Genomic DNA, 56,696 nt, shown 5'->3' with positions numbered 1-56,696 from the left:
CACCGTCGCCCGGCCCGCCAGGGGCTGACCTTGGTGGTCGATCGCCACCAGATCCTCAGGCCCCATCTGCTCAGGGGGACGGAGCTGGGGGTGATCAGCAGGCCGCCCTCGATCCGCACCGAGAGGTTGCCGGCGGTACCGGAATTGAGCCCGGTACTGCTCAGGCGCCGCGTGGCCGCCAGCAGGTCCTGGCGGGCTTGGTCTTCGGTGTTCAACTCAGCCACGGCCGTAGAGCTCCCGTAGCCCCGCCTCACTGGCCTCGGCCACACCCCGCTCGGTGATCAGGCCTGTCACCAACCGAGCGGGGGTCACATCGAAGGCCGGGTTGAAGCCAGGGCTGCCATTGGGGCTCAGCTGCACCTGGGCGATCTCCCCGGCGGCGGAGCCGGTGCTGATGCGGCCCTGGATCTGGGTCACCTCCTCGGCGTTGCGGGCCTCGATCGGGATCTCGGCCACGCCGTCATCGATCGTCCAGTCAATGGTGGAGGCGGGCAGGGCCACGTAAAAGGGCACACCGTTGTCGTAGGCGGCGAGGGCCTTGAGGTAGGTGCCGATCTTGTTGCACACGTCGCCGCGGCGGGTGGTGCGGTCGGTGCCCACGATCACCGCATCCACCTGGCCGTGCTGCATCAGGTGACCGCCGGCGTTGTCGACGATCACGGTGTGGGGCACGCCCTCCTTGCCCAGCTCAAAGGCCGTAAGGCTGGCGCCCTGGTTGCGGGGGCGGGTCTCATCGACCCACACGTGGATGTTGAGCCCAGCGCGGTGGGCCTTGTAGATGGGAGCCAAGGCCGTGCCCCAGTCCACCGTCGCCAGCCAGCCGGCATTGCAGTGGGTGAGCACCTGGAGCGTGGCGCCGGGCTTGCGGGCCGCCAGCTGCTGGACGATGGCCAGGCCGTGATCGCCGATGGCCTCGCACATCGCCACGTCTTCATCGGCGATCGCCGCGGCCTCCGCCTTGGCCGCCTCGGCCCGCTCGGCCGGCGGCAATGGCTGCACCTTGGCCCGCACCCGCTCCAACGCCCAGCGCAGGTTGATCGCCGTGGGCCGCGTGGCATTGAGCTGCTCAAACGCCGCCGCCAGCGCGGCGTCGCTCGGATCCAGCTGCAGGGCCAGCATCAACCCGTAGGCACCAGTCACGCCAATAAGAGGCGCCCCACGCACCACCATCGTGCGGATCGCCCGGCCGCCTCCTGGCAGCTGCGCAGGCTGCGCGTTGTGAACTGGTGCGGCAGCAGCGTCTGATCGATCACGCCCACCGCGTCGCCCCCTGGGCCGCCATCAGGCTCAAGCCAGATCGTGCGCCAGGGCTTGCCATCGATGTTCATGGGGCGCGTGTGCCAGGTGATCTGATCATCCCCTGGAGAAGCGCAGGCGGCCCAACACGATCCAAGGTTGAAGCCTCTGGAAATCTGTACAACTTGTACAGATTTCCAGAGCGTGCTGCACACACCCAGGCGCCCCCATACCGCCCGCTCAAATCAGCTGATAGCCAAACCAATCCGGCACCTGGCTCTGACTGAGACCCTCGGGGTGGGGCTCAGGACACGGAGCAGCGACCCTTGATCTCCTCCAGAAGACGCTCCACCAGGGCAAAGCACACCGACCAATCCAGCTCTTCAATCACCAATTCATCGTCGTAGCGCAGCTGCACCACAAAGAAATACAACTCGGTGAGCCCCTCGTAAGCGGCCGGTGTCTCGCCCAACTCCTGCAAAAGATTCAGCAGAGCACCCAGATCGTGGGTGAAGGGGAGCCACTCCGCCAGCAGCTTGGATCCAGGCCTTCAAAGCCTTTTCCGCTGCCCGCTGGAGCAGAAAACCAATGCTGCTACTGCGGAATCCAGAAAGCTCCCGCATCCGCCGAGCCTCCTGCAGGTCGGCCCGCGCGATGCGCCAGTAGCGGCTGGCATCGGCGTCAGCCATTCAGCAAAATTCCCTCGCGGCAAGCCACCGTGCTCACCGCTTGGTGACAGGAGCGGCGGGCCTCCACCTCACTCTGGGAATAGAGCAACAGATCGAGGGGCAGGCGATAGCTGGAGAGCTGCCGGCTCAACCGACCGAGCACCTGCAGCCGATTGTGCTGCGCCAACCAGGCATCCGGCACGGTGATCAACAGGTCGGCATCGGAATCAGGGCGCGCCTGACCACGAGCCCGAGAGCCAAACAGACGCACCTCCGCCTGGGGGATTTCAGCTCGAATGGCCAAAGCGATCGATGCAATCCGCGGATCCACGCTCGATGTGACGGTGCCGACTGCCATCTGAACAGTCTGAGGCAAAAGGACAGCTGCAGCCAACTCAGATCGGCCGGTAGCCAAACCAATCCGGAACCTGGCTCTGGCTGAGGCCCTCGGGGTGGGGCTCCAGCTGCACGTGCCAGCGCTCACCCCCAGCAGCTCCAGCTGCTCGATCGCCAGGCAATCGTCCACCGCGGCCAGATCGTCCTTGTGCTGCTGCAGCGCGCCCCGCAGCCATTGCCGCTTGGCCGCCGCCTTGGCCGCCTGGAGCGAACGGGCCACCACCAGGCCGAAGTGGTGCAGCTCGGCGAGGCAATCGGGGCGGTAGGCGCCCAGGTTCACAAACCAGAGCCGCTCGAGCCGGGGCGCGGGCGGCTCGCGCCCCAGACGCACCGCCCAGCCATCCACCGCCCGCACCGCCAGATACGCATCGAGGTGCAGGCCCTCACGCCTCCCGAACCACTGCCGCCGCAGCTCCGGCATCGCCGCCTCAATCGTGGCCCCTGCCACAAAGCGCACGTCGTGGAGCTCGATGTGGCAGCCAGGCGCGCGGCCGCCCAACACCACCATCCACAGCTGCGGGATCACCGGGTTATTCGCCATCCATCTCGGGCCCGGGGCTCGATCAGGATGGCGCCATGGACTTCTTTTCGCAGCAGTGGGCCACCTACCGGGCGGTGGTGAGCCACGACCTGATGGAGCACCGGGCCGTGGCGCACGCCACAGCCAACGCCCTCGAGGGCTGGCTGGCCCAGCGTCCCGTCGCTGCGCCCCCGCCGGCGATGGTGGATCTGGGCTGCGGCGATCTGGCCCAGCTGGCGCCCGTGCTCAGGCGCCTGCCCCTGGGCGGCTACACCGGCCTGGATCTCACCGCCGCCGTGCTGCCCCTGGCCGAGACGGCCCTGGGCCCCATGCCCTATCCCTGCGCCTGGCAGGAGGGCAACCTGCTGGCCTGGAGCCAATCGGAGGCTCCTCCAGTCGACATCCTTCATTCGGCCTTTGCCATCCATCACCTCAGCGACGCCGAGAAGACCACGTTTCTGCAGGGGCACGCCAGCGCATCGCCGCCGATGGGCTGCTGCTCTGGGCTGATGTGTTCCGCGAGCCGGGCGAAACCCTGGAGGCCTACCAGCAGCGCTACAGCGCGCGGATCCGACAGGGCTGGGCGGCGCTAACCGCGGAGCAGCAGAGCCAGGTAATCGAGCACCTCAGCAGCTTCGACATCCCGGCCGAGCGGGGCGCCATCGAAACGGTGGCCCAGGAGACAGGCTGGCAGTGGCAGTGGGCCTGGCAGGGCCAGCACCGGGCCGAAGCCCTGGCGGTGCTGACGCCGCTCTAATTAGCTGTGCTCGCGCAGAAAGGCGATCGTGCCTTCGAGCTCCTCGGCGAAACGGTCGATCTCCTCGGGGGTAGTGGTGAAGCTGAGGCTGGCGCGAGCCGAGCCGGGGATGCCGTAGAGCCGGTGCAGGGGCTGGGTGCAGTGGTGACCACTGCGAATGCAGATCCCGGCCGAGTCCAACAGGGCGGCGATGTCGTTGGCGTGCAGCCCATCGACGGTGAAGGCCGCCAGTGCGCCGCGATCAGGCTGCTGCTCCGGCGAAGGACCCAGGATCCGCACCCCCTCGATCGCCCGCAGCCGATCGAACAGCTGGCGGGTGAGCACCTGCTCCCAGGCGTGGATGCGCGCCAAGCCCAGGCCGTTGAGGTAGTCGAGGGCGGCGCCCATGCCGATCGCTTCACCGATGGCCGGCGTGCCCGCCTCAAACTTGTGGGGCAGCTCCGCCCAGCTGCTGTGATCGAGATACACGTCTTGGATCATCTCGCCGCCGCCCAGGAAGGGCGGCATCCCCTCGAGCAACGCCTCCCGGGCCCAGAGGAACCCCATGCCCGTGGGGCCGCAGAGCTTGTGGGAGCTGGCCACCAGAAAATCGCAGCCCAGCTGGGCCACATTCACCGGCAGGTGGGGCAGGCTCTGGCAGGCATCCACCAGCACCAGGGCGCCGGCGGCATGGGCCAGGGCGACGATCTCCTCGATCGGGTTGAGGCAGCCGAGGGTGTTGCTCACCTGCACCAGGCTCACCAACTTGGTGCGCTCGGTGATCTGGCGGCGCAGATCCTCCAGATCCAGCTCGCCGCTCGCAGTAAGCCCCGCGTGACGGAGCACGCAGCCGGTGCGCGCCGCCAGCAGCTGCCAGGGCACCAGGTTGGAGTGGTGCTCCATCACCGTGAGCAGCACCTCATCACCGGGGCCGAGGTTGGCCTCACCCCAGCTTCGGGCCACCAGGTTGATCGCCTCACTGGCGTTGCGGGTGAACACGATCTCCCGCGGGCTGGCCGCCCCCACAAACGCGGCCGCCTTGGCGCGGGCACCCTCGAAGCCCTCGGTGGCCCGGGCGCTGAGCTGGTGGGCGCCGCGGTGCACGTTGGCGTTGTCGTGGTCGTAGTAGTGCTGCAGGGCTGCCAGCACCTGACGGGGCTTCTGGCTGGTGGCGGCGTGATCCAGGTAGATCAGCGGCTGGCCCAGGCAGGCCGTTTGCGCCAGCAGGGGAAAGTCGGGCCGGGTGAGGGCCGCGAGGTTGCCGGCAGATGGGTTGGACGGGTGCAGGTCGGATTGCACCGGGGAGGCGGTCATGGTCATGGACGCTCCCGAAGCAGCAGCTGCAGGGGATTCAGGGCCGCCGCAGCCGCCGGCAGCTCCCGCAGCACCTCCTCGCAGTAGCCCCGCAGCAGCAGTTTGGAGGCCTGATCGGCGCCGATGCCACGGCTCTGCAGATAGAAAAGCTCGTTCTGCTGCAGCCGGCTCACGGTGGCACCGTGGGCGCACTTCACGTCGTCGGCAACGATTTCCAGCTCGGGCTTGGTGTCCACCCGGGCCCGATCCGAGAGCAGCAGGGTGCGGCTGAGCTGGGCGGCGTTGGTCTGCTGGGCCTTGCGGGGCACCTGGACAGCGCCATTGAACACGCTGCGTCCAGCCCCATCGGCCACCACCTTGTGGAGCTGGTCGAGCTCGCCATCGGGACCCTCAAATCGCACGTGGCTGTGGGTGTCCGCCAGGTCTTGGCCGTCCACCAGCTGCAGGGCCCGCAGACGGGTGTGGGCTGCCCCTGCCACCTGACAGATGCGAGGCTCCAGGCGGCTCAGGGCCCAACCGCCCACGGCCGTGGTGAGCTGCAGGGCACTGGCAGGAGCCTGGCTAATGGCCAGATGACTGAGCAAGCTGGCGCGGCAATCGCCCGGGGCCAGCACCCCCAGATGCAGCCGGGCGCCATGGCCGAGTTGGGCCACGGTCAGCTGGCTGGTGGCATTGGCAGCATTGGAGCTGTGGTGTTGCAGCAGCTCCAGGCTGGCCCCGTCCTCCAGGATCAGCAGCAGTTGCAGGGCCAACAGGCCCGGAGCAGTTCCGGCATCGATGCTGAGTTGCAACGGCCCCGCCGCCCCGCTCACCCGCAACGCCAGGCAACGGGGCGAAGCGCCCTGATTGAGTTGCACCGGCCAAGCAGCTGAGCTGCCGGTGGCTTGCAGCACCTGGCTGCGCAGCTGCTGCGCTTCAGAGGGCTCGAGGCGAGTGATCCCATCGGGGAGCGCAGCAAGGGCAAAGGGATCCGGGCCAGTCCAGGGCTCTGGAGCCACGCTTTGCAGCGGCGCCAGATCGGTGAAGCGCCAATCCTCATGGCGGCGACCCGGCAGCGGTGAACCGGCCAATGCGGCCAACCACTCAGCGGTTGCCGGTAGCGCAACGGCAGGCATCAGGCCACCTCCACCGTCTCGGGCTCCAGGCGGGCGAGTTCCAGGTCCACCCAGTCGTACCCGGTGCGCTCCAACTCCAGCGCCAGCTCCTTGCCACCCGTGCGCAGGATCCGGCCAGCAGCCATCACATGCACGTAGTCGGGGGTGATCAGATCCAGAAGCCTTTGGTAGTGGGTGATCAGCAGGGTGGCGTTTTCGGGTCCGGCCAGTTGGTTGACACCATCGGCAACGATGCGCAGCGCGTCGATGTCGAGACCGGAATCGGTCTCATCGAGGATGGCCACCAGGGGCTCCAACAGGGCCATTTGCAGGATCTCGTTGCGCTTCTTCTCGCCGCCAGAAAAGCCTTCGTTGACACTGCGCCCGAGGAAGGCCGGATCCATCTGCACCACCTTGAGCCGCTCGTGCACCAGGTCCTCAAAGGCGAAGGTATCGAGCTCCTCATCACCCCGCTCGGCGCGGCGGGAATTGGTGGCCACCCGCAGAAATTCCAGATTGCTGACTCCAGGAATCTCCACCGGATACTGAAACCCCAGGAACAGACCGATCCGGGCCCGCTGCTCGGGATCCAGCTCGAGCAGATCGGCCCCGCGGTAGTTCACCGATCCAGCCGTGACGGTGTAGGCGGGATGGCCGGCCAGCACCTTAGACAGGGTGCTCTTGCCACTGCCGTTGCGCCCCATCACGGCATGAATTTCACCAGCCCGAATCGACAGATTGACCCCCTTGAGGATGGGTTGATCCTCCACAGAAGCGTGGAGATCGCAAATGTCCAGCAACAGTGGGGCGTCGGGGCGAATCACAGCAGAAAAATCAAATGGAAAAGATCGGAAGCGGACTCAAAAACAGCTAAGTAGAACAAATTAGGGGATTCTGGCTAGTCACCCCACCGATCCCTCGAGTTTGAGAGCCAGCAACTTGTCGGCTTCGGCGGCAAACTCCATCGGCAGCTGATTGAACACATCGCGGCAGAAGCCGCTCACCATCATCGAAACCGCTTCTTCAAAGCCGATCCCCCGGCTTTGGAGATAGAAAAGCTGATCGGCGGAGATGCGGCAGGTGCTGGCCTCATGCTCAACCACCGCATCGGGTTGCTGGGAGCGGATGTAGGGGTAGGTGTTGGCGGCCGCCTGATCGCCGATCAGCATCGAGTCGCACTGGCTGTAATTCTTCGCTCCCAGAGCCTTTGGGCCAATCTGCACCAAGCCGCGATAGCTGTTGGAGGAGTGGCCAGCGCTGATTCCCTTGCTCACGATCGTGGAGCGGGTGCGGGGCCCCACATGAATCATTTTGGTGCCGGTATCCGCCTGCTGATGATTGTTGGTGAGGGCGACGGAATAAAACTCGCCCACCGAATCAGCACCCTGCAGTACACAGCTGGGATACTTCCAGGTAATGGCTGAACCCGTTTCCACCTGGGTCCAGCTGATGCGGCTGCGCGCACCGCGGCACTGACCACGCTTGGTCACGAAGTTGTAGATACCACCCACACCATTTTCATCACCGGCATACCAGTTCTGCACGGTCGAATACTTGATAGAAGCATCATCCAGTACCACCAACTCCACCACGGCGGCATGGAGCTGATTGGTATCAAACATGGGAGCGGTGCAACCTTCGAGGTAGCTCACCGAGGCCCCCTCTTCAGCCACGATCAATGTGCGCTCAAACTGACCCGTGTCAGCGGAGTTGATGCGGAAATAGGTTGAAAGCTCCATCGGGCACTCGACGCCCTTCGGAATAAACACGAAGGACCCATCACTGAAGACAGCGGAATTGAGGGCCGCAAAGTAGTTGTCATTGCTGGGCACTACCGTACCCAGATAGGCCTCGATCAGCTCAGGATGCTCCTTCACAGCTTCGCTGATGGAGCAAAAGATCACCCCATGCTCCGCCAGCTTCTCCTTGTAGGTGGTGGCGATCGAGACGCTATCGAACACCGCGTCAACAGCCACGTTGGAGAGACGCTTCTGCTCGCTCAGTGGGATCCCGAGCTTATCGAAGGTTTCCAGCAGTTTGGGATCCACCTCATCGAGGCTTGCCTTTTTCTCCCTGTTGCTTGGGAGCCGCGTAATAGATGATATTCTGATAGTCAATCGGCGGATATCCCAAAGCCGCCCAATCGGGCTCGGCCGTCTGCAGCCAGTGGCGATAGGCCCGCAGCCGAAATTGCAACAGAAAATCAGGCTCGTCTTTTTTCGACGAGATCAGCCGCACCACGTCCTCACTGAGGCCCTTGGCGATCTTTTCAGTTTCAATGTCTGTCACGAAGCCGTGTTTATACGGCTGCGAAACAAGATCGCCAACGGTTGCGGTACTCATGGCAATTCAGCCGAATCAGCCGGCAGTAAGGGCTTTCACGTCGTCAAGAGAAATCGTCTGCTGCTCACCGCGGAACGGATTGTCTTCTGTGAGAAACAGCATGCAGTGGCACTCCTTGCGCTCCCGCATCGGCACACAGGGGCAGTTCCAAAAGGCCTGGGAGACCTCGGCTTCTTTGTCTTCGTAGTGACGGCAGGGGCAGAGAGCCCCACCGAGCTCGTCCTTGTGCTTGGCGAGGCCTGCCAGCACGACCGCGGTGACACCGGGATCGCTGCAAAAATAGGTGCCCGTGCGCTGAGCGTAAGTTTCGGCAAACTTCCCAATCACCTCGAGGCTGTCGGAGGTCGGGCTGGCCGCGGCGTCGGACATGGCTCGGAGGGGGTGATGGTCAGATCGCACTGGAAGGAACAGGACCGCGCAGTGCAACGGCCAGGATCACAGAATCCCAGTTACGAAACTTTTTGGTTTCGTTTCCTATCGAGCTTAGAGCACCAGCGATGGGCCTTGGGGCTCGACCAGAAACCTCATTGTGCCGGGCCGACCCCCAACCGCCGGCCAGGCGTGGCATCGTGATGTAGTTCGGCGTCGGCCATGAGTGCCACACCCCAGATCTCCCGCCAACATGCCGACCCGGCGTCCACCCGGGAAGCGGTGTTCGGCATGTTGTTGCGGCAGGGCGAGGCGACCGCCGGCGAATTGGCTGAATACCAGTCGGTGTCAGTTCAGGTGATGCGCCGCCATCTGCGCAGCCTGGAAGATGAAGGTTTTGTGGAAGCCAGTCCGGCTTCCGAGGGTCCCGGTCGACCCAGCAATCGCTGGCGCCTTACGGCCAAGGGACAGGGGCACTTTCCCGATGGCAGCGATCACTTCGCCCTGGGCCTGCTGCAGTCGTTGGCCGGCAGCCTGTCCTCCGAAACCCTGCAGGAGCTCCTCAATCAGCAGGCTCTCCAGCAAGCGGGCGTGTATCGGGGCCAAATCGGCGAGGGGAGCTGCAACAACGGCTCGAGCGGCTGGTGGAACTGCGCCGTCAGGCGGGATACATGGCCGAATGCGCCCAGGATCCCGACGACGACCAGGCCTGGGTGGTCAGCGAATTCCACTGCTCGGTGATGCGCATTGCCGAGCAGTTCCCTGCGTTTGCGATCAAGAGCTGCAACTGATCCGCCACACCTTTCCCGATTGCCAGGTGGAGCGGGTCCAATGGCGCCTGGAAAAGGGCCACTCCTGCGGCTTCCGCCTCATTCAGGGCCGTGACGCCTGAGCCGGACGGGCCTGCCGCCAACAGCCCGCTGACCCTGGCCGAACTGGCGGAGCTAGAGGCCACCCTGCTGCCGGCACTCGAGCGTCACCACCTCAGGCTCCTGGCCCATGGCCTGCGCACGCTGCAGGCCATCTCCCGTTCAACGGCAGCATCCCTTGAGCCCGGCCCCCTGCCGGATCGTGCAGCTATCGGCGCCTGGGTACGGCAACAACCCCCAATCGCCGACGACGCCGCATTCCAGGCGGCCTTGGTTGAGCAACTGGTGGCAACGGGCGGTCAACTGGAGCACGTCGCCGGCACGCTGGGCCGGGCGCCGCTGGCCCTGGAGCTGGCTGACCTGAGCACCTGGGCCACACGCCAGGCCGATCGACGCCTGGGCCAGGGCGAGACCAGCCGGGGCTAGGGGCAGCGCCACCAGCACCACACCCAGCACCGCCAGCAGGGCGGCCAGCACCCCTGGTGCCCCGGGGCGATCCCCCTCCAGGGGCGCCAGGGGCACCGCCATTACCGGGGCGGTGGCCAGCAGGGCCACGGCCAGCCCGCCGGGAAGTCGGGCCAGGGCCAGCTGCTGCAGACCGATGCCCGCACTGGTGCCCAGCAGGGTGGCCGCCAGCACCAGGAGCCAACGCCGGCCCGGCGGCCTGGGTCGAGGCCGGCGCAGATGGGTCATCAGCCTGCCCAACAGGGGCAGCAGCACCAGCGTGGCGGCCAGCAGCCGCAGGGTGGCGGCATGCCAGGGATCGAGGCCCGATGTGCGCAGGGCGGCACGGGCCAACAGGGCACCAGCACCGCCACACAACAGGGCCGCCAGAGCCAGCACCACCCCCAGGCGCTGGTGAGCCTCCAGACCACCCCCGCCTCGGCCATCGGCCGCTGCCGGGCCACCACCACCACCGCCAGGCTGATCAGGGCAATCCCCAGCCACTGGCGCGGCCCAGGCCACTCGGCCAGCAGCAGGCAACCGGCCGCGGCCGTCACCGCCGGCCCGCCGGCATCAAAGGTGAGGGTGCGGCGGGTGCCGAGCCGTCGCAAGGCGGCGAAGTAGAAGCTGTCCCCCAGGGCAATGCCCAGCACCCCGCTGAGCAGAAGCAGGCCGGTGGGCCCAAGCGGCAGGGCCTGGGTGCTCCCCAGCAGCAGCGGCAGCTGCAGCGCCAGGGCAATCAGGTTTTTGAGCAGATTCAGCTCGGCCGGACCCAGCGACGTCGGCAGCCGACGCCACAAACCACTGGCCAGGGTCCAGAAGAGGGCGGCGGCCAGGGCAGCAGCCACACCGATCGCCACCGCCGCTCCCCACCACTCCTTGCGATCATCGCCACAGCCACTGCACCCCCGTGGACGACATCCGCCCCGCCTCGATCGCCGATGCCCTCAGCTTTTCCGGCTGAGCTGCGGCCGCTGGCGCTCCCAGCGCAGCAGCCACCACCTGCTGCACCGGCGAGCTGAGGCGGGAGGCTCCTTCATTGAGGTGGTGGAAATCGCCGCAACCGACCCCCGCCTGATCGCCATCGCCGAGCTCCACGGCGAAAATCCCGCTGGCCTCGTTGGGGGCTGCCGGGTGACCTGGAACGCCTCAATGGCGTGGGATAAGGCAGGAGAAGCCCACGAGGGGGAAAGCGTTTTCGGCTTGATCCCCACCGATGAGCTCGGCCGGTCCGGTCTGCTGCTGCGCGACCGTGGTTACGCCGAAACCGCCCCCGTGGCAGGTCATTTCGCCATGGACGAGCGCGACGGTCTACTGCTCACCACCGGCTACGAAACCATGGCCAGCCTGGAGCGATTCAGCTTTGCCGGCCCCAATGTGCGTCTGCGCACCAGCACGGTGGAGGGCCTCTCCAATACGGCGTCCTTCTGCGTCGAGACACGGCTGCTAGACAGCCCGGAGCCTGGGGCCAAAACCCCTGCCCAAGAGCCCGTCTCCGAGCAGCCCCTGTCTCCCCTGGGATGGTGACGAACGTTACGGACTGTGAGCCCTGTCTCGGCCAGCCGAACCCGGCCGCGGCTGCACTTCTACGATCAGCAACGACGGATGATGAAGTTGTGTGGCCCTGCCCCTCCTGAAATACGCGCCCACTACCCAAAACTCGCGGGTTAACCCGCTGCGGGTGGAGTTCGGATGAGGACCCCAAATCCATGTCCATGGACAGGGCTATGGATCCCAAAGACCTAAATCTGCTCATTGAGTCGTGTTATCGACAGATTTTCTTTTATGCCTTCAAGGTCGACCGCAACCTGACATTGGAGAGCCAGCTGCGCAACGGCCAAATGAGTGTGCGGGATTTCATTCGCTCCCTGTGTCTCTCAGACACCTTCACCCGCAGCTTCTACAACCTGAACAGCAACTATCGGGTGGTGCGCCACCTGGTGGAAAAGCTTCTGGGTCGCCCCACCCACGGCAGGTCTGAGGAGATCGCCTGGGCGGCTGTGCTGATGACCCGCGGGGTCAAGGGCATGGTTGACGACATCCTCAACGGCCAGGAATACCTGGACGCCTTCGGTTACGACACCGTTCCCTTCCACCGCAACCGCGTGGTGGGCTCCAGGGATCTGGGCGAAACCCCCTTCAACATCACCACTCCGCGATACGAGGCCTATTACCGGGGCATCTTGGGCTTCCCCCAAGTTGTGTACACCGGCACCGCCAAAACGATCCCCGCTCGCTCCCGTCAGCGCCGTGGGGGCTTCCCAGAGGACTACCTCCCTGGGTGCGCAATCTGCCTGCCATGCGCAGCCAAGGCGGTGCATCTAGCAACACCAGCATGGACTACTTGGCCAAGGTGCCCTACCGCAGCATTGGACGTTGAGCTCAGCAACCAATCCATCAAGGGGCGGCCTACGGGCCGCCTTTTTTGTGCCCGTCAAACGCTGGCCCTGATGCACCAGCCGTCAGCATCCACTGACGGCTCAAGGCAAAAACAACCGGCAATGGGAGAGTTGACCACGCTGATCCCAAAAGAAATCTATCGCCGTGACCCAAGCCCTTACTTCGTTGGCACGCATGACCCTGCGGCAGCTTCGGCAGGTGGCCAGCGATCTTGGGGTGAGCTTGTACAGCCGCAAGTCGAAGGATGAGTTGCTGGCGGCCATCAACCGGCGACAGGACGACAGCCCCCGCACTCTCAAGGCGATCGAAGCGGAGTTGCCTCCGGCACCACGCCCTTCGGCGTCCAGCACCAGCGTGGTGTTCCTGCCCCGGGATCCCCAGTGGGCCTACGTGTTCTGGGAGATCTCTGAAGCTGATCGGGGCGAAGCGCTGGCCGCCGGGGCGTCCCAGCTGTGCCTGCGGGTGGCCGATGTCACCGGACTGGCGGGGAGGCTCTGCCCACCCCCACACCCTGCAGGAGGTGGTGGTGGATAGCCATGCCACCGAATGGTATATGCCGGTGCCCCTGAGCGATCGCGACTACCGGGTGGAACTGGGCTACCGCAAAGGCTCCGGCGGCGGCTGGATCTCGCTGGCCTTCTCGTCGGTGGCCCGGGTTCCGGCCCTGCACCCCAGTGAGCAGATCCTCGACCAGTTTGTGCCCTTCTCGCTCGACACCGCTCCGGCCACCCTGCCCACACCCATGGAACCGGCTGACGCCGGTCTGCATGAGCGCCTCTACCAAACAGCAACGGCCCGTTGGCGGCGCCTTGGCCGCGGTTCCGAGGCCTTCCACGAACTCGAACAAGCCGGTCTCGACACCAGCGAACTGAACGCCTCTGGGGCCGGAATCTGGGCTAGCGGTCGCAACGAATCCGGCATCGGCGGGGTGGCCTCACGGCAACGTTCTTTCTGGCTGGTGGCCGATGCCGAGCTGATCGTCTACGGCGCCACCGATCCAGCCGCGCGCCTCACCATCGGCGGCGAAGACGTGCCGCTCTCCGCCGATGGCACCTTCCGCGTGCAGGTGCCGTTCCGAGATGGTCAACAGCTCTATCCGATCGAGGCGGTGGCCGCAGACGGCGAGCAGAAGCGCAACATCACCCTCGAATTCAACCGCTCCACCCCGGAAGACAACAGCAACCCTGCCGACAAGGCCATCAGCGAATGGTTCTGAAACGCGCTGGATCTCTCAAACGAGCAACCGTGGCCCTCACCCCACTCGCTGGGGCCCTGGCCTTTCCGCTGATCGTGCCCGTGGTGTTGATGCGCGTGGGCCTTCCGGCCGCCATGCTCAGCGCCGTGCTGATCGGCACCGCCTGGTTTGTGCTAATGCTGCGCACGGCCGAGATGCCTGGCCACCACTGACCAGTAGCCCAGCCTCAACCAACCATTGGACAGTCGGTGGGAAGACTGAAGGCAGCCGCAGCAGGTCGCCATCACCCATACCGCTCGTCACCGCAACCCCCTGAGGCACCCGCTCGCCTGGGTCGGTGCCCTGGGTCTAGCCGTGGCCGGCTGCAGCGCCGAAGCCCAGCTGCTGGGGCAGCCGACCCCACAAAGGCCCCTGCCCGAGGGCATCGAGCTGGTCTTCAACCACAACGAAACCAGCCGCTACCGCAGCCCGATCAGTGGCCAGTGGCGCCAGGGGGACGATCTCGAGGCCTTTGTGCTGGCCAGCATCCGAGGCGCCAAAAGGGAAATCCTGGTGGCGGTGCAGGAGCTGTCGCTGCCGAAGGTGGCCGAAGCCCTGGCAGCGCGCCACCGCGATGGACTGACGGTGAAGGTGGTGCTGGAAAACGCTTACAGCACCCCCTGGAGCCAGCAGCACCCTGCCGATCTGACCCCGCACCAGCGCAGCCGCCACGAGCAGCTCAAGGCCCTCGGCTGGGGGATGCGGTGGCGATCCTGCAGCGGGCCGGGGTGCCCCTGATCGACGACACCGCCGACGGCAGCGCCGGCAGCGGCCTGATGCACCACAAGTTCATGGTGGTGGACCGGGCGGTGGTCGTGACCGGCTCGGCCAATTTCACCCCCTCCTGCATCCACGGCGACCCGGGAGCTGATCGCACCCGCGGCAACGTCAACCACCTGATGCGGCTCCACAGCCGCGAGCTAGCCCATACCTTTGTGAGCGAATTCGAGCGGATGTGGGGCGACGGCCCAGGGGTTTACCCAACAGCCGCTTTGGGCTGGGCAAGGGCGGCGGAGCCGCCCAGCAGGTGCACGTGGGTCAAACGCCGGTGACGGTGCTGTTTGCACCCCATCGCCGCCGCGATCCCCACCAGGGCCTGCTGCTGCTGGAGGAGCTGCTCGCCGGCACCCACAAGCAGCTCGACATGGCCCTGTTCGTGTTCTCAGAGCAGAGCCTGGCCAATGCCATGGCCCAGCTGCAGGAGCGGGGGGTGACCATCCGGCTGCTGGCCGATCCCGGCTTCGCCAACCGCTCCTTCAGCGAAGTGCTGGATCTGCTCGGCACCCAGTTGCCCGACCACCGCTGTGGCTTGGAGGCCGCCAACCGCCCCTGGCAACGCCCCCTCGAGACGGTTGGCACGCCGCGGCTGGCCAGCGGCGACAAACTCCACCACAAGCTGGCCGTGATCGACAACCGCACCGTGATCACCGGCTCCTTCAACTGGAGCCCCAGCGCCGCTCACCGGAACGACGAAACCCTGCTGGTGTTTGACTCCCCCTGCTAGCGGCCCACTTCAGCGCCGAGATCAACCGGCTCTGGAAAGGCGCCGAGCTGGGCATCACCGAGCGACTGGCGCGGAAACAGGAGCGGCAACGCAACCGCTGTGGCAGTGGGGTGCAGCGCACCTGAACCCTGATCGGCGACTGCTGAGCTGGGCCAGGGCTCCTACGCTGAAGACCTGTCTCCGCCCCAGGGCCATGGATTCGCTGCAGGCTTCCCGCACCACCTCCGCCACCCTGGATGCGATCCAGCTGATGCTGCGCGATCTCCACACCCGCCACGACGAGATCCGCCACCGTGCCGCGTTCCGGGGTTGCACCAAGGAGCTGCTGGCGGTGCAGCAGGAGCTGGTGAATTACCTGTTGGCCAAGAAGAGCCAGCTGATGGGGCATGTGGATCCGGTCAGCGGCGGCACCCGCAACTACAACTCCTTCGTTTGAGTGACCCGTTGAACTCTGGCCCCAGGGTCCTGGTCGTTGGAGCTGGTCCAGCCGGGGCCAGCCTGGCCCTGCTGCTGGCCCGTTCCGGCGTCGCCGTCACCCTGGTGGAAGCCAGCTCCAGCCCGGCGCGCCAGTTTCGCGGCGAAGCGTTGATGCCCTCGGGCCTGGAGGCCCTGGCTGCCATGGGGCTGAGCCACCTGCTGGCGGCTGTGCCCCACAGGCACCTGCAGGGCTGGCGCTTTGTGGTCAATGGCCGGGAGCTTTTCCACGCCCACGAACCCCTCAGCGGCGATCCCCAGCGGCCCTGCACCCTGGTGAACCAGCCCGCCCTGCTGGAGGCCCTGCTGGGGCAGGCGCAATCCTGCCCATCATTTGTGCTGGAGCGGGGCAGCCGGTGTCTGATCTGCTCTGGAGCCAAGGGCGGGTGGCCGGAGGTGGCTGCGCAACGGGCGGCATTTGGAGGCCGAGTTGGTGGTGGCCTGCGACGGCCGGGCCTCGCTGCTGCGGCAGAAGGCTGGACTGGTGCTGGTGGAAGGAGTCAACTCCATCGATCTGCTCTGGTTCCAACTGGCCTGCCCTTCTCCTTCACCGCTGCAAGGCAGCTTCACCACCCTGGTGGGGCCGGAGGGGTGTTCAGCGCCTTCGACAGCGCTGGCGGAGGGGTGCAGCTGGGCTGGCTGCTCAACAAGGGCGAGCGGGTGCCTGCATGCTCCCCAGACGACTGGATCGAGCGGATGGCTCCGCTGAGCCCACCGGAGCTGGCGGCCTGGCTACGGCAGTGGCGAGCCGGCCTGGGCGAACCCAGCCGGCTGGCAGTGCAGGTAGGACTGGCAGAGCGCTGGTGGGCACCCGGCCTGCTGCTGCTGGGCGATGCGGCCCATCCGATGAGTCCGGTGCGAGCCCAGGGGATCAACATGGCCCTGCGCGACGCCTGGGTGGCCAGCGCCCGGCTGTTGCCCCTATTGCAGCCGCTCTTGCGGCCCGCGCCAGCACCACAACAGCCACAGCACGGTGCCCCTGGAGCCAAAACCACAGCCATCACCGGCCTGGATGCGGCGCTCGCCGCGATCGAAGCCGAGCGACGGCCGGAAATCACCACGCTGCAGGCCCTCCAGGCCGCCGAAGCCGCCCGGGGAGAGCAGCTGCGCCGCCAGAGCTGGCTGCGCAGCGGCCTGGCCCTGGCCGCCCTCTGGTGGGGCCGGCGATCGCCGCCCACTGGAGCCATCAGCAGCAACCGCTGCGCCAGGGACTGTCTCGTGCTGCCGGCGCTGCCGGGGTCGCCATGATGGGAGCCAACCCGACAGAACCATGGCTCCCTCCTGGATCAATCCTGCCCTGAGGGGCGGCTCCGCCCTAAGCGCTGGCTTGGCGCTCGGCCTGATGGGTCTGCTGGCTTCCCCCTGCAAGCAGCGCCTAAAGATCCGCCCTATCCCTCCATGGATCAGCTGCGGGAGCTGCAGCTCCACACGTTCGCCTGCGGCCGGGAGAACACCGCCGAGAGCTGCACCAAGGCGCGCACCATGGCCGATCCGCTGATGGACCATCCCCGCCTCGGGGCAAGCTGCAAAGACGCGATCTGGACCATTTGCCAACGGGCCCAGCCCGCCGCCGCCAACAGCTTCGAGCGCCGCGAAGCCCTCAATCGCGCCGGCCAGGATCTGCTGCCCTTCTGCAAGCAGCAAACCCGCACCGTGGCCCCCAGCAAAACCGAGGCCAAGCCCCAGGAGAAAAAGGGATTCGGCCTGATCCCAGGCTTCTGAGCCTGACAGCTCCCACCCCTGCTGGCGCTCAACGCCCCTTTGGGGCCTGAATCAGTTGCAGCACCTGGTAAGCGGTGCTGTCCATGAACGCCAGCGACCAGCCCGTCTGCACCACCGCCTGATCGGCCAGAGCACACAAACCGCTGCCCTGACCGGTGGCCTCGCAGCTCGCCGAGAGACCCAGCAAGGCGTTGGTGAGCTTGCCGCGCTGACAGGATTCCGTGCCGCGGCGCTGAGCGACGGCCATTCCTGCCTGGCGTCCCAGCGCCACTCGGCAAGCTTCGCGTGCAATCCCCGGCTTGTTTCGGACGCTAGCCCGTTCTGGGCGGCCGCAAACCAGGGCTAATTTGGTGCCCCCAACGCCCCGGTGGATCAGCCGATGACCAGCAGCAATCCTGTGAGCATCCGGCACATTCCCCTATCCCAACCCTTCAGCGACCAGAAGCCCGGCACCTCGGGGCTGCGCAAGAGCAGCCGGCAGTTCCAGACGCCCCACTACCTCGAGAGCTTCATCGAGGCGAGTCTGCAGGTGCTGCCCGGAGTGGCCGGCGGCACGCTCGTGGTGGGCGGCGATGGGCGCTACGGCAACCGCGAGGCCATCACCGTGATTGCCCGCATGGCTGCGGCCCACGGCGTGGCACGGCTGATCACCACCACCGGTGGCATCCTCTCCACCCCCGCCGCCTCCCACCTGATCCGCCAGCACGGTGCCGTGGGTGGGGTGATCCTCTCGGCCAGCCACAACCCCGGCGGCCCGGATGGCGATTTCGGCGTCAAGATCAACGGCGCCAACGGCGGCCCCACACCGGAATCCATCACCGACGCGATCTACGCCACCACCCTGCAGCTGGATGGCTACCGGATCTGTGAAGGCGGCAGCGACCCCGACCTCTCGGCGCCTGGCCGCTGCCACATCGGCAACCTGCAGGTTGAGGTGATCGACGGCGTCGACGACTACGTGGCGTTGATGCAGAAGCTGTTCGATTTCGATGCGATCGGCGATCTACTGCGGGGCGACTTTCCGATCGCCTTCGACGCCATGCACGCGGTAACAGGCCCCTATGCCAGCCGCATCTTGGAAGGGGCCCTGGGGGCGCCCGCGGGCACCGTGCGCAACGGCATCCCCCTGGAAGACTTCGGCGGCGGCCACCCCGATCCCAACCTCACCTACGCTCACGACCTGGCAGAGCTGCTGATGGGCAGCGACGCCTACCGCCTTCGGCGCCGCCTGCGATGGCGACGGCGACCGGAACATGATTCTGGGCAGTCGCTGCTTCGTGAACCCCAGCGATAGCCTGGCGGTGCTGACCGCCAACGCCACCCTCGCTCCCGGCTACGCCGATGGCCTGGCCGGGGTCGCCCGCTCGATGCCCACCAGTGCCGCCGCCGATGTGGTGGCCAAGGAGCTGGGCCTGGCCTGCTTCGAAACGCCCACGGGGTGGAAATTCTTCGGCAACCTGCTCGATGCGGGCCGCATCACCCTCTGCGGCGAAGAGAGCTTCGGCACCGGCAGCAACCACATCCGCGAAAAGGACGGCCTCTGGGCCGTGCTGTTCTGGCTGCAAATCCTGGCCAAACGGCGGGAGCCGGTGAGCCGGATCATGGCGGAGCATTGGAATCGTTTCGGCCGGCATTACTACTCCCGCCACGACTACGAGGCGATCCCCAGCGATGCCGCCCAAGGCCTCTACGAGCGGGTGAAGACCATGCAGCCCTCGTTAGTGGGCCAGGCCTTCGCCGGCCGCAGCATCGCCACCGTCGATGACTTCGCCTACACCGACCCGGTGGATGGTTCGCTCACCAGCGGCCAGGGGCTGCGCCTGCTGCTCGACGACGGCAGCCGGGTGGTGTTGCGCCTCTCCGGCACCGGCACCCAGGGGGCGACCCTGCGGGTGTATCTGGAGAGCTACGTGGCGGCCGGCGGCAACCTGACTCAGGATCCCCAGGCCGCGCTCGGCGATCTGATCACGACGATCGATCAGCTGGCGGAAATCAAGACGCGCACGGGCATGGGCAGGCCCACGGTGATCACCTGACCAGATGACTGGATGCACCATAAAGAATCAGCGCCCATCGAGGCCAGCACTAAAAGCTGCCATAGCACAGGGGAAAAGCGCACATTCCAGGGGGCAAAGGGCTAAATCAAAGTCTCAATCACTTCTGGCTGCTGGTTGCTGGTTGCCACCGAACTATTGGAAGCAACGAGGAGCTTTTCTGCATCAACGCAGGAAACCCACATAGGTTGAGCCGATCCGGCCATGAGCAACAAATACAGCGTGCAGCGTGCAGCGTCACTACGCATGACGAGTGAATCTAGGAAAACCGCGACCGGAGAAAAGCAACAAAAACAATCCAACAATCGCAAAAGCAGTGGAAAACTGAAAAAGAGCCGCCAGGCGAACTCGAAGAGTAGACCAAGCCAACGATTGTAGGGCCAAAGGATGAGCCCAGATTTTGCATGGACTGCACCATGCCCATAGTGCTGCCGCTAACACGCGAACCCGACGATTCCGAAATCAGCGCTCTGATCACCGGCGAGATCAAGCCCAAAGCAAGGGTGATCATGGTGACAGAGAAAACTAGATCAATCGCCCTGGAGGGAAAAACCGGAAAAAGCAAAACCGCCAGCCCAGTCAATGCCTGAAGATGCGCAATAATTAGCAGTTGAGTTGTATTGTATAGTCGAGAAAGACGGCCTACAATTGTAAACTGCTGAAGAACAGTCGCCAATCCAGCTATGCTAAAAACAAGGCCCGCCTGGTGAGGCCCCCACGCCAATACCTTTGACATATACAGACTAATAACAGCCAAGATCCCATAACCAGAAATGGAGACCATGGTGAACGCGATGGAAGCATAAACGACCCTCTTTTGCCTGAAAACAACGAGACTGTCTTTAAACGAGGCTGCAAAGTCGGGCGCCTTGGATGCAGTGGCATCAGGCGAAGTACCTATTGTAAGGGGTTGATATCTTGGCTTAGGCAAGAGACGTTTGTTGATCGTTTCGGGCAAAAAAAGTAACGCCAGAATTGCATTTATAAAAAGTGCAAGAGATGCTATGTAAATCGGCAGTCGCGGAGCATGAGCCGCCAGAACACCGCCGAGACCTGGCCCAAGAACAATTGCAATCGCAGCGGCAGTCGAAAGCAAGCCAAAAGCTTCTGTTTTGCGCTTGGGAGGCGTAACATCAGAAATAATAGTGACAGATATTGATCCACTTGCGCCTCCAAGACCATCAATCAGCCGACCAATAAACATCAGAGGCAGCGCTCCTGCAACTCCAAAAAGAGTCATTCCAACAAAAGCAAGCGCAAGAGAAATAATCAACAGTGGGCGCCTTCCGTAGCGATCACACAACTCTCCCGCAAAAGGATTCACAATCATTGAGGCAATGCTATAGGAAGTCACCAGCAACCCTATGGTGATACCAGTAGCATTTGCCTGGCCAATCAGAAATGGCAAAATAGGAATAACAAGGCTACGGGATAGCCGATCATTCAGCAAGGCAAGAAATACAACAGATATGGTGACAGTGCGGTCCTGATGACTGATAAATCTACGCCGGACCTGATCAACTGGGAAGAGCCGAAGGGGCAGATTGATCTTCACTGGAATACAGGTGTGTAAATCGCCTTATCCAGCCCAATCTGATGACGCAATGAATCAAGAGGGGCGTCCCAATATTCCTCCCATTTAACGGAAAGCATTGGAACCTTAGTATTAGATATCTCAAAACCCTGTTGCAAAGCAGAGAGCATAGGATTCAGATCGCCACCAAGAGTCATGGAATGCAATAAGCCCGAAGCAGCCACAAGCACTGACATCGGACTATAAATCTGACACAATTGAAATGCTTGCAAACCAACTTCGCCAGCCAGATCAGTGCCAAAGCCAGTCATAACATGCCAAATATCATGCGTCTGCCTTGCGCGCAAATCTAAATATGTTCCCGGGCCAATGACGTCGACAACTTCGAAGAAATTAGGGTCAAAACCTGCATCAAGAAGTGACCTTGCATAGGCATAGCCCAGTGATTCCGGGGAGTCCAACTAGGTCGGTCAGACTAGGGCGGGCGGGCTGATACTTTTCATCCGCCAAAGCCTTGATAGCCGGATTGGAAAGCATAAATTCGACATTCTTTAGAGAAATTGGTTGATTACTCAAACCACGTTGAATTTCAAAAACTGACGATACCTGCCCAGGGTCCTGAATAAAGTGAACAACACCCCTCAAGGTCTCGAGCAATTCAACTTTTTGGCGTTGGTTAACTTCCATTGTCTCAGTAAAAATGGTAAAAATAAATTAGTCGTCGCTCAACGTGGTTCGCACGCAAGATCCTCAAAAAACAAATCAGCGACTGGCCTCTGTTGAGATCTTGCTTCAAAAGTAATCTGCTTAAGCATGGTCCTAAAAGCTAAGACTGGTCTGGGATCGCGAAACCGAAACAACACATCGCGACTCAAGAGTGCTTTTATTAATTTTGGGTCAGCTATAGAAGCCTCCCCAGAAATCAGGCACTGCAAAAGCTGCAAATGGTTAGAAGAAGCGGACGCGCGAGGCTGATCGTTAGTGGATTTACCAAGCATGAGATCGCCAAATGAACGATCGCGCTCAAATAAATGAATGCCACTAGTTGCCCTAGGGTTGCACTCGATGCAAGAGATTCCACGATCATTAACAATATAGTCGAGCCCATACTGGCCAGAATAAGCAAGACTGCCAAACAAGATCTCAGCGAATTCACGGCTTCCAGGGAGGACAGTAGGCTGATAACTGGAGCTCGCACCCAAGCCCTGCTTTGACTTTGCCCCAACGACGAAGTCATTACCATAATCTCCATGCACTAAGACCTTACCATTACGACAAATGCCATAGCTCGACGCAACGGAACCAATCACACGTTCTTGTACAACCCATGTAGTCCACGGACTAGAATCCTTTTTCCGTACTTCACGGGCCGTACAAGAACGTGCGGATTAACAGGCCGAGCTTTGCATTTGTCGTAACGGTGTCTTATGCATGGAGGGCGGTAATGATTCTCATCGTTAGCAAAAAACAGCAGGTGAGCCACCGCTGGAAGCCGTGAATTCGCTGAGATCTAGTGCTCGGGGCCCCGCCATTTCGGCTCGACTATATTGGGCTACGATCGCTTTTAATCTTCGATCAGGCCCCAAAGCGTTCAGCGGCATTCGTTATTTGAGATGCCATCTTGCTCATTGGCGATCTCATGCTTGGTAAATCCACCCGCGTCCGCTTCTTACCATTTGCAGCGGCGCCTGATTTCTGGGGAAATTTAGCTGACCTGTATCTCGGTAGTTGTTTTGGTTTCAAGCAGTCTTATGAATATTTGCAAGCACATTTTTGAAGCAAGATCCTCAAAAACAAATCAGCGACTGGCCTCTGTTGAGATCTTGCTTCAAAAGTAATCTGCTTAAGCATGGTCCTAAAAGCTAAGACTGGTCTGGGATCGCGAAACCGAAACAACACATCGCGACTCAAGAGTGCTTTTATTAATTTTGGGTCAGCTATAGAAGCCTCCCCAGAAATCAGGCACTGCAAAAGCTGCAAATGGTTAGAAGAAGCGGACGCGCGAGGCTGATCGTTAGTGGATTTACCAAGCATGAGATCGCCAAATGAACGATCGCGCTCAAATAAATGAATGCCACTAGTTGCCCTAGGGTTGCACTCGATGCAAGAGATTCCACGATCATTAACAATATAGTCGAGCCCATACTGGCCAGAATAAGCAAGACTGCCAAACAAGATCTCAGCGAATTCACGGCTTCCAGGGAGGACAGTAGGCTGATAACTGGAGCTCGCACCCAAGCCCTGCTTTGACTTTGCCCCAACGACGAAGTCATTACCATAATCTCCATGCACTAAGACCTTACCATTACGACAAATGCCATAGCTCGACGCAACGGAACCAATCACACGTTCTTGTACAACCCATGGGGAGTCCACGGAAGGATGAATCCGCACTAAATCTTCGGGACCAGGATCAATATAAACACCTTGAGCGAAACGTGAGAAAACAGGCTTCACAACGAAGCCTGTACTAAGGCTATTGATTTGATCACGCAGTTCGGAGGCTGAAGTGACAACAGCAGTATTGGGAACCGGCAAACCTAAAGATTTACAATGGGCAATAAAGCGCCACTTGTCATCAAGGATCGAAAGGGTCTCCACGGTATCAACTAAAATTGAAGTAGATGGGTGAGTACCAGCCAGTCGAGAGAGGCTGGCTGCAACAACATATCCCTCTTCGTACATTGGTATCAAATGACTTACATTATGTTCCTTAATTAACTGACTAAGGGCCGCAAGAAATGCGTCAGGTGCTTTGCTTGGGGAAGGGGTCTTGACGTAGAGATCGACCGAATTAGATCCACTGAGAGGTGTGGTGTCCAAAGAGTCGGTTCCAATCACTGTGGCACCCGACCTCCTCAAAGCCCTGCACATTGCAAGTGAGGCAGGCATTCGACCACCAGTGACTAATGCGGTCATCATGAGAGGACGCGACATGCCGATGCAATAATGACTTCATCAACTTAGCGACAAGAATAATGCACGTCAAATATGACGATTTGCGACAATGCAACGCCAACCAAAGCGCAACAGCTTGCACAGGAGCAACGTAGATATAAGCTCAAAATTGGGTAAATGGTTTTAGCATTATCCGCAAATCAGGATATTGGCAAAACTCGGGCCGGGGCTTTTGACGTTGCAATAATAGGAGGCGGGGTAGCTGGTAATTACACAGCATGGCGCCTAATAAAAGATCAGCCAGAATTAAACATTGTTGTCATTGAGCAGTCGGCAAGATTAGGCGGACGTTTGTACAGCGAACATGTCAGCGGCATTGAAAGCGTGCAGGTAGAGCATGGCGGCATGCGATTTAGTCGAAATCACAAGCTGCTAGGTCATCTTGTAGATTATCTAGGGCTTCCAACAAGACCATTCAAATCGGTATTGGCGAATAACAATCCTATCTTCATTCGGGGTCATCATACATCACTTGATAAAATCAAAGCCGGAGACAAGGTTCCCTATAGGATTCCGGCTGAGCTAGGAACCAATAATCCTGGTGAAATTGTACCAGCATCAATATTATTATTTCTAAGTAAGCAAGGCATGCGACCCAGTCAAAGCAGAGGCATAATTGACTGCCTTGAGGAAGCTAGCTTTAATGGAAAAAGCTTTAAAGAGCTCAGCTTTAAAGAGCTCTTAGAAAATGTATGCAGCCCAGAAGTGCTAGCGTATTACAATGACGTTCATGGGTATTGGGTGGATACGCACGCAGATGTGAGTGCCCGCGAACTTCTGCTCGGCTTTTTACCATTCGTAAGCGATTCGGATACCATTACGATTAGCACTGGCATGCAATCATTGCCGAGTAAGTTGGCAGAGTTGGCATCACAGCATGGCTGCAAATACAGGACATCCAGCAGGCTCAGATCAATTCGCAGAAGTTCTGAACAGTTTGAACTTGCGGTGACGTCAGATCACTCGAATGAGACGATCGTCGCTAAACGGGTTGTGCTTGCCTTACCGCCAAATCGGATCAGAAAGATTGAGGGATTAGCAGAGCTAGCTCCGAGGCTTAAAGACCGATTGAATTCTGTTGTGGAAATCTTAGCCGTTAAAACCCATTTTGTATATAATAGTTGTTGGTGGAGATCTAGTCAGATTACGGAAGGGGAAGCTCGAACAGATCTACCAATGCGTCAATGTTTGTACATGGGAAGCGATCAGAGCATCAATAATCCTACCAATGAGCTTACGAGCTCAACTGACAGTGCAGAACCGTCAGTACTTCTGGCGAGTTATACGGATTCAGACGCTAGTGATTACTGGAGAAATACAGCAGATAAAAGCTCTACCTGTGCAGGTGTACATGGACCTACCGATCCTTCACTGCAGTGCTCAGAGAGTGTCATCAGAGAACTGACAAGCCAATTGGAAACTCTGCACTCACAATCAATTAAGTTGCCGTATTGGGCAAGTATGTGTGACTGGAAAGAACAACCTTCTGGTGTCGCTACCCACTCCTGGCGTTCGTGTTATGACAGCGCAAAGATAATCCCACTAATAAGGCAACCAAATCCGAGCTTACCACTATACATCTGCGGTGAAGCATTTTCACAAGAGCAAGGCTGGGTTAATGGGGCCCTACGCTCAGCTGAAGCAATGTTGCGATCATGCTTTAATCTTCAGGCTCCTAGCTGGGCAAATTCATCGATACCAATTGATATTGCTTGATTCGAACATCCTTAGACAGTCAAAAATGGTTTGCCAATGGCTGATTGAATATAGGGGAATGGCTTCTGTCATTGCCCTTTCGCAGGATTGATTTCTTGCTTTTGTTGTTCCTGGTTGGACTCTCAATGAGCCTTTCCCGTATATTCGCGGGAATCGCAAACCGTCTTACAGCGCAAACAATTGTACTTCGTATCATTATTGATAGCCTTGTGATAGGAATTTTACATTGTACGGGAACAATTCTTACGATTGTCTTGTACGAAGTAGCTATTGATGGCAACATTAACTTTGCCGAGCTTTACGGCCTTGCACCACTCATTATCCTCCCCGGCTTATTTTACATCTTTTCTGCGGCACCCTATATAGGAAATGCAATTGCTGTATTTCTGTGGGCAACCTTTTTTCTGAACAAGATTGTGCTCACACAATTTATTTTTGATACAACGTATGCAACAGCATTCCAAATCGCCCTCCCTTCTTTCCTGCTTGTGCTGGTTGTTGTATGGATACAATTTAAAGATGGATGGCGCAAAGCTGCACAATACTAAGCAATAGTACACGATAAATCCTACTGTTTTATGAAATCTCAACTTCCTGAGAGCAAAAAGATGGATCAAGAAAGCTCGCAAGCGGCACGGATATCAGGATTCAGCATCAAGAACAAGCTGAAGTTCGTATTGTATTCTGTTGGTGTTATCCTCTTGATCACGATTTCCTTATCAATTCACAATATAAGAATATTACAAAAGAGATTGATCCCGAAGAGTTAGCCATCATACTAAACCTGCTTGGTCTTATGGTACTATTAATTATACCCGCTGCAGGGATATACTCAGTTGTCACTCATCTGACTGTTTGGGCAGGGTGGTGCAAAGGATTGCCAGTTGCGGAGAACCATATTTGTTTCTGATTCTAGTAACAGCGACGATTTGCATAGTTACCCTTCAAATTTTGTGGTATATCTTGATGGCATACACCAGCGGACAAAGGATCATCCACCAAAGATCACTGCATTTTTAAATGAGCTTGAATCAAGACTTCCTGCAGACTTCGCATTAATTAAAGGGACAGAGATTTACACTGTTTTACCAGTATCATTAGAGGAAGACAAAGGCAGTAGTCGTCTATGGAGGGTTTTATTCTCAATCCAAGAAAGTCATCCAAGCAAAATATCAAAACTACTGGCATCCACCTAGTTCAAGCCAATAATATAATCAAAGTTGGAATATCATCCGATGGCCGGTATGGGCCAATTGCGAATTACCAGTATGCCCTAAAAATTTGCTATCAACTACATCAAGCCGGATTTCGACTAGGTCGACGATCGCGAGTTGTTTTGCTTGGCTATAGTGGAGGTGGAGGGATTGCTCTTGGTGCTGCTGAATATCTCAGGCGCTTAACCAATTCTAAAATCCAAGTAATAACCTTGTGTGGAGTATTCAGTGCAAACCACGATCTAGAGAAGATTACTACGATTTCGACTCTTGTTGGCACAGCTGATCCTGTGGCAGCTATCGGGCAAATTGCCTACCCAGGCCGATTGCCTATAATCAGAAACTCAAACTGGAATCAGACCATGATAGCTGGAAGGGTTGAAAGAAGTGAGCTTGATGGGATGAGCCACAGTGGTGACTGTGGTCCATTTTCTAGTTCTTTCAGGAGCAAAGTCATTGATCGCATTTTAGCTGAGATTTAAACTAAGGTATTTTTAATTAGACTCTTTGAATTTGTATAAGAAGCCGCCTATAAGCAATTTTGGAGACGAAGTCAATTGAATCAACATAGAGTCTCGGATATCCAATGAACTGGAAACAGATGCGGTGGTTCTTGCTAGCCACTGCTGCTGCAGTCGGGGTGATCTTAAGTGGTCATCCTGCAACAACTCGCCAGTCAAGTTGTCAAGCAATCAGCACACTTCTTGGAATTGTGTTGGGGATGCTCGTTGCCACAACGACCATTCATACGTTGGTCACGTTCATACAGGCAGATCTGGTTCACAGGGGAACAGTTAGCTGCTGGTGCTCAAAAAGCAGCGAACGACGATTCTTATTAGTCGCAACTGGAGCATTGATGACGGCAGCAACATTACTTTTGGACATTGTCCTATGGGCATGGGTCTACCGCTACGTCGGCGCGATTCACGGCCTAGAAGAAAGTTTATATTTCTCAGGCTTCACATTCACAACAGTTGGATATGGCGATATAACACTGGCTAAATGCTGGCAATTGCTAAGGGTGGGAGAGGGGGTTAACGGGGTATTGATGGCCGGCTGGAGCACCACACAATTAATTTTTCTTGTTCAGAGAATGATGATCTTAAGCGTACAATCTGAAGGAGCGAAAGTGGATTAATGCTGAATCAACATCGATTTAGCCCTCACACAGCTTGATTGTACCGCCCCACCAATTTCAACCTCAATGATGTGCAGCTGGCCATCTCAAGCTTCCACGTGATTCGATGCCAATCATCCGCATCACACCCAGCCCAACCGTTAAGAGCAGCAATGAGAAGCCTCAAGCCGCTGCAGAATCAGCCGAGCACTTGAGGGAAGACAGATATCTGGAATGAGTAGGCCTAGAGCAGTACACAGGCCAGAGGAATCGCGATTAGCTCATTGATCAAAATGGCGCGAAAATAAGAGGCTAATTCTATTTCACCTTGGGCCAGCAGCCACAGCTGAACAATCAAGATCTTGACAACCGCAATCCACAAGATCAATCGAAACCAAGAAAGGGCTTTCGGCGACTTCCTGGTCGCAACGCCAAACATAGAAAGCATAACGGCAGATGAAATCACAATACCCATAACATGCGGCACGAGAAGCTCATCGATGCCACGGGGCTGGGTCCAGCCGCAACCCTTCCCACAAACAAAGCCAAGCAAACAGCCTGATTGACGTAGACAATCCTCGTGAACAAGCCGAATCCCCAAGGCCTTGAGTGACGGGGATTTGCAGCCATCAATTCGGCCCGGAAGTGGTGGGAACAGAAGCGGGCTTGGAATCACCGCTACCACCCTCACCAAACCAACGCTCCTCCAGCTGCTTGATCAGCACATAGAAGGGAGGCACTACGCCCAGCGACAGCACCGTGGCCACCAGCAGGCCACCAAAGATCACCGTACCCAGCGACTGTTGGCTATTGGCACCGGCGGTGGTGGCCACCACCAGGGGAAGGAAGCCGGCCAGCGAGGCGATCGCGGTCATCAGGATCGGTCGCATGCGGGATTCGGCGGCGGCCATGGCCGCTTCGGCAACGCCCATGCCCTCCTCAAGATGCTGTTCGGCCACTTCCACAATCAGGATGCCATTCTTGGCCGCCAGGCCGATCAGGGTGACCAAACCCACCTGGGCATAGATGTTGAGGTCAATCGAGCGCAACGCCAGAAATACCAGGGCACCCAACATGGCCAGCGGCACCGTCATCAGGATGATCACCGGGGTGACATAGCTCTCGTACTGGGCGGAGAGCACCAGGTAGACGATGAGGATGCCCAGGCCGAACACTAGGACGCTGGCGCTACCGGCCGAAAGCTGCAGCGAAGCCAGGCCGGTGAAGGCATAGCCAATATTGTTGAAATCCTGCTGCTTGAAGATCTGCTGAATCGCCGCCAGAGCCTGGCCCGAACTTTTTCCAATCGCCTCAGCACCCTGCACAAGCACGGTGCGGTAGAGGTTGTAGTGGCTGATCACCGGAGGTGCACTGGTGAGCTCAGATGAGGCAAACTCACTCACCTGCACCAGCTTGTTGTCGCGGTTGCGCACGTAGTAACTGAGCACATCCTCCAGGGTGCTGCGCCCAGACGCCTCTGACTGGACATAGATGTTGCGCACCTGTCCATTTTCATAGGTGAGGCCCGAGTAATTACCACCGGCGAGCACAGCAATCGTCTGCATCGCCTGCTGGAAGTCGATGTTCAAAGCCCCCATGATCGAGCGATCGATCTTCAAACCGAAGGCCGGAGCACTTGGGATGAACTGGGTATACAGACTGGAGAACTGATCCGAAGCCGTCCCCGCTGCCACCAGCTGCTGGGCCAGACCATCGAGCTGGTTGAAGCTGTACGCCCCATTGCTCAGATCATTGAACTGGAAGTAGAAACCACCCTGGGCCGAAAAGCCAGGAATGGCGGGCGGCTGAGCCGCCACCACAAGCCCGCTGCTGATCTTCGAGAGCTTGGTATTGAGGCGATCCACAATGGCGGGGGCCTTCTGATCAGCACCACTGCGCTCCTCAAGAGGCTTCAGTCCGAAGAAAAACACCCCTTGATCGGGGCTGGAGCCATTGAAGCCATAACCGCTCACCACCGCAGCAGCCACAATGTCTGGCTCAGCCTTGAGCACCTTGGCAATCTCTAGGCCGGTCTGCTGAGTTTGGCTCAGGGAGGCTCCATTCTGGAGTTGGTAAATGCCCAAGCCGTAGCCCTGATCTTCCTCAGGAATAAAGGCCGATGGCAGGGCTGAAAAGGCCAAAACCGTGAGCACGATGCCACCAGCAAGGCCAGCCAGCACGAATTTGCGCTTACGGATCAGCACCTCAAGCAGCCGGGCATAGCTGGTCTGCAGCCAGGCAAAAAATTGGTTGAAGCGATCGAAAATCAGGGCGAGTCGGCTGCCGGCCAGGCCGAACACCACCACACCAAACAGATAGGAGCCAACTCCGAAGGACGCCGCACTGAATCTGCCGAACGCCAGACCCACCACCACACCGCCAACCGTCCAACCCCAGCCCTTCGGCTTTGGGGGTTGCTCGGATTTAGAAGCAGAGCCGACATCATCGGCGAAAAAGTCAGGGCGTTAAACGTGGAAATGGCGATTGAGAAAGCGATTGTGAGCGCAAACTGCTTGTAGATGATGCCGATGCCACCTGGGTAGAACGCCACGGGCACAAACACCGCCATTAGCACCAACGATGTGGCAATCAGGGCGCCGATCAGCTCACCCATACACTCCATCGCCGCCTTGCGTGGGCTCATGCCGCGCTCAAGATTTTTGGAGACGGCCTCAATCACCACAATCGCGTCATCCACCACCAGACCCGTGGCGAGCACCAAACCCAGCAGGGTGAGCTGGTTGATCGAAAAGCCGAACGCCTTGATAAAGGCAAAGGTGCCGATCAGGGAGATCGGAATCGCCAGGCTGGGAACCACCGTGGCGCGCCAGTTCTGAAGAAACAGAAACAGGATCACCAGCACCAGCACAATCGCCAGACCCAAAGCATCGGTGACGCCCTCCACGGCCGATTCGATGAACTGTCCGATGTTGTAGATCTGCGTCACAGTGACGCCGGGGGGCACCGCCTGGGAGAACTGGTTGATCACCGCCACGACGGCTTCCGACACATCGAGAGCGTTGCTCTCAGGGGTTTGGAACACCGCAACGGTGATCGATGGGTAACCATCGAAACTGACCGCCTGCTGGGCAAAGGTGTTGAAGCCATAGGTGGCCTGGCCCACATCGCGCAGGCGCAGCAGATTGCCCTGGGGAGACTTGCCAACGATCAAGTCGTTGAGCTGCTCGACCGACATCAAGTTGCCGTTGTCGGCCACCAAAATTGGGTAAGCAAACAACTGATCACCGCCAGCAGGCGCTCCGCCCACCAGACCGCCGATGGCGACACTATTTTGACTTCGGACGGCGCTGACAATCTGGTCGGCCGTTAGCTGATTCGCGGTGAGCTTGGATGGATCAACGAACAGCCAGAAGGCGGGATTACTGCCGCCCAACAAATTGACTTGAGCAACACCTGGAACCCTGCCAAGTTGATAATAGAGCTCTTCGTAGATGAGGCCGTTAATATAAGGCGCATCAAATTGGCCCTGGGTCGAAGTGACCTGATAGGCCAGCAAGATCGAGGAGTGCTTTGCATCACCGACACACCCGTGGCCGACACCTGCTGCGGCAACTGGGGCATGCCCAGGGACACGCGGTTCTGCACGTTCACCTGGTCAATATTGATATCGGTATCCTCGTCGAAATAAACCTGAATGATGCTCTGGCCGGTATTAGAGCTGGTTGAAGAAATGTAAGCCGCACCAGGCACACCATTGATCTGCTGTTCCAGCGGATTGGTAACGGCCTGTTCGGTCACCAACGAGTTAGCCCCGCCGTAATTTGCCGTCACCTGAATCAGCGGCGGCGCGATATTGGGCAGGTTTTCAATCGGCAGGCTTGGGATCGCAATGATCCCCATCAACACGATCAGAATGCTGCAGACGGTGGTCAGAACCGGCCGCTTGATGAACTTATCGGAGAGTGACATGGGTGGTCCTCAGTTCCCACCCGACGCCGAGGCCTCGGCCAGCTTCACCGGCATGCCGGATCGCAACAGCGCCGTATTGCTCACCACCACCCGATCGCCAGCCTGCAAACCAGAGAGCAAGGGATAACGATTACCTTCGAGGGTGCCGAGTTTCCACCGGCGTTTGCACCACGATTGGCGTCTGTGGAGGCAGGGCTTCCAGCTTCTGCTTCTGGGCGTCTGGGATCTCGGTGGACGCCCGAATCTTGGCCAGCACTTGGCTTAGGCGGAAGACGCGGTAAACAAACGGCTGCTGGGCCTGCATCATCACGGCCTGCACCGGCACCGAGAGCTGACGGCTGCTGCCGGTGATGATTCGGTTGCGCACAAACTGACCGGTCTTGAGCTTGCCGGTGAGATTGGGGAAGGACGCCTTCACCAGCACGGTGTTCGGCGATGAGTCAGTGCCACTGACGCCGTAATAGGGAGAGATGAAAACCACCTTGCCGGTGTTGGTGACGGGCGGATTCCCCTGGGACTGGAGCTGCACAGACTGGCCCAGCTTCACCCGGGAAGCCTGGGTGGCGGGCACATCCATCAGGGTCCAGAGATCCCGGTTGTCAACGATGCCGGTGATCGCCTGGCCTTGGCGCACGTAATCCCCGAGCTTGACGGTGTCGAGATCGCCGATCTCCCCACTGATCGGGGCGGTTACATACTTGTAGCCGAGATCAGCCGCCTTGGCTCGCGCCTGGTCGCGGGCCTGAATCGCCTGGGTGACGTAAAAATCGCGTTCCTTGGTGGACACTGCCCCCTGCTGGTTCAGAAAGATGTAGCGCTCGGCGTTGACGAGATCCTTACGGGCCTCGGCCTTGCTGGCATCGAGGCTGGCCGATTGCTGCACGTTGTCGAGCACCAGGATGGGCTGGCCCGCCTTCACCTGCTGCCCCTGGGTTGCCAGGATCTTGACGACCCGTCCATCCACTTCGGGCCGCAGGGCCACATCGGCGGTGGATGCCAACCGGCTGATCACCTCGATCGACGGGCTGAAGCTGGACTCAGCAATGGTTTCGGTCTGCACCACCAGGGGCTGCCGTGCCACCGGCTTGGCTCCGCACCCGACCAGCAGCAGACCCGCCAAAGAAAGCGCCGAAATCGCTCGGGCCACACAGTTTGAGCATGAGCCCGCAAATTAAATGACTATCCAGAAATTGCTTGCCTCATGGGGCTTTTGAGACGGAGTTCCCCGCCAGCTGCACCGGAGCGCCGTGGCGCAGGTTGAGCAGGCCAGCCGTGATCACCCGATCACCCGGCTGCAGGCCCCGCCGCACGGGATAGCGATTGTCCTGCAAATCGCCAAGTTGCACCGGTGTCTGCAGGGCAAAGCTGGTGCCTGGTGGCAGTTTGCGCAGCTCTGCCATGGGTGCCTTGCCAGGTTGCCGTTCCAGATCCGCCAGGCTTCCCACCACATAAACAAATGACTGGCCCGCCAGTTGGGTCACCGCCGTGAAGGGCAGCGCCAGCTCCTCACGTCGGTCGAGCACCAAGCGGGTGCGGCTGCGCTGGCCGTTGCGCAGGTTGCGGCGGGGATTGGCAAACGCGGCTTTTACCAGCAACGTCTGGGTGGAGGCCGTCACCCCCGGATCTACCGAGCTCACCTGACCCTCCGCCAGGGGCTGGGAGCTGGCGGGATCGAGCAGCAGCACCCGCTGGCCCGTCCGCACCTGCCCGGCGTAAACGGCCGGCACATCGATGCGGGCGAGCAGGCGATCGTTGCGAATCAAGCGAGTGAGGGGAACCCCCGGCTGGATCACGTCGCCTTGCTTGACGCGCAGATCGGCCACAATGCCGCTGATCGGAGCCCGAAGGTCTTTGAAAGCCAGATCCGCCTGCCGCGCCACCAGCGCCTCCCGCGCGGCGACGTAAGCCTGCCGGAATTCATCCCGTTGCAGGGCGCTGGCGGCACCTTGGCGGGCGAGCTCCTGGTAGCGCTGGTAGTTGAGCTGGTTGGTCTGCATCTGGGCGCGGAGGCTGGCCACCTCCGCTCGCAGCTGGGTCTGGTCGAGCACCAACAGCAACTGGCCCTGGCGCACCGAATCGCCCTGGCGCACCAGCAACTGCTGGATCCGCCCTCCGGCCTGGGCCGCCAGATTCACTTCGGCTGCTGCCTCGAGGGTGCTCACCGTGTCGAAACTGGCCTGAAACGCAGCCGGCTCGATCAGCTGGCTCTGCACCAAAGGCAATCGCCGGGCCGATTCAGGCTCCTGGCGGCAGCCCAGCAATAACCCGGCTGCCACTGCAGTTGATAGGGCAGTCGCCAGCCCGGCCCCGAGGGCGGAAGAGCGCACGATGGAGCAGGCAGACCGCATGGCCGGAGCGTATCGCCAGCGGGCCGATGATGGGTGGCGGCGGGAGTTGCCGCGAATCCCCGTGAGCGCCCTTGAGCGACCTGTTCAGCCATCAACGCGACATCACCCTGGAGAAGGTGGCGCCCCTGGCCGACAGGCTGCGCCCCCGGAGTCTCGACGACTTCGTGGGCCAGGAATCGATCCTGGGCCCCGGCCGCCTGTTGCGCCGCGCCATCGCCGCCGACCGGGTCGGCAACCTGATCCTGCACGGCCCACCCGGCGTGGGCAAAACCACCATGGCCCGGATCATCGCCGGCAGCACCCGGGCCCACTTCAGCAGCCTCAATGCCGTGCTCGCCGGCGTCAAGGATCTAAGAATTGAGGTGGACGGTGCCAAGGAGCGCCTGGCCCGCCACGGCCTGCGCACCACGCTGTTCATTGATGAGGTGCACCGCTTCAACAGCGCCCAGCAGGATGCCCTGCTGCCCTGGGTGGAAAACGGCACGCTCACCTTGATTGGCGCCACCACCGAAAACCCCTACTTCGAGGTCAACAAAGCCCTGGTGAGCCGTTCGCGGCTGTTTCGGCTGCAACCCCTGGAACCACCCCACCTGCACCAGCTCCTGGATCGGGCCCTGCGGGACGCCGAAGTGGGCTATGGCGACCGGTCGATCCGGGTGACCCAAGAGGCCGCCGACCACCTGGTGGATGTGGCCGGCGGCGATGCCCGCAGCCTGCTCAATGCCCTGGAGCTGGCGGTGGAAACCACCCAGCCCAATGGCGACAGCCAGATCGTCATCGACCTGACGATCGCCGAGGAGTCGATCCAGCAGCGGGCAGTGCTCTACGACAAGCAGGGGGATGCCCACTTCGACACGATCAGTGCCTTCATCAAGTCGCTGCGGGGCTCCGACGCGGATGCGGCCCTGTTCTGGCTGGCCCGGATGGTGGAAGCCGGCGAGAACCCCCGCTTCATCTTCAGACGCATGCTGATCGCCGCCGGCGAAGACATCGGCCTGGCCGATCCCCAGGCGGTGGTGGTGGTGGAAGCCTGTGCGGCGGCCTTCGAACGGGTGGGCCTGCCCGAGGGGCTCTACCCCCTTGCCCAGGCGGCCCTCTACCTGGCTGGAGCGGAAAAAGCAACAGTGTGCTGGGCTTCTTCGACGCACTTAAGAGCGTGCGGGAAACCAACCGGCAACAGGTGCCGTCCCACCTGCGGGATGCCCATCGCGATGGCCAGGCCTTCGGCGATGGGGTGGGTTACCGCTACCCCCATGCCTACGCCGAGCACTGGGTCGCCCAGCAATACCTACCCAACTCACTCCAGGGAGAGGTCTTCTGGCAACCCGGCAACCTGGGTTGGGAGGGCCAACGGCGAGAACGGCTGCAGCAAAGGCGGGCCGCCCAACTGGCTGCCGCGGCCGAACTGGCCGCCGATCAGGGCGATGTGCTGAGCAGCAGCCCGGACGATCCCCAGCTGGAGCGCTGGCTGCAGCGCCAGGCCACCGCCGAAGGAGAACGGCTCGACGACCTGAGACGCCGGTTCTGGGACGGCGCCCACTGGCAGCGGCACGACCGGGTGCTGGTGCTGGAGGCGCGATCGTTGCTGTGGGCCCTCGACCCGCTCGCCGCCACCCCGGAGGGCGGCGTGGTGATCACCGTGGGGCAACCATCCGACCTGGAGCGGCTGCAAGCCCAGCTGCAGGTGCTCGATGCCCTGCGCCAACCCCAACTGCTGGTGGTACAAGCCGACGCTCCCGCCAGCCTCCGATCCCAACTCGAGCCCGGGGAGGGGTCGCGCTTCGACTGGGCGGTGGCACGGCAACCCTGGCGCGGGCTGAACGCCCAACAGATCGACACGTGGATTGCCGCCGTGGGAGCCCAGATGAGTGCCAACGGCCAATGGCGACTGCTGTTCAGCACCCCCCAACTGGGGCCAGCCGCCGGGCTGCAAGCCTTGAGCCGCGCAGCCGAGCCCGCCCTCCAGCCGCTGCTCGAGGAGCTCAGCGCCTTGGAACGCCAACAGCTGCAACAGGAGCCCAACCCTGGCCAGCTGGCCAGGCAAGCCCTGATCGACCAGGGCTGGCGCGTGGAGCAACAGCACTGGCAGGAAGCCCTCCAGCTGGAGCTATCAACGGTGCTGCTGGCACGCTGGCTGGCACCGGAGAGCACCTATCTGCAGCAGCTGAACGCCATGCGCGGGGCTCCCTAACCCCTGCCGCGATCGAGCTGCTGCAACAAGGCTTCCAACGGCACCTGGGCCAGCAGCTGCCCCAAACGGTGGCGCACACCCTGCTGCGCGCCCACAAGCGCTGAGCAGCGGGCTCACTTATGGCTGTACCTGCGGAAAAGGAGCATGGGTAGCGCGCATGTCGGCAAAGGGATCGGCCATCTGGTTGGCCTGGATGTAGGCGGGCAGGAACACAAACCCCGACAACATGGAGGTGGGCTGGGGATCACCCTGGCAAGGGCCTTCAGCACGGACACTTTTTGCTCCGGTAGTGGTATCGCAGAAGTCGGCCTGACGCATATCCGTTAACAGTGCATTGATGATGCCGGCCGAGGAGATCTGAGCGTCACGGGCGTCCGCAAGGATCGCCGATCGCAGAGCCTGCATCACGTGGGTATTTAAGCTCCGGGAGGGGAAATAGCTGGCGATTTGGTTGTTGAGGAACTTTTCACCAGCTTCCGAAAAAAGGAAGCGGGAAACACCAATGAAGTCGACGCCATACAATTTTTCATGCCCTCACGCATCTCTTCAGCGGTCCAACCGGAGCGATTCAAGCCAAGCTCCAGACACCGATTGATGATTTCGCCAGACTCTAAAAACGTATTCAAGGCGTCTTGATTAGTGGGTCGCACCGAACCATGGGGACTCCAGCGAACCGGCAGGTTGTTGTTGCCAGCCGCCAACATTGGCAGGGCCACCACCGAGAGGGCCGTACCCACAAAAAGGGACGACAGTAAACGCATAATCACAAGAATAACGGATCAGTCCATTCAAACTTAGTCAGGCACTGCCGCATGTCAGAAAAGAAGCGGAATGGATGGCGCACATTGGCACAAAAGTGAAAACCTAGTCTGCCATCAGTTGCAACTTAAATATTATGGCAATCGTGCTCTCCTACCGAAGGGCCGAGGCGCTATGCAGGCTGGGCTCGGCACAGCCAGCACCAACCGCGGCCCAACGCCAACCGGCATGCACTGCACTGCGGCAATCCGGCTGCACGCCGTCGCCCAAGTGATGCAATCGCCCGCTGGAATCGTCGTAACACCACTGGCTGAGCTCGGCCGCCAAACTGCGCTGGCGCCATTTGATGGCGGCTTCCTTGAGCACCCAGCTGGTGAGCACCGCCTGCCGCAGGTCCTCCCCGGCCAGGCCCTGCAGTCGCGCCTGTTCCGCCACGGGATAAAACCGCCGCAGCAGCCCGGCCGCATCCAAGGGGCGGCCCGCCGGTTCGAGATCCACCCCAATCGGCTGCCGGGAGTAGCCGATCAACAGCCCCTCGCCGCTATGGCTGAGGCTGATCCAGCCCAACCCCTGATCGAGTCGGGGCGGGCAGCCGGGCGGGCTGTGCAGGGGAACCTGGACCGGCCCCAGGCCCAGCACGGCGGCCAGTTGCTGCCGTAGTGCTGCCCGGCTGTACCAATAGCGCTGGCGCTGACCCTCGGGCAGCCCCTCGCCCCAGCCCCGCTCCAGGGGCGAGAGGCTGCTGAGATCAGCGCCCCGCAGCGGGCCCAACCAGAGCTGGGGCTGCTGAGGAGAAACCTTCAGCGACCGATCCAAGCCGATGCCTAGGCTCACGTGCGTCTTAATTCTGCGTCCAAGCTGGAGCGTTCCATGGCCCTAAAGATCGGTGATCCAGCCCCGGATTTCAGCTTGCCCAACGAGGCGGGCGAAACGGTCAGCCTGTCCCAGTTCAAGGGCCAGCGGGTGGTGATCTACTTCTATCCGAAGGACGACACCCCTGGCTGCACCAAGGAAGCCTGCAATTTCCGCGACCAGTGGGACGCCTTTGCGCAGCACGGCATCACGGTGCTGGGCATCAGCAAAGACGGAGCAACCAGCCACGCCAAATTCATCGCCAAATACAGCCTTCCGTTCACCCTGCTCAGCGATGGGGAGCCCTGCCCCGTGGCGACGGCCTACGAGAGCTATGGACTCAAGAAGTTCATGGGCAAGGAGTACATGGGCATGATGCGCCACACCTTCGTGGTGGATGCCGATGGCAAGCTCGAAAAGATCTACACGAAGGTGAAGGCCGAAACCATGGCCGACACCATCCTCAGCGACCTGGGTCTGGCCTGAGGGCTGCCAGGGCCTCGAGCACCAACGCGGGAGCGGGCTGCACCTGGAGGTCACCCTCCACCAACAGCTCCCGCACCAGCGGCAACAACAGCTCCCCATCGCCGCCCGTGATCCAGAGGCGACAGCAAGGAGCTTCCGCCACCGCCTCCCGGGCAGCCTGGGCCACCGCGGCCGCCAACCCCCGCAACACCCCGGCGGCCATGGCCTCAGCGGTGGCACTGGGCCAGCGCTGCTGAGGCAGCGCCACGGGGAGCTCCAGCCCGGGCAAGCCGGCGGTTCCGGCACCCAGGGCCCGCAACTGCAGGGCCGCACCCGCCAGCAGCTGTCCGCCTGCAAAACAGCCCTCGGCGCTGACCCGGGTGAGGCTCAAGGCGGTGCCGGCATCGGCCACCAGCACCGGTGCCCCGCTCTGGTGCCAGGCCCACCAGGCACCCAGAGCACGATCCACCCCCAACCAAGCGGGCAGATCACCCAGGGGCACATCGCCGCTCAGCACGCGTCGCTCCAGCGGCAACCAGGCGGGCACCGGGCCCACGGCGGCCCAGGCCGTTAGCCCTTCAGGCTTCTCCGCGCCTGGAACCCCGCTCCAGCAGCGAAGCGATCCGGGTTGGCCCGTGGCCCAGTGCCATCGGCTGTTGCCGATCAACAGCCAACGAGCCTGCCCAGCCGGATCGGCGCTCAGATGCCCTCGCCCATCAGCCCAGGCAGATGAATGCCGCACTCCTGCTTGAGACCACCGAAGCGGGTGGCCCGGCCGCTGACATCAGCGGCGTCGGGAGCACTGGAGTGCCAGTCCCCCACAGTGGAATACCCCTGCTCAAACAGCGGGTGCTGGGGCAACTGGTGCTCTTCCATGTAGTAGTACACATCCCGCTTGCTCCAGGACAGCAGCGGGTGCAGCGACCAGCGCTGCCGCACTGGATCGAGCGGCTCCATAGCCCGGCGGTGATCGGTCTCGGCTGCCGCGCACCCCACTGGCCCAGCAGGTCACCCCCAACTCGGTGAGGGCCCGGTCGAGGGGCTCCACCTTGCGGATGCGGTGGTAGAGCTCGAGATCTCCCACCTGCTCGGTTTCCCAAAGCCGGCCATGCAGCGCTTCCATCCGAGCCGGGCTGATCGGCGACTGGGCCACCACCAGGTGGAGCTGAAGCTGCTGAACGAGCCGATCGGCGTATTGGTAGGTCTCCGCGGGCAGATAGCCCGTATCCACCCAGATCACCGGCACCGGCAGGCCGGTTTGCTGGCCCAGCGCGCTCACCATGTGCAGCAGCACCGCCGATTGGATGCCGAAACTGGTGGTGAGGGCAAACCCCGCCCCGAAGGTGTCCTGGGCCCAGCGCAGCCGCTCCTGGGCCGACAGCGCGGCCAACTGCTGCCGTGTCGCCGCCAGATCAATCGGCTGACCGGCGCCATCGAGAGGAAGCGTGGGGGCGGAGGCCGACTGCATCAGGACATCATCGCCCTTGGGCTGGGCTGCTGGTTAGGGTTCGATCGACGGTGTTGGCAGTGGACCACAACCAATGGCGGAGTCTGTGGCGACGCCGGCAACGGCCCCGGTGCTGATCGTGGGAGGAGGGTTTGGCGGGCTCTACACCGCCCTGGCGCTTGCCACCCGGCGCCAGCATCCACCGATCCTGCTGATCGAACCGAACGATCGCTTCTTATTTCTGCCGCTGCTCTACGAGCTTCTCAGCGGTGAACTGCGCAGCTGGGAAATTGCCCCCCGCTACGACACGCTTCTGGCCGGCAAAGGCGCGGCCTGGCTCCAGGATCGGGTGGTGCGGATCGACACCGCAGCCTCTCGGGTGCACACCGCCGCGGGGCGAGGCTCCCCTACAGCCGGCTGGTGGTCGCTACCGGAGCCCAGTCCAACAGTTTCGGAATTCCGGGCGTCACGGAGCACAGCCTCGGCTTTCGCTCCCTGGCCGATGTGGAGCGCCTGCAGCGCCTGATCCACAGCCTCAAGGAGCGCGCCAGGCCGCTGCAACGGCTGGCGGTGGTGGGTGCCGGGGCCAGCGGCGTGGAACTGGCCTGCAAGCTGGCCGATCAACTCCAGGGCAGCGCCATTGTCGAGGTGATTGAACAGGGGCCAGGTCTGCTGCCCCAGGCCAAAGCGTTCAACCGCGAGCAGGCGGATCTGGCCCTGCAGCGGCGGGATGTGCGCTTGCGCACTCACACCCATGTGGAGGCCGTGGAGGTCGGTGGCCTGTTGCTAAAGGGACCAAGCGGACCCGAGCACCTCAGCGTTGATGGCGTGATCTGGACCGCCGGCCTGCGCTTCCAGGCCCCGGAGCTCAGTCCCGAACCTGCTGCTGTGACCGACCGCCTCGGGCGGCTGGTCTGTGAGCCCAGCCTGCAGCTGCGCAATCACCCCCACGTGTTCGCCCTCGGCGATATCGCCCACGTGGACGCCGAGGACGCGGACCAAGCCCTGCCCGCCACCGCCCAGGTGGCCTTCCAGCAGGCCGAGTGCCTGGCCGGCAATCTGTTGAAATCGCTGGCCCAGGAGCCGCTGGAGGCCTTCCACTACACCGACCTCGGCGAAATGATGAGCCTTGGCGAGGGGGAAGCCAGCCTCACGGGCGGGGGATTCACCCTGGCCGGTGCGGCGGCATTCCAGATCCGCAAACTGGCCTATCTGACCCGCCTGCCGGGCCCCTCCCATCAGCTGAAGGTGGCCGCCGGTTGGCTGGCGGACTGGCCGCGATGACGCCGCGCGGCCTGTTGCTCGATGCCATGGGCACCCTGATCGGTTTGCGCAGCAGCGTGGGCGCCACCTATGCCGAGCTGGCCGCCCACCATGGCCTCACGGTGGATCCCGCCGCCATCGATCGGCACTTTCCCCGCATCTACCGGCAGGCGCCACCCTTGGCCTTCCCAGAACTGGCCTCCCCGGCTCTGGACAGCCCAGCCCTGGAGGAGGCCGAGATCGGCTGGTGGAGCGCCCGGATTGCCGAGGTGCTGGCCGCCGCCGGTGCCGAGGGCCAGGGAGAGGACGAGGGCGTCGGCGCGGAATCTGAGCCGCCACCGGAGCTGGGACGGGCACTGTTCCGCCGCTTTGCCCAGGCCGACCTCTGGCGGGTCTACGACGACGTACCGGCCCATCTGGAGGCTTGGCACCGCCGCGGCCTGCGGCTGGCGGTGGTCAGCAATTTCGACAGCCGCCTGCCAGGGCTGCTGGACAGCCTGGGCCTGGGAGAGTGGCTAGAGGCCGTGGTGGTGTCGTCGGCGGTGGGAGCGGCCAAACCCGATCCCCGGCCCTACCAGCAGGCCCTGGCCCAGCTCAACCTGACCGCTTCAGAGGTGTGGCACGTGGGCGACAGCCCGGAAGATGGCACCGGGGCCCACGCCGCCGGCATCCGCTGGGTGACGGTGCAGCGCCCATGAACCACCTCGCCCCCTGGCCCACCGGTGGTGAAGCAAGGCGTCCTGGCGGGGCGCACGGCCGGGCTGAGGCCGTCCCAGAAACGGCGCCTGGAGAGGCTCTGCCACCGCCGCCACCCCGACGACCAGGTGGCCGAGCTGCTCTGCCTGCAACGGCTGGCCGGCGAAAGCCGCGAGCTCGAGCTGCCCCTCACCCTGGTGGTGGATGGCCGCGGCCTGTGCCGGCTGCTGTGGGTGGGGCCCCTGGAGCAATCGGGCAGGTTGCTGGAGCGCCTCCCTGGCTCCGACCGCCGCCAGGGCACAGACCTGCGCTTGCTCACCTGCTGCGGCCGCACCAAACAGCTCCAGCCAGGGCGTCAGGAAGGGATCGTGGGGCTGGATCTGGCGCCCCGGCTGTGGCTGCGCTTTGGCGACCAGCCCCAATCCGGGGGACATTGGCCCGCGCAGCTGCTCGTGGCCCAGCCCGACGCCCCAGACCCCTGGGTGAGCGACGACGAGGCGGATCTGCTCCAACTCTGCAACCGCGATCACCTCAGCATCGCCCCTTCCCATGAGCCAGCCGCGACAACGGCGGCTGGCTCCCCCGGCCAGAGCCACCTCAGAACGGGTACTGCTGCTAGTCCTCACCCCCGGTGATCGGGGCGCCGCCCAACGGTTGATCGCCGAACTGGAAGGCTTGGTGGGCAGTGCCGGCGCGCTGCCGGTGGGGGTGGTGGAACAGCGGCGCAGCCAGGTGGCCCCCCAAACCCTCTGGGGCGAAGGGAAGGTGCTCGAAGCGGCGCTGGAGGCCCGGCGCGTGGGCGCCACTCTGGTGGTGACCGACCGGGAACTCACTCCGGTGCAGGCCCGCAACCTCGAGCGCCTGCTCAACCTGCCGGTGAGCGACCGCAGCGAACTGATTCTCGACATTTTGCCCAGCGCGCCGCCAGCGCGGCCGGGCGCCTTCAGGTGGAGCTGGCCCAGCTGCGCTACCGGCTGCCACGGCTCACGGGCCGCGGCCGCAGCCTGTCGCGGCAGGGGGGCGGCATCGGCACCCGGGGGCCGGGGAAACCCAGCTGGAGAAAGACCGCCGCGCCATCGCCCGCCGGATCGAGCGGCTCCAGCGCGAGGTGACCCAGCTCGGCGACCACCGGGCCCGCTTGCGCCGCGGCCGCCAGGGCCTGCGGCGACTGGCGCTGGTGGGCTACACCAATGCCGGCAAAAGCTCTCTGCTCAACGCCCTTACCCGCGCCACGGAGGAGCAGGCCGTGCTGGCGGAGAACAAGCTGTTCGCCACTCTGGATCCCACCACCCGTCGGATCGAATTGCCGGAACCGGTGCTGGTCACCGACACCGTGGGCTTCATCCGCGATCTGCCGCCGCCTCTGCTGGAAGCCTTCCGCTCCACCCTGGAGGAAACCCTGGAGGCCGACGGGCTGCTGATCGTGGTCGACCTGTCCGATCCGGCCTGGCCGGAGCAGTGGCGCACGGTGAATGGGATCCTCGACTCGCTCGGGGCCGTGGCTCCACGGCGCCTAGTTGCGAATCAAATCGACCGCTGTGCCGCCGGAGAAATGGAGCGGGCCCGGGCCCTCGAGCCCTTGGCTCTGTTCGTCTCGGCCACCGCCTCGCCTGGGGCTGCAGCACCTGCGCCAGGAGCTACGCAGCTGGCCCGTCGATGGCGGCGGGACCACGAACACCACATCCGAGCGCTGAGTTGTGGCACGATCACCTCTTCGTTGCATCTTGCCCTGCAGCTGCCATGGCCCTTCAACTCGGCGACACCGTTCCCGATTTCACCCAGAATTCCCAGCTGGGTCCGATCAACCTGTACGACTTCGCTGGCGACAGCTGGGTCGTGCTGTTCTCCCACCCCGCCGACTACACCCCGGTCTGCACGACTGAACTGGGCGAAGTGTCCCGGCTGCGCCCCGAGTGGCAGAAGCGCAACGTCAAAACCATCGCCCTGGAGCGTGGACTCCGCCGAGAGCCACAACGGCTGGATCTGCGACATCAACGAGACCCAGAACACCACCGTCGACTATCCGATCCTGGCGGACGCCGACAAGAAAGTGAGCGATCTCTACGGGATGATCCACCCCAACGCGCTCAACAACCTGACGGTGCGCTCGGTGTTCATCATCGACCCCAACAAGAAGCTGCGCCTGCAGATCACCTACCCCGCCAGCACCGGCCGCAACTTCAATGAAATCCTGCGGGTGATCGATTCCCTACAGCTCACCGACAACCACTCCGTGGCCACCCCGGTGAACTGGAAAGACGGCGACGACTGTGTCGTGGTGCCCTCCATCCCCACCGACGAGGCCCGCAGCAAGTTCCCCAAAGGCGTCACCGAAGTGAAGCCCTACCTGCGCATGACTCCCCAGCCCAACAAGTGAATCGGGCCTGATGCGGGTGTTGGGGTTGATGAGCGGCACCAGCGCCGATGGCGTGGATGCCGTGCTGGCCAGCTTTACCGGCCCACCCCAACACCCGCGTTGGCACCTGGACGCCCATCACTTCAGCCCCTACCCCGCCGAGCTGCAACACCAGCTGATCGGCATCGGCCAGGGGCAACCGTGCAGCACGGCGGAGTTGCTGGAGGTGGCGGAAGCCGTCACCGAACAGCAAGCCCTAGCGGCCCGAGCCTGTGATCCAACCGGCAGGGCCCAGCTGGTGGGCTGCCATGGCCAGACCCTCTGGCACCGACCGCCCCAGGCCGGCCGCCGAGGTGCCAGCTGGCAACTGCTGCAGGGGCCGCTGCTGGCCGAGTTGCTGGGAAGACCCGTGGTGTTCGATTTCCGCAGCGCCGACCTGGCCCTCGGCGGTCAGGGGGCGCCACTGGTGCCCCCGCCGACCAGGCCCTCGCTGGGACGCAGCGGCGGTTGGCGAGCGGTGCTGAATCTGGGGGCATCGCCAATCTCACCTTGATCCCGCCGGTCAGTGGCCCTCCAGCGCCACCTGCCGGTGTGGGGCTGGGACTGCGGGCCCGCCAACACCCTGCTGGATCTGGCCACCCGCCAGTTCAGTGGTGACCAGCTGACCTACGACGCCGATGGGGCCTGGGCCCGCCGCGGCCGGATCGATGAGGCCCTGATCGAGGCGCTGGTTGAATGAGCCCTACTTCCAAACGCCGCCGCCGAAGTCCACCGGCCGGGAGCTGTTCGGCCAAGCCGACCTGGAACGGCGGCCTCAGCGAGCTCGGGAACCGAACCCCAGACGATGCCCTGGCCACCCTGACCGGCTTCAGCGCCGCCGTCGTCGCCCAGGAGCTGGGCCATGGCCCGCAACCGATCGAACTACTGGTGGCCGGCGGGGCTGCCGCAATGGCCTCCTGATGGAGCAACTGGCGGCAGCGCTGCCGCGGCCTGATCGTGCGCCCCCTGCAGGAGCTGGGCATCGGTGAAGCCGAACGCGAAGCCCTGGCCTTTGCCCTGCTCGCCTGGTGGCACGCCCGGGGCCACCGGGGCAGCCCGCCATCGGTCACCGGAGCCAGTCGGGCCGCGGTGCTCGGGGTCTGCGCCCGGCCCCAGGCCTGAGCGAACGCTCCAGTTCAGCCCGGACGGTGCAGCCGAACCCGACGCGGTGCACCGCGCAGGCGCTGGGGGGGTCTGGCCCTGACGGGCTTCCAGCCCTTGGCGGAACAGGGCAGCCTGCAGCTCGGCCTGGGTGCGGGGGTCGGGCGGGACTGGGGCCTGCTCCAGCCTCTCGACCCCCTGCTGAATCAGCACCTTGGCCATGTTGCTGACCGTGCGGGATTCGGAGCTCCAGCCAGCTCAGCAAGGCGCTGGCAGAGGTCTTCCGGCAACACCACCTGAATGCGCGGCGATTTGGCGCTTGCCACTGGAAGAGGTCTGCCGAGTCGCCACGCGGGGATCAGGAAAGAAATCAAAAGCCAGGACCTGCTGGCTACCCAAGAGTGTACAGAGATAGGCAAGGGTAGTATCCAAGACTATGCTGATGGCATTCATCCCCTCGGAGGTGCACCCCGTGCCCCGTTCCTCCACAACCCGCTCTGCTGGAGCCACCACCAACAGCCGCAAACGCCGCACCGCCGAGCGCAGCGACGTGCTGGTGTCGGCCGTGATCAGCACGTACCTGCTCACCCACCTGCATCACGTGCTGCAGCGGGCCGAATACGGCGCCGAGCAGGAGGGTCGCCAGGCCCTCGCCGCCAACTACGCCGAGCTGCGCAAAGTGCTCTGCCTCGATGCCCGCAGCATGGAAGACGCCTCCGCCTGCGGCACGCCGGAAAGCGGCGAAGGCCGTCGCGCGGCTTGATGGCACCTGCCCAAGCCGCAATCGCGCTGTGTGCCATTGGTTGAGAGCCAGTAACCTCGGCCCATCGAGCTGTCTGCCATGACTGCCAGCAACGTGAATGCCAGCAACTTGAATGCAGGCAACTTGAATGCAGGCAATGCCGCCGAGCTCTATGGCCGGATCAGCGCAGACCAAGAGTTAACCCAGGCCCTGTTCCGGCAGGCCCTGCAGGATCCCAACGGCGCTGTGGGTCGGATTGTCGACCTCGGATCGGCTTTCAACCTGCCCGTCACCGCTGATGAGGTGCGCCGTTACGTCGCCAGCCTCGATGACAGCGACAGCAAGCAGTGGCTGGTAAAGGCCCGGGGCGGCCTCTGAGGCTCCGCTCCCGGTCGGGACGCCGATCCCTGTCGCCACCGGCCCAACTGAAGAAGAGCCAGTAACTGACGATCGCCAGGCCAGCTGCGACCACCAGGGCCGCCACCTGCTCTAAGCGCTTGATCATCGCTGGCACAGGAGCTCTCTGAATGGAGTCTGCACCAGGTAGCCCAGCGCCCAGCCCTCTCCCGATCGGCCACCAGGGATGATGGTTTGGAGCAGCTGGCCCGGTTGCTCGCCCCTCGCCTTTCCCAGACTCCGTGCTCCGCCTCGAACGCATCGGCAAGATCTATCCCACCGGTGAGGTGCTGCGGGACGTCACCTGGGAAGTGAAGGCCGGCGATCGCATCGGCCTGGTGGGCGTCAACGGGGCCGGCAAATCGACCCAGATGAAGATCATCGCCGGGCTTGAAGAGCCCAGCAGCGGCGCGGTGGTGAAGCAGGGCGAACCCCGCATTGCCTACCTGCAACAGGAATTCGACGTGGATCCGGCCCGCACGGTGCGGGAGGAGCTGTTCCAGGCCTTCGGCGAAGCGGCTGAGGTGCTGATGCGCCAGCACGCGGTGGAGCACGCCATGGCCAGCGAACAGGCGGCCACCGATCCCGACCATCTCGATGCGCTGATCCACGAGCTTGGACAGCTGCACAGCCGCTTCGAAGGCCTGCACGGCTACGAGCTCGATGCCCGCATCGACAAACTGCTACCCACGATCGGCTTCACGCCCGAGGGCGCCGAGCAGCTGGTGGGCGATTACTCCGGCGGTTGGCAGATGCGCATTGCGCTGGGCAAAATCCTGCTGCAGGAGCCGGATCTGCTGCTGCTCGACGAACCCACCAACCACCTGGATGTGGAGAACGATCCAGTGGCTGGAGGGCTACCTGGTCGAGCAGACCGCAGCCCTGGTGGTGATCAGCCACGACCGCACCTTTCTGGATCGGGTCTGCAACCAGATCGTGGAAACGGAGCGTGGGGTATCGCGCACCTACCTCGGCAACTACAGCCAGCACCTCGAACAGAAAGCCTTGGAGCGCGAGGCCACCCAGGCAGCCTTCGAGCGTCAGCAGAAGGAACTGAGTGCCCAGCAGGCCTACATCGATCGCTTCCGGGCCAGCGCCACCCGCTCCACCCAGGCCAAGAGCCGCGAAAAATTGCTGGAAAAAGTTGAGCGCGTGGAGGCCCCGATTGAGAGTGTCGGCGGTCCGCGCTTCCGCTTCCCTGAAGCCCCCGCTCAGGGCGGCTGGTGGCAGAGATCCAGAACCTCACCCACAGCTACGGCGACCAGATCCTGTTTCTAGGGGCGGAACTGGAGGTGGAGCGGGGCGACCGCATTGCCTTTGTAGGGCCCAATGGGGCCGGCAAATCCACCCTGCTGCGGCTGATCATGGGCAGTGAGCAACCAGAAGACGGCGCCGCCCGGCTGGGGGAGCACAACGTGGTGGCGGGCTACTTCGAGCAAAACCAAGCCAGAAGCCCTCGACCTCTCCAAAACCGTGATCGACACGATCTTCGAGATCGTTCCCGACTGGACCCAAACCCAGGTGCGCTCCCTGCTGGGCAGTTTCTGCTTTTCCAACGAAAGCGTGTTCAAGGAGGCCGGCAAGCTTCCGCGGTGGCGAGAAAGCCAGGCTGGCCCTGGCCCTGATGCTGCTCTCCCCCTGCAACCTGCTGGTGCTGGACGAACCCACCAACCACCTCGACATTCCCGCCAAACAAATGCTGGAGGACGCCCTGATCGACTACGAGGGGCGCCGCCCTGCTGGTGAGCCACGACCGCTACTTCATCTCCCGGGTGGCCAACCGGATTGTGGAAATCCGCGATGGCCAGCTGGTGCTCTACCGGGGTGACTACGCCTACTACCTCAGCAAGAAAGAGAAGAGGCCGAACTGGCACGCCAGGAGGCGGAAGCCCAGCGCAAGGCGGCCAAACAGGCTGCCAACAAAGCTAAGCAGGCCTCCCGACAAACTTCAGGCCAAAGCGAGCTGAAGCCATCGCGCCGCCTGCGCAACACACAACTTCACGGTCCCTTAGGCAGGAAGACTCATTTCAGTGGTGCCCCTGGGTTGGTGTGCATAGGCTGACAAGACGTCGCTTCTGGTGGAGATCATGGGTAACGGACACATGGGAACCGAAATCTGGGTGGAGCCCCCTGGGCAGTGGTGGCTTCCGGCATGGAACACGCCGGGATGGCCTCCCACAGCGAGGCCTACAACGCCGGCGATGCGATGGAGGTGTACTTCGAGTGCATCACCACCTGCTCCCTGGACGACGGGGCCTGTGTGACCCGCTGCGTGGAACAGCTGCGCGAGCAGTCCTGAGCTCCGCAGGGCGCCCCCAAACGCACAACAGCAAATCCGCACAGACGCGGCGCCCTGTTGCAACGGCTACGCACGCAACTGAAACACTTTGTAGCGTTGGAACGTCCAGCAGCTCCCAGCGGTGCGTGCCATGTCCGAACCACTCGCCCTCAGCCTCGGCCAGCAATTTGAGCTGGAGCGGATGAACAGAGCCATCGAGGCCACCGCCGATCCCCAAGCCCTGCAGGGCATCGCCAAACAGCTCCCGCAGGCCTGGCACAGCCAAAAGGCCGCCACCCAGTGGGTCATGCGCCAACAGCTCGGCGCACCACCCAAGATCCCCACAGGCCTCCCCCACCAGTGGGGGCAAGAGGGCTAAGGCGTCACACCCAACTGGGCCGGCACCACCGTGATCTGAATCACTCGTCCGGCCCGGTTGATGCTCAGCGGCAGGCTGCCCCACTCCAGCCCGCTCCACCGCGGCCACCAACTGGGGTGGGTTGGCAAGGGCTTGTCCACCGACCGCCACGATCACATCGCCCTGCTGCAGGCCAGCCCGGGCCGCCGGGCTACCTGACTGCACCGACATCACTCGCACCCCCTGGCTCAGGCCCGTGCCATCGCCGGGTCTGACTGCGTCGAGGCCCACGCCGATCACTGGATGGCTAGCCCGACCCGTGGCCACCAGCTGACGGGCGATCTCCCTAGCCCTGTTGATGGGGATCGCAAACCCCAAGCCAGCCCCCGGACCGGAGCGCACCAGGGTGTTGATGCCGATCACCTCGCCGTCCGCGTTGAGCAAGGGCCCGCCGGAATTACCAGGGTTGATGGCCGCATCCGTCTGAATCAGGTCCAGCCGCTTGTCGGTGATGCCGAGCTTGCTGGCATTGCGGTTGAGGTTGCTGATGATCCCCATCGTCACGGTGTTGTCGAGCCCGAAGGGATTGCCCACGGCAATGGCCCATTCGCCCACCTGCAGCGTGTCGGAATTACCCAGGGGCGCCACTGGCCAGGGCCGCCGCCGGCCAGCTTGACCACCGCCAAGTCGGTGAGGCGATCCAATCCGACCACCGTGCCCTGTAGGCGGCGGCCGTCCTGCATCCCCACGGTCACCCGGTCGCTCTTTTCCACCACATGGGCGTTGGTGAGCAGCAGCCCATCAGCCTGATAGATGAAGCCGCTGCCGGTGCCGCGCTCGGTGCGTTGCGAGGGCTGCTGCAGCTGGGGCATGCCGAAGAACTGGCGGAACAGCGGGTCGTTGAGCAGGCCCCGCGGCAACCCGCCACCGACCCCGGGCACCACCACGGTGCGCTCGGTGTCGATGGTGACCACGGCTGGCCCGGCCCGGCGCACGGCGGCCGCCACAAACGACTGGCGGGCCAAACTCGGCGCGACAACCCCCTGGGCACGGGCGGCACCAGCACCCAGGCCGGCTCCAACCCCACCACCCCTTCTCCCGCCGACACCAGCAGCCCCGCGGCGAGCGATCCGGAACACAGCCAAGGCCCAGTACGCAATCCAGCCATCACCACGGCACAACAACTGGCGAAACCCTAAGCAGATCCACCCCAGCCACCAGGGGAGATCCCCACCAGACGAGCCAGCGACCCCAGCAAGCACGGCGAGCCGCAGCCAGCGCCAAAACCTCTACAGTTAGTAAATATTTCCATCAAGTCATGGACATGGAGCGGCTCCTGCTTGCATTCCTGGCTTTCGGAGCCGCCTGCACCACCCTGTGGGCCTGGATGCTGGCCAACACCAGCAGCACAGAGCAGGCAATGATGGGGAGGCGACACGACTCCCCTGATCTGCGGCCAACCCCCGGCCATGAACGCCTTGATCTCCCAGCTCTTCCCGCTTCTGTACGGCGCCTGTTTCCTGGTCCTGCTCTGGCAGGCATTCAAGGTGATGGGCCAGGGCTTTCGGGCCGTGCCGCGCCCCGGTGATCGCGATGCGGCCGGCAGCAGCACCATCACAACGGCAACCGGCAACGACCGCACCGGGCGGCTCACCATCCATCCCGAATTGCTGGACGCTGACGGCCAGCTCACCCAAGAAGACTTGCTCACCGTGCGCTTCAGTGGCGACAACGAACAGCCTGCTTACCCCGGTGACCCCAGCTGAATAGGCTCACCGTTGAGCACGTGCTTTTCAGCGGAGACAGACGGTGGATCAACGGACCCGAATCGTGGCTGCAGTGCTGCGCAATCTCAAGCTGCCGCCGCGTTTTCGCCTCAAGCTGATCAAAGAGGATCCGATCCGGCTCGAGCTCAGCATCACCCCCGCCTACGGCAAAGATCCGATCCTGGTGGGCCTGGTGGAATCCCAGGACCTCGTGGCCCGGCGCGACCGCGAAGGCCGCATCCCCCGCGACCTGCAGGGCACCTGGGACTGGACCGTGCGCCACGGCAAGGTGAGCACGGGCGGCTGGAACCCTTACCTCAAAGAAGCCCTGCAGACCATGTTTGAAACCGGTCTGCCGGCGATTGTGTACGAAGAGCTCACCGGCGAGGCCTACCACCCGGTTGATGGCGTTCGCCACGTGCGCTGAGGCGGCCACGCCAGCGCCCCTGCCCATCGATGGCCTGCTGGCGCCCCTGCTGGAAGCCTGCTCCCCGGGGGCAACAGTGCTGCTCCAGGCCCCGCCGGGCGCCGGCAAAACCACCCGGGTGCCGCTGGCCCTGTTGGCCGGATTGGGCTCCGGGCGGATCTGGATGCTGGAGCCCCGCCGCCTCGCCGCCAAGGCAGCGGCTCAGCGGCTGGCGGCCGAACTGGGCGAAGCGGTGGGGGAACGGGTGGGCTACAGCGTGCGGCTGGAATCCCGCACGTCGGCAGCCACCCGCCTGGAGGTGCTCACCGACGGCCTGTTCCTGCGTCGCCTGCAGCGCGAACCCGCCCTCGAGGGGGTCGACTGCCTGATCTTCGACGAGTTCCACGAGCGCGGCGCCGACACCGACCTGGCCCTGGCCCTGGTGCGCCAGGTGAGGAGCTGTTGCGGCCAGATCTGCGGCTGGTGGTGATGTCGGCCACCCTCAACCTCGCCCCCCTGGCCGTGCAACTGCCGGAGGCCACCGTGCTCAGCAGTGAGGGACGCTGCCATCCGGTCGCGATCAGCCACCAGCCTCCGCGACCGGGCGAGCGGCTGGAGCAGCAGGTGGTGCGGGGGCTGGAGCAGCACTGGCTCGACCAGCGGGGCGATGGCGAAACGGTGCTGGTGTTTCTGCCAGGGCTGCGCGAGATCGAAGCCTGCAGCCGGGCGATCAGCGCCACCGCCTGGGGCGGGGAGATCGACTGCGTTCCCCTCCACGGCAACCTGCACCTGGCCGCCCAGAGCCGCGCGATCGGTCCAGCCCGCCACCCGGCCGGCAAGGTGGTGCTGGCGACCTCCATCGCCGAGAGCTCCCTGACCCTCGCGGGCGTCACCCTGGTGCTCGACAGCGGCCTGAGTCGCCGCACCCGCTTCGATCCCGGCAGCGGACTCGACGGGTTGGTGACCGTGCCCGCCAGCCAGGCCAGTGCCGAGCAACGGGCCGGCCGGGCCGGGCGCCTGGGCCCGGGCCGCTGCCTGCGCCTGTGGTCGCCCGCCGAACAGCAACGGCGCCCCGCCTACGACCCACCGGAGTTGCTGGACGTGGATCCGCTGCCCCTGGCTCTGCAACTGGCCCAATGGGGCGATCCCCTCGGCACCGACCTGACCTGGCTCGACCCGCCCGCACCGGCCCCCCTGCACGAGGCCCGCCAACGCCTGGAGCAGCTCGGCGCCCTCGACGCGCAAGGACGACTGAACGTCCATGGTCAGCAGCTGGCCCAGCTGGGACTGCACCCGCGCCTGGCCCAGCTGCTGCTGCTGGGCGCATCCTCGGGCAACTCGATCTGGCCAGCGCTCTGGCGGTGCTGCTGAGCGAGCGCGATCCCCTGACGCGCCAGGAGGCCGGCAGTGATCTGCTGCGCCGCCTCGACTGGCTGGGGCAGGCGGGTGGCGCCGATGGGCCACGTCGACGCCTGCGCCAGCTGCAGGCCCAGCTGCGCCGCCAGGTGCGCCAGCTGCCCTCCCAGCAGAAACCTCCACCACAGACCGCAGCCGCCCCCACCGCAACGACGTCCAACGCAACCACGTCCACCGCAACCACCGTGGCCCAACTGGTGGCCGCGGCCTTTTCCCGAACGGCTGGCCCTGGCACGCCCCGGACAAGCCGGCAGGTTTCTGCTCAGCGGCGGCCGCGGGGCCGTGCTCCACCCTGACGACCCCCTGGTGGCCTGCACCGCATTGGCAATCGCCCAGCTGGATGGCCAGGGCCAGGATGCCCGCATCCAACTGGCCGTGCCCCTCGTTCCCGAACAGCTGCGGGAGCTCGCCGAGCAGCCTGGCGGCCAGGGGCGCACAGTGCTGGAGGCTCGCTGGGATGGGGAGAGCCAGCGGGTGCGCTGCGAACGCAGCCTCCGCCTCGGAGCCCTGGTGCTGGAGCGCCGCCCCTGGGCAGAGGCCGACCCCGAGCGCATCCGCAGCGCCCTACTCGACGGGTTGCGGCAGCTGGGATTGGAGGTGCTGCCGTGGGATCGCAGCAGCCGCCAATTGCAGCAGCGCCTGACCCTGGCCCACCAGCAGCTGGGCGATCCCTGGCCCGATCGCAGCCTGCCCCAGCTGCTGGATGACCTGGAGCACTGGCTGGGCCCCCATCTGCTGGGTCTGCGCAGCCGCGACGAGCTTCAGGGCCTGCCCCTGGCTGAAGCCCTCTGGGGCGACTGCGCCTGGAGTCTGCGCCTGGAGCTGGAGCGGCTGCTGCCGCCCGCTTTACCAGTGCCTTCCGGCCGTGCAGTCAACCTCGACTACAGGCGGCCAACCGGTGCTGGCGGTATAGCTGCAGGAACTGTTCGGGGCCCGCGCCAACCCCACGGTGCTCGACGGCCAGCTGCCGGTGAGCAGGTGCACACCTGCTCACCGCCCCAGCGGGCCGGCCGGCGGCCATCACCCAAGACCTGGCCGGCTTCTCGGCAGAACAGCTACCCGGAGGTGCGCAAGGAGCTGCAGGGCGCTACCCCAAGCACCCCTGGCCGGAAGATCCGCGCCAGGCCCAGGCCACGGCCCTCACCAAGGCGCGCCTGCAGGAGGGCAAGCGTTGGCGCTGGGGCAGCAAGTGGCCAAATCCAAAGTGGTGCAAGCCTTCGCAGATTCCCTCACACCCGGGGAGCGGGCCACGTAGGTGCCGCGCAAACGGTGGGCCTCCGCCCGCAACGCTGGCTCGGCATTGCCCACCATCACCCCGGCCAGACCGGTTTCGAACATGGCCAGGTCATTGAGGGTGTCGCCCGCGGTGACGACCAGGGCGGGATCAATCTCCAGGGCCCGCACCAGGGCCTGCAACGTGCTGCCCTTGTTGACTCCGGCGGGGAGCACATCGAGGTAGCGGTTATCCGGAGAGCAGGCAATCGACACCGTGGGCCTTCCAGCTCGGCGATCAGGCCATGATCGAAGGATTCGGGGTCGTAGTAGTAGGCGAGCCTCCGCTGGCTGCTAATCGGCTGGGGGAAACCCCCGCAGCCCCGGCCATCACCGCCAGCACACGGTCGGGCTTGCCCTGCCAGCGGGCCTCAATCGGATCCACCGCCAGGGGCAGCGGCTCCAGGCTCGCTCCGCAGGCCACGGTGCAACCCACATCGCCGATCACCAGATGCGGCGCCCGTAGGCCCACGTGCTCGTCTTCCGCCAGCAACCGGGCCACGGAGCCCAGGTCGCGGCCCGTGCAGAACACATGCAGCACCCGGCCACGCTGCTGCTCCAGCCAGGCGTAGAAGCGGCGACGCTCCGCGAGTGATCCGCCCAGCAGGGTGCCATCCAGATCGGTGACGAGCACCAGCTCGGGCTGCTCCGGCAAGGGGGCCGACAACTGCGCCTGCAGGCGCTGGCGCAGGGACGGACCGGTAGACGCGCGCAGGGTGGTAATAACGGAGACCGCTGACCGCCCCCCTGCCTAAAGGGAGGCCCCGCCAGCTGTCAAGCCAGGGGGCAAGCGGCTGGTCCAAACTGGGCCCTTCCGGCGCTGCCACCTTGGCCCGTTTCTACGTCAACAACCGCCGTGATGGCTCGAGGCTGCTGAGCAGCGCCCTGGTGATCTGTGCGGCAGGGCTGATCCGGATCGACCATCCCATCGGCCAGGCGGTGGCACTGGTCGCCGGATTGGTGAGCCTCTACTGGTGGAGCTGCTACCGCCAGCTGCAGCAATGACGAGCACAGGGGACAGCCCCGCCATCCCGCGCTACAGCGTGGCGGAGCTGAATGGGGCCGTGGCCAGCCTGCTGGAACGCGGCTTTGCGCCCCACTTCCTGCTGGATGCCACCGTCAGCCGCCCCCAGCTCAAGAAGGGCCATCTGTGGATGACGCTGGTCGACGACCAGGCCTCGATCTCCGCGGTGGTCTGGGCCTCCCAACTGGGCAAGCTCAGCTTTGTTCCCGAAGACGGCGACGGCGTCGTGGTGGTGGGCAAGCTCAACTTCTGGAGCAGCCGGGCCAGCCTGTGCGTTCAGGCCCTCGACATCCGGCCCAGCCTCAGCAGCGTGCTGCGCCAATTTGAGCAGGTGCGAGAACGGCTGACGGCCGAAGGCCTGCTGGATCCGGCCCGCAAAAGGCCCCTGCCCCCCTTCCCGCGCCGGATTGCCCTGCTCACCAGCCGCCCCAGCTCGGCCCTCGCCGACATGCTGCGCACCGCCCAGGAGCGCTGGCCCGCCACCGGGCTGCTCGTGGTGTCGATCCCCGTGCAGGGCCCTGTTCAAACCGAGATCTGCCGCGCCCTGCACCAGCTGGGGCGCCAGGCGGAGGCCCTGGGGATCGAGGCGGTGGTGATCGGCCGCGGTGGCGGCAGCCGCGAAGATCTGGCGGTGTTCGACAACGAAGAGGTCGCCCGCAGCATTGCGACCTGCCCGGTGCCCGTGGTGAGCGGCATTGGCCACGAAGACGACACCACCATCGCCGACCTCGTGGCTGACCTGCGGGCCGCCACCCCCACCGCCGCGCTGGTCGCCCTGTTGCCCGATCGCCACGCCACGCTCCAGGGATTGCGGCAGCAGGCGCGCCATCTGCGTCAGCTGGTGCAGTGGCGGCTTCAGGCCGAGGGGCAACGCCTGGGGCGGGAGCGCGAGCGCTTGGTGGGTCTCCACCCCCAGGGCCTGCTGGCATCGAAGCGCCAGCACCTGCTGCAGGCGCAGCATCTGTTGCAAGCGCTCTCACCCGAGCACCAGCTGGCCCGCGGCTTCAGCCTGCTCCGCAGCCCCGATGGCACCCTGGTGCGGTCGATCCAACAGCTGCACGTGGGAAGCCCCGTGGTCGTCCAGCTCCGGGATGGCCGCGCCAATGCCGTGGTGCGCGACATTCAGGCCGAGGCCCAGCTACCCCTGTCACGCTGAATCATGCCCAAGGCGAAACCCCGACAAACAACCGGCAGCAGTGAGCAGAACGCGGCCGCCACGGCCGCGGCTGATCTCTCCTACAACGAAGCACAAACAGCTCTGCAACTCACCCTGGCCGCCCTCCAGGCCAACGACCTCGATGTGGAAGAGATGACCGGCCTGTATCGGCGCGCACGGGCCTACATCGAGCGCTGCGAGACCGTGCTCGCAAGCGTGGAACAGGACCTGTTGCTGTGGGACGACAGCAGCGAGGCTGCCGGACCGATGCCGGAATCCCCCTAAGACTTGAATCCCCTTAATGACCGAGTCCCGCTGAACCCTGCAACCACGATGGCCCCCTCGACCGAACTGACGTCCGACAACGCCACCCCCGAGCGGCGGCCCACGAGCCGTGAAATGGCTCTATCTCGCCCTGGCAATTGCTGGAGCGATCCTGCCCTGGCTGTCCAACCTTGCGTTCATCCGCGAGTACGGCGCCAGCTTTGACCTCGGGCTGTTCGTGCAACTGGCCAATGC

Annotated in this window: 50 protein-coding genes and 24 pseudogenes (2 of these 74 only partly in view); 44 read left to right on the top strand and 30 right to left on the bottom strand. The window is 63.0% G+C overall.

Going from position 1 to position 56,696, the window contains the following annotated elements:
• The 6 genes and pseudogenes from AAF143_RS09300 to AAF143_RS09275 form a co-directional block, all read right to left on the bottom strand.
• Positions 1 to 224 (bottom strand): annotated as a pseudogene (locus tag AAF143_RS09300) (class II aldolase/adducin family protein) (it extends 459 nt beyond the left edge of the window).
• Positions 217 to 1,328 (bottom strand): annotated as a pseudogene (gene mtnA / locus AAF143_RS09295) (S-methyl-5-thioribose-1-phosphate isomerase). Before mtnA ends, AAF143_RS09300 begins: the two co-directional pseudogenes overlap by 8 nt.
• Before the next feature lie 212 nt (positions 1,329 to 1,540).
• Positions 1,541 to 1,768, bottom strand: coding sequence for a HEPN domain-containing protein (locus AAF143_RS09290; protein ID WP_414026914.1), 228 nt, complete (start codon positions 1,766 to 1,768; stop codon positions 1,541 to 1,543).
• Positions 1,767 to 1,925 (bottom strand): annotated as a pseudogene (locus tag AAF143_RS09285) (HEPN domain-containing protein); the annotation flags it as partial. The gene AAF143_RS09290 and the pseudogene AAF143_RS09285, both read right to left, overlap by 2 nt.
• A pseudogene (locus AAF143_RS09280) lies at positions 1,918 to 2,193 on the bottom strand (nucleotidyltransferase domain-containing protein); the annotation flags it as partial. The pseudogenes AAF143_RS09280 and AAF143_RS09285, both read right to left, overlap by 8 nt.
• A gap of 106 nt (positions 2,194 to 2,299) precedes the next feature.
• Positions 2,300 to 2,841 (bottom strand): annotated as a pseudogene (locus tag AAF143_RS09275) (DUF1543 domain-containing protein).
• 35 nt (positions 2,842 to 2,876) lie between these two features.
• On the opposite strand from AAF143_RS09275, the gene AAF143_RS09270 reads away from it, so the two are divergent.
• Both AAF143_RS09270 and AAF143_RS09265 read left to right on the top strand, forming a co-directional pair.
• Positions 2,877 to 3,413 (top strand): class I SAM-dependent methyltransferase, encoded by a 537-nt coding sequence (locus AAF143_RS09270; protein WP_414026840.1) that lies wholly within the window; start codon positions 2,877 to 2,879, stop codon positions 3,411 to 3,413.
• Positions 3,332 to 3,577 (top strand): hypothetical protein, encoded by a 246-nt coding sequence (locus AAF143_RS09265; RefSeq protein WP_414026838.1) that lies wholly within the window; start codon positions 3,332 to 3,334, stop codon positions 3,575 to 3,577. Before AAF143_RS09270 ends, AAF143_RS09265 begins: the two co-directional genes overlap by 82 nt.
• On the opposite strand, the gene AAF143_RS09260 is transcribed toward AAF143_RS09265, so the two are convergent.
• The 5 genes and pseudogenes from AAF143_RS09260 to AAF143_RS09240 form a co-directional block, all read right to left on the bottom strand.
• Positions 3,578 to 4,876: a SufS family cysteine desulfurase gene (locus tag AAF143_RS09260; protein WP_254988552.1), complete on the bottom strand. Its 1,299-nt coding sequence runs from the start codon at positions 4,874 to 4,876 to the stop codon at positions 3,578 to 3,580.
• Complete coding sequence (locus AAF143_RS09255; RefSeq protein WP_414026837.1) at positions 4,873 to 5,949, bottom strand: SufD family Fe-S cluster assembly protein; 1,077 nt, start codon at positions 5,947 to 5,949, stop codon at positions 4,873 to 4,875. The genes AAF143_RS09260 and AAF143_RS09255 overlap by 4 nt, the downstream gene beginning before the upstream one ends.
• Positions 5,950 to 5,984: 35 nt before the next feature.
• Complete coding sequence (gene sufC, locus AAF143_RS09250) at positions 5,985 to 6,788, bottom strand: Fe-S cluster assembly ATPase SufC (protein ID WP_094561124.1); 804 nt, start codon at positions 6,786 to 6,788, stop codon at positions 5,985 to 5,987.
• Between the two features lie 78 nt (positions 6,789 to 6,866).
• Positions 6,867 to 8,307: pseudogene (gene sufB / locus AAF143_RS09245) on the bottom strand (Fe-S cluster assembly protein SufB).
• Between the two features lie 15 nt (positions 8,308 to 8,322).
• Complete coding sequence (locus AAF143_RS09240; protein ID WP_094561120.1) at positions 8,323 to 8,676, bottom strand: ferredoxin-thioredoxin reductase catalytic domain-containing protein; 354 nt, start codon at positions 8,674 to 8,676, stop codon at positions 8,323 to 8,325.
• A gap of 222 nt (positions 8,677 to 8,898) precedes the next feature.
• On the opposite strand from AAF143_RS09240, the pseudogene sufR reads away from it, so the two are divergent.
• A pseudogene (gene sufR, locus AAF143_RS09235) lies at positions 8,899 to 9,568 on the top strand (iron-sulfur cluster biosynthesis transcriptional regulator SufR).
• A gap of 139 nt (positions 9,569 to 9,707) precedes the next feature.
• Here the strand turns inward: sufR and AAF143_RS09230 are convergent.
• A complete protein-coding gene (locus AAF143_RS09230) occupies positions 9,708 to 10,343 on the bottom strand; it encodes an EamA family transporter (protein WP_414026836.1) in 636 nt (211 codons plus the stop codon).
• Positions 10,238 to 10,849 (bottom strand): EamA family transporter, encoded by a 612-nt coding sequence (locus AAF143_RS09225; RefSeq protein ID WP_414026835.1) that lies wholly within the window; start codon positions 10,847 to 10,849, stop codon positions 10,238 to 10,240. Before AAF143_RS09225 ends, AAF143_RS09230 begins: the two co-directional genes overlap by 106 nt.
• Before the next feature lie 59 nt (positions 10,850 to 10,908).
• Here AAF143_RS09225 and AAF143_RS09220 point away from each other — a divergent pair.
• The 10 genes and pseudogenes from AAF143_RS09220 to AAF143_RS09175 all read left to right on the top strand — a co-directional run bounded on the left by AAF143_RS09220 (position 10,909) and on the right by AAF143_RS09175 (position 17,323).
• A pseudogene (locus AAF143_RS09220) lies at positions 10,909 to 11,516 on the top strand (phycobiliprotein lyase).
• A 91-nt stretch (positions 11,517 to 11,607) separates the two neighbouring features.
• Positions 11,608 to 12,369, top strand: a pseudogene (locus AAF143_RS09215) (phycobilisome rod-core linker polypeptide).
• 164 nt (positions 12,370 to 12,533) lie between these two features.
• A pseudogene (locus tag AAF143_RS09210) lies at positions 12,534 to 13,605 on the top strand (DUF4912 domain-containing protein).
• A gap of 29 nt (positions 13,606 to 13,634) precedes the next feature.
• Positions 13,635 to 13,796, top strand: coding sequence for a hypothetical protein (locus AAF143_RS09205; protein ID WP_315859744.1), 162 nt, complete (start codon positions 13,635 to 13,637; stop codon positions 13,794 to 13,796).
• 142 nt (positions 13,797 to 13,938) lie between these two features.
• Complete coding sequence (locus tag AAF143_RS09200; protein ID WP_414026834.1) at positions 13,939 to 14,361, top strand: hypothetical protein; 423 nt, start codon at positions 13,939 to 13,941, stop codon at positions 14,359 to 14,361.
• Positions 14,328 to 14,675: a phospholipase D-like domain-containing protein gene (locus AAF143_RS09195; RefSeq protein WP_414026833.1), complete on the top strand. Its 348-nt coding sequence runs from the start codon at positions 14,328 to 14,330 to the stop codon at positions 14,673 to 14,675. Before AAF143_RS09200 ends, AAF143_RS09195 begins: the two co-directional genes overlap by 34 nt.
• Positions 14,651 to 15,127 carry a phospholipase D-like domain-containing protein gene (locus AAF143_RS09190; protein WP_414026832.1) on the top strand — a complete coding sequence of 159 codons (477 nt, stop codon included), beginning with the start codon at positions 14,651 to 14,653 and terminating at the stop codon, positions 15,125 to 15,127. The genes AAF143_RS09195 and AAF143_RS09190 overlap by 25 nt, the downstream gene beginning before the upstream one ends.
• A 193-nt stretch (positions 15,128 to 15,320) precedes the next feature.
• Positions 15,321 to 15,563, top strand: coding sequence for a hypothetical protein (locus AAF143_RS09185; protein WP_094561105.1), 243 nt, complete (start codon positions 15,321 to 15,323; stop codon positions 15,561 to 15,563).
• Between the two features lie 8 nt (positions 15,564 to 15,571).
• The gene (locus AAF143_RS09180) at positions 15,572 to 16,849 is read left to right on the top strand and encodes an FAD-dependent monooxygenase (RefSeq protein ID WP_414026831.1); all 1,278 of its coding nucleotides are present in this window, start codon (positions 15,572 to 15,574) and stop codon (positions 16,847 to 16,849) included.
• A 150-nt stretch (positions 16,850 to 16,999) separates the two neighbouring features.
• Positions 17,000 to 17,323, top strand: coding sequence for a hypothetical protein (locus AAF143_RS09175; RefSeq protein WP_414026830.1), 324 nt, complete (start codon positions 17,000 to 17,002; stop codon positions 17,321 to 17,323).
• 28 nt (positions 17,324 to 17,351) lie between these two features.
• Here the strand turns inward: AAF143_RS09175 and AAF143_RS09170 are convergent, their stop codons facing one another.
• Entirely contained in the window at positions 17,352 to 17,570 is a 219-nt protein-coding gene (locus AAF143_RS09170) for a hypothetical protein (protein ID WP_254988543.1), read from the bottom strand.
• A 132-nt stretch (positions 17,571 to 17,702) separates the two neighbouring features.
• Here AAF143_RS09170 and AAF143_RS09165 point away from each other — a divergent pair.
• Positions 17,703 to 19,359, top strand: a pseudogene (locus AAF143_RS09165) (alpha-D-glucose phosphate-specific phosphoglucomutase).
• Positions 19,360 to 19,636: 277 nt separating this feature from the next.
• On the opposite strand, the gene AAF143_RS09160 reads toward AAF143_RS09165, so the two are convergent.
• The 4 genes from AAF143_RS09160 to AAF143_RS09145 form a co-directional block, all read right to left on the bottom strand.
• Positions 19,637 to 20,932: an MFS transporter gene (locus tag AAF143_RS09160; protein ID WP_414026829.1), complete on the bottom strand. Its 1,296-nt coding sequence runs from the start codon at positions 20,930 to 20,932 to the stop codon at positions 19,637 to 19,639.
• On the bottom strand, positions 20,929 to 21,372 hold the full coding sequence (locus AAF143_RS09155; protein WP_414026828.1) for a Coq4 family protein: 444 nt from the start codon (positions 21,370 to 21,372) through the stop codon (positions 20,929 to 20,931). Before AAF143_RS09155 ends, AAF143_RS09160 begins: the two co-directional genes overlap by 4 nt.
• A gap of 264 nt (positions 21,373 to 21,636) precedes the next feature.
• On the bottom strand, positions 21,637 to 22,221 hold the full coding sequence (locus tag AAF143_RS09150) for a hypothetical protein (RefSeq protein ID WP_414026827.1): 585 nt from the start codon (positions 22,219 to 22,221) through the stop codon (positions 21,637 to 21,639).
• A 439-nt stretch (positions 22,222 to 22,660) separates the two neighbouring features.
• A complete protein-coding gene (locus tag AAF143_RS09145; protein ID WP_414026826.1) occupies positions 22,661 to 23,734 on the bottom strand; it encodes an ATP-grasp domain-containing protein in 1,074 nt (357 codons plus the stop codon).
• Positions 23,735 to 23,986: 252 nt separating this feature from the next.
• On the opposite strand from AAF143_RS09145, the gene AAF143_RS09140 reads away from it, so the two are divergent.
• The 3 genes from AAF143_RS09140 to AAF143_RS09130 all read left to right on the top strand — a co-directional run bounded on the left by AAF143_RS09140 (position 23,987) and on the right by AAF143_RS09130 (position 27,937).
• Positions 23,987 to 25,585, top strand: a complete 1,599-nt coding sequence (locus tag AAF143_RS09140; protein ID WP_414026825.1) for a flavin monoamine oxidase family protein — start codon at positions 23,987 to 23,989, stop codon at positions 25,583 to 25,585.
• A gap of 125 nt (positions 25,586 to 25,710) precedes the next feature.
• Positions 25,711 to 26,133, top strand: coding sequence for a hypothetical protein (locus AAF143_RS09135; protein ID WP_414026824.1), 423 nt, complete (start codon positions 25,711 to 25,713; stop codon positions 26,131 to 26,133).
• 1,252 nt (positions 26,134 to 27,385) lie between these two features.
• Positions 27,386 to 27,937, top strand: coding sequence for an ion channel (locus AAF143_RS09130; protein ID WP_414026823.1), 552 nt, complete (start codon positions 27,386 to 27,388; stop codon positions 27,935 to 27,937).
• A 223-nt stretch (positions 27,938 to 28,160) separates the two neighbouring features.
• Here the strand turns inward: AAF143_RS09130 and AAF143_RS09125 are convergent, their stop codons facing one another.
• From AAF143_RS09125 to AAF143_RS09105, 5 genes and pseudogenes are all read right to left on the bottom strand, one after another.
• Positions 28,161 to 28,469: a hypothetical protein gene (locus tag AAF143_RS09125; protein WP_414026822.1), complete on the bottom strand. Its 309-nt coding sequence runs from the start codon at positions 28,467 to 28,469 to the stop codon at positions 28,161 to 28,163.
• 76 nt (positions 28,470 to 28,545) lie between these two features.
• Positions 28,546 to 30,285 carry an efflux RND transporter permease subunit gene (locus AAF143_RS09120; RefSeq protein ID WP_414026821.1) on the bottom strand — a complete coding sequence of 580 codons (1,740 nt, stop codon included), beginning with the start codon at positions 30,283 to 30,285 and terminating at the stop codon, positions 28,546 to 28,548.
• A pseudogene (locus AAF143_RS09115) lies at positions 30,183 to 31,777 on the bottom strand (efflux RND transporter permease subunit). The gene AAF143_RS09120 and the pseudogene AAF143_RS09115 overlap by 103 nt, the downstream one beginning before the upstream one ends.
• Before the next feature lie 78 nt (positions 31,778 to 31,855).
• Positions 31,856 to 32,966 (bottom strand): annotated as a pseudogene (locus tag AAF143_RS09110) (efflux RND transporter periplasmic adaptor subunit).
• A 79-nt stretch (positions 32,967 to 33,045) separates the two neighbouring features.
• Positions 33,046 to 34,173 carry an efflux RND transporter periplasmic adaptor subunit gene (locus AAF143_RS09105; RefSeq protein ID WP_414026820.1) on the bottom strand — a complete coding sequence of 376 codons (1,128 nt, stop codon included), beginning with the start codon at positions 34,171 to 34,173 and terminating at the stop codon, positions 33,046 to 33,048.
• Between the two features lie 92 nt (positions 34,174 to 34,265).
• On the opposite strand from AAF143_RS09105, the pseudogene AAF143_RS09100 reads away from it, so the two are divergent.
• Positions 34,266 to 36,385, top strand: a pseudogene (locus tag AAF143_RS09100) (AAA family ATPase).
• A 117-nt stretch (positions 36,386 to 36,502) separates the two neighbouring features.
• On the opposite strand, the gene AAF143_RS09095 reads toward AAF143_RS09100, so the two are convergent.
• Positions 36,503 to 36,907 carry a hypothetical protein gene (locus tag AAF143_RS09095; protein ID WP_414026819.1) on the bottom strand — a complete coding sequence of 135 codons (405 nt, stop codon included), beginning with the start codon at positions 36,905 to 36,907 and terminating at the stop codon, positions 36,503 to 36,505.
• Positions 36,908 to 37,297: 390 nt separating this feature from the next.
• Entirely contained in the window at positions 37,298 to 37,978 is a 681-nt protein-coding gene (locus AAF143_RS09090; RefSeq protein ID WP_255001558.1) for a 4'-phosphopantetheinyl transferase family protein, read from the bottom strand.
• A gap of 36 nt (positions 37,979 to 38,014) precedes the next feature.
• Here AAF143_RS09090 and bcp point away from each other — a divergent pair, with 36 nt between their 5' ends.
• The gene (gene bcp / locus AAF143_RS09085; RefSeq protein ID WP_254988848.1) at positions 38,015 to 38,482 is read left to right on the top strand and encodes a thioredoxin-dependent thiol peroxidase; all 468 of its coding nucleotides are present in this window, start codon (positions 38,015 to 38,017) and stop codon (positions 38,480 to 38,482) included.
• Here the strand turns inward: bcp and AAF143_RS09080 are convergent.
• Together AAF143_RS09080 and AAF143_RS09075 are read right to left on the bottom strand one after the other, a co-directional pair.
• Entirely contained in the window at positions 38,460 to 39,017 is a 558-nt protein-coding gene (locus AAF143_RS09080) for a type III pantothenate kinase (RefSeq protein WP_254988849.1), read from the bottom strand. The two genes, bcp and AAF143_RS09080, sit on opposite strands and share 23 nt — an antisense overlap.
• A 143-nt stretch (positions 39,018 to 39,160) precedes the next feature.
• Positions 39,161 to 39,929: pseudogene (locus AAF143_RS09075) on the bottom strand (phosphoadenylyl-sulfate reductase).
• 73 nt (positions 39,930 to 40,002) lie between these two features.
• Between AAF143_RS09075 and AAF143_RS09070 the strand changes: the two are divergent.
• The 14 genes and pseudogenes from AAF143_RS09070 to AAF143_RS09005 all read left to right on the top strand — a co-directional run bounded on the left by AAF143_RS09070 (position 40,003) and on the right by AAF143_RS09005 (position 49,158).
• Positions 40,003 to 41,192: pseudogene (locus AAF143_RS09070) on the top strand (NAD(P)/FAD-dependent oxidoreductase).
• Complete coding sequence (locus AAF143_RS09065; protein WP_414026818.1) at positions 41,168 to 41,869, top strand: HAD-IA family hydrolase; 702 nt, start codon at positions 41,168 to 41,170, stop codon at positions 41,867 to 41,869. Before AAF143_RS09070 ends, AAF143_RS09065 begins: the two are co-directional and overlap by 25 nt.
• Positions 41,870 to 41,896: 27 nt before the next feature.
• On the top strand, positions 41,897 to 42,502 hold the full coding sequence (locus tag AAF143_RS09060) for a hypothetical protein (protein ID WP_414026817.1): 606 nt from the start codon (positions 41,897 to 41,899) through the stop codon (positions 42,500 to 42,502).
• Positions 42,417 to 42,716, top strand: a pseudogene (locus tag AAF143_RS09055) (GTPase HflX); the annotation flags it as partial. The gene AAF143_RS09060 and the pseudogene AAF143_RS09055, both read left to right, overlap by 86 nt.
• A 98-nt stretch (positions 42,717 to 42,814) precedes the next feature.
• Positions 42,815 to 43,314 (top strand): annotated as a pseudogene (hflX, locus tag AAF143_RS09050) (GTPase HflX); the annotation flags it as partial.
• Between the two features lie 293 nt (positions 43,315 to 43,607).
• Positions 43,608 to 44,244, top strand: a pseudogene (locus AAF143_RS09045) (peroxiredoxin).
• 10 nt (positions 44,245 to 44,254) lie between these two features.
• A pseudogene (locus AAF143_RS09040) lies at positions 44,255 to 44,962 on the top strand (anhydro-N-acetylmuramic acid kinase).
• Positions 44,959 to 45,183, top strand: coding sequence for a hypothetical protein (locus tag AAF143_RS09035; RefSeq protein ID WP_414026816.1), 225 nt, complete (start codon positions 44,959 to 44,961; stop codon positions 45,181 to 45,183). The pseudogene AAF143_RS09040 and the gene AAF143_RS09035 overlap by 4 nt, the downstream one beginning before the upstream one ends.
• A 36-nt stretch (positions 45,184 to 45,219) precedes the next feature.
• The gene (locus AAF143_RS09030) at positions 45,220 to 45,384 is read left to right on the top strand and encodes an anhydro-N-acetylmuramic acid kinase (RefSeq protein WP_414026815.1); all 165 of its coding nucleotides are present in this window, start codon (positions 45,220 to 45,222) and stop codon (positions 45,382 to 45,384) included.
• Between the two features lie 421 nt (positions 45,385 to 45,805).
• Positions 45,806 to 46,126, top strand: a complete 321-nt coding sequence (locus tag AAF143_RS09025) for a hypothetical protein (protein ID WP_233128780.1) — start codon at positions 45,806 to 45,808, stop codon at positions 46,124 to 46,126.
• Positions 46,127 to 46,204: 78 nt separating this feature from the next.
• Positions 46,205 to 46,483: a hypothetical protein gene (locus AAF143_RS09020; protein ID WP_254988856.1), complete on the top strand. Its 279-nt coding sequence runs from the start codon at positions 46,205 to 46,207 to the stop codon at positions 46,481 to 46,483.
• Positions 46,484 to 46,743: 260 nt separating this feature from the next.
• Positions 46,744 to 48,446: pseudogene (locus tag AAF143_RS09015) on the top strand (ABC-F family ATP-binding cassette domain-containing protein); the annotation flags it as partial.
• A gap of 207 nt (positions 48,447 to 48,653) precedes the next feature.
• A complete protein-coding gene (locus tag AAF143_RS09010; RefSeq protein WP_414026814.1) occupies positions 48,654 to 48,800 on the top strand; it encodes a hypothetical protein in 147 nt (48 codons plus the stop codon).
• Positions 48,801 to 48,930: 130 nt separating this feature from the next.
• Entirely contained in the window at positions 48,931 to 49,158 is a 228-nt protein-coding gene (locus AAF143_RS09005; RefSeq protein WP_414026813.1) for a hypothetical protein, read from the top strand.
• On the opposite strand, the pseudogene AAF143_RS09000 reads toward AAF143_RS09005, so the two are convergent.
• Positions 49,155 to 50,207, bottom strand: a pseudogene (locus AAF143_RS09000) (trypsin-like peptidase domain-containing protein). The gene AAF143_RS09005 and the pseudogene AAF143_RS09000 overlap by 4 nt on opposite strands.
• Before the next feature lie 399 nt (positions 50,208 to 50,606).
• Between AAF143_RS09000 and AAF143_RS08995 the strand changes: the two are divergent.
• The 7 genes and pseudogenes from AAF143_RS08995 (at position 50,607) to AAF143_RS08965 (ending at position 54,077) form a co-directional block, all read left to right on the top strand.
• Positions 50,607 to 50,903, top strand: coding sequence for a DUF2973 domain-containing protein (locus tag AAF143_RS08995; RefSeq protein ID WP_094561643.1), 297 nt, complete (start codon positions 50,607 to 50,609; stop codon positions 50,901 to 50,903).
• A gap of 43 nt (positions 50,904 to 50,946) precedes the next feature.
• Positions 50,947 to 51,330, top strand: coding sequence for a hypothetical protein (locus tag AAF143_RS08990; protein ID WP_094561644.1), 384 nt, complete (start codon positions 50,947 to 50,949; stop codon positions 51,328 to 51,330).
• A complete protein-coding gene (locus AAF143_RS08985) occupies positions 51,308 to 51,799 on the top strand; it encodes a DEAD/DEAH box helicase (protein ID WP_414026812.1) in 492 nt (163 codons plus the stop codon). The genes AAF143_RS08990 and AAF143_RS08985 overlap by 23 nt, the downstream gene beginning before the upstream one ends.
• Positions 51,799 to 52,680, top strand: coding sequence for a helicase-related protein (locus AAF143_RS08980; RefSeq protein WP_414026811.1), 882 nt, complete (start codon positions 51,799 to 51,801; stop codon positions 52,678 to 52,680). Before AAF143_RS08985 ends, AAF143_RS08980 begins: the two co-directional genes overlap by 1 nt.
• A complete protein-coding gene (locus AAF143_RS08975) occupies positions 52,671 to 53,021 on the top strand; it encodes a hypothetical protein (protein ID WP_414026810.1) in 351 nt (116 codons plus the stop codon). The genes AAF143_RS08980 and AAF143_RS08975 overlap by 10 nt, the downstream gene beginning before the upstream one ends.
• A pseudogene (locus tag AAF143_RS08970) lies at positions 53,008 to 53,760 on the top strand (ATP-dependent helicase C-terminal domain-containing protein); the annotation flags it as partial. The gene AAF143_RS08975 and the pseudogene AAF143_RS08970, both read left to right, overlap by 14 nt.
• Positions 53,712 to 54,077, top strand: a complete 366-nt coding sequence (locus AAF143_RS08965) for an ATP-dependent helicase C-terminal domain-containing protein (RefSeq protein WP_414026913.1) — start codon at positions 53,712 to 53,714, stop codon at positions 54,075 to 54,077. The pseudogene AAF143_RS08970 and the gene AAF143_RS08965, both read left to right, overlap by 49 nt.
• Here the strand turns inward: AAF143_RS08965 and AAF143_RS08960 are convergent.
• Positions 54,025 to 54,174 (bottom strand): annotated as a pseudogene (locus AAF143_RS08960) (HAD family hydrolase); the annotation flags it as partial. The gene AAF143_RS08965 and the pseudogene AAF143_RS08960 sit on opposite strands and share 53 nt — an antisense overlap.
• Before the next feature lie 61 nt (positions 54,175 to 54,235).
• Positions 54,236 to 54,664 (bottom strand): HAD family hydrolase, encoded by a 429-nt coding sequence (locus AAF143_RS08955; RefSeq protein ID WP_414026809.1) that lies wholly within the window; start codon positions 54,662 to 54,664, stop codon positions 54,236 to 54,238.
• 161 nt (positions 54,665 to 54,825) lie between these two features.
• Here AAF143_RS08955 and AAF143_RS08950 point away from each other — a divergent pair, with 161 nt between their 5' ends.
• The 4 genes from AAF143_RS08950 to AAF143_RS08935 all read left to right on the top strand — a co-directional run.
• Positions 54,826 to 55,002: a hypothetical protein gene (locus AAF143_RS08950; RefSeq protein ID WP_198953905.1), complete on the top strand. Its 177-nt coding sequence runs from the start codon at positions 54,826 to 54,828 to the stop codon at positions 55,000 to 55,002.
• A complete protein-coding gene (gene xseA, locus AAF143_RS08945; protein ID WP_414026808.1) occupies positions 54,999 to 56,177 on the top strand; it encodes an exodeoxyribonuclease VII large subunit in 1,179 nt (392 codons plus the stop codon). The genes AAF143_RS08950 and xseA overlap by 4 nt, the downstream gene beginning before the upstream one ends.
• 3 nt (positions 56,178 to 56,180) lie before the next feature.
• On the top strand, positions 56,181 to 56,462 hold the full coding sequence (locus AAF143_RS08940; protein ID WP_254988860.1) for an exodeoxyribonuclease VII small subunit: 282 nt from the start codon (positions 56,181 to 56,183) through the stop codon (positions 56,460 to 56,462).
• Between the two features lie 109 nt (positions 56,463 to 56,571).
• Positions 56,572 to 56,696, top strand: partial view of a DUF2834 domain-containing protein gene (locus AAF143_RS08935; RefSeq protein ID WP_414026807.1) — the 5' portion only. It continues 322 nt past the right edge of the window; 125 of the gene's 447 nt are visible here — the first part of the coding sequence; its start codon is at positions 56,572 to 56,574; its stop codon lies beyond the right edge, outside the window.

Source organism: Cyanobium sp. ATX-6F1 (assembly GCF_047395825.1).
Taxonomy (GTDB): domain Bacteria; phylum Cyanobacteriota; class Cyanobacteriia; order PCC-6307; family Cyanobiaceae; genus ATX-6F1.
The sequence above is the reverse complement of the archived record's forward strand: the minus strand, read 5'-3'. Positions and strand labels throughout refer to the sequence as shown.

Coding starts and splice junctions, on each gene's coding strand:
- AAF143_RS09270 (WP_414026840.1), top strand. CDS start 2,877: ATGGACTTCTTTTCGCAGCAGTGGGCCACCTACCGGGCGGTGGTGAGC.
- AAF143_RS09260 (WP_254988552.1), bottom strand. CDS start 4,876: ATGACCATGACCGCCTCCCCGGTGCAATCCGACCTGCACCCGTCCAAC.
- AAF143_RS09240 (WP_094561120.1), bottom strand. CDS start 8,676: ATGTCCGACGCCGCGGCCAGCCCGACCTCCGACAGCCTCGAGGTGATT.
- AAF143_RS09185 (WP_094561105.1), top strand. CDS start 15,321: ATGGATTCGCTGCAGGCTTCCCGCACCACCTCCGCCACCCTGGATGCG.
- AAF143_RS09175 (WP_414026830.1), top strand. CDS start 17,000: ATGGATCAGCTGCGGGAGCTGCAGCTCCACACGTTCGCCTGCGGCCGG.
- AAF143_RS09170 (WP_254988543.1), bottom strand. CDS start 17,570: ATGGCCGTCGCTCAGCGCCGCGGCACGGAATCCTGTCAGCGCGGCAAG.
- AAF143_RS09140 (WP_414026825.1), top strand. CDS start 23,987: ATGGTTTTAGCATTATCCGCAAATCAGGATATTGGCAAAACTCGGGCC.
- AAF143_RS09135 (WP_414026824.1), top strand. CDS start 25,711: ATGAGCCTTTCCCGTATATTCGCGGGAATCGCAAACCGTCTTACAGCG.
- AAF143_RS09130 (WP_414026823.1), top strand. CDS start 27,386: ATGAACTGGAAACAGATGCGGTGGTTCTTGCTAGCCACTGCTGCTGCA.
- bcp (WP_254988848.1), top strand. CDS start 38,015: ATGGCCCTAAAGATCGGTGATCCAGCCCCGGATTTCAGCTTGCCCAAC.
- AAF143_RS09035 (WP_414026816.1), top strand. CDS start 44,959: ATGAGCCCTACTTCCAAACGCCGCCGCCGAAGTCCACCGGCCGGGAGC.
- AAF143_RS09025 (WP_233128780.1), top strand. CDS start 45,806: ATGGCATTCATCCCCTCGGAGGTGCACCCCGTGCCCCGTTCCTCCACA.
- AAF143_RS09020 (WP_254988856.1), top strand. CDS start 46,205: ATGACTGCCAGCAACGTGAATGCCAGCAACTTGAATGCAGGCAACTTG.
- AAF143_RS09010 (WP_414026814.1), top strand. CDS start 48,654: ATGGAACACGCCGGGATGGCCTCCCACAGCGAGGCCTACAACGCCGGC.
- AAF143_RS09005 (WP_414026813.1), top strand. CDS start 48,931: ATGTCCGAACCACTCGCCCTCAGCCTCGGCCAGCAATTTGAGCTGGAG.
- AAF143_RS08995 (WP_094561643.1), top strand. CDS start 50,607: ATGAACGCCTTGATCTCCCAGCTCTTCCCGCTTCTGTACGGCGCCTGT.
- AAF143_RS08985 (WP_414026812.1), top strand. CDS start 51,308: ATGGCGTTCGCCACGTGCGCTGAGGCGGCCACGCCAGCGCCCCTGCCC.
- AAF143_RS08980 (WP_414026811.1), top strand. CDS start 51,799: ATGTCGGCCACCCTCAACCTCGCCCCCCTGGCCGTGCAACTGCCGGAG.
- xseA (WP_414026808.1), top strand. CDS start 54,999: ATGACGAGCACAGGGGACAGCCCCGCCATCCCGCGCTACAGCGTGGCG.
- AAF143_RS08940 (WP_254988860.1), top strand. CDS start 56,181: ATGCCCAAGGCGAAACCCCGACAAACAACCGGCAGCAGTGAGCAGAAC.